Source organism: Balneolaceae bacterium, from assembly GCA_034521445.1.
Taxonomy (GTDB): domain Bacteria; phylum Bacteroidota; class Rhodothermia; order Balneolales; family Balneolaceae; genus JAXHMM01.
In genome coordinates, this window is record JAXHMM010000005.1 from 396,466 (window position 1) to 454,136 (window position 57,671).

Sequence of the window (57,671 nt, forward strand, 5' to 3'; positions counted from 1 at the left end):
GCCACCGTCGCCGCCACGAAGCCGGGTGGATTGATGCCGAAGTAGCCGGCCACCAGCACCGCGAAACCCGCGGCGATGCGCGCCCAGATCAGTTCGGCCTTCTCGGTGATGTTGGGACGTATCTGCTTCTTGATAAGGTCGTGGGAGATGCTGGTTGAGATGACCAGCAGCAGGCCCGCCGCCGTGGAGAGGGCCGCGGCCAGTCCCCCGGCGGCCACCAGGGCGATCACCCAGTTGGGGAGGCCGGCAATTTCGGGGTTGGCAAGCACCATAATATCCTGGTCGATCTGCAGCTCGTTGCGGCCCGGATCGGGCAGATACTGAATCCGCCCGTCCTCGTTCTTGTCCTCGAACGCTATGAGGCCGGTCGTCTCCCAGTTGTCAAACCACTGCGGCACCTCGCTGTACTGCTCCTCGGAGACCGTCTCGATGAGGTTTACCCGCGCGAAGGCGGCGATGGCTGGGGCGGTAGTGTAGAGGATGGCGATGAAAAGCAGGGCGTAGCCCACCGACTTGCGGGCGTCGCGTACCTTCGGCACGGTAAAAAAGCGCACGATCACGTGGGGGAGGCCGGCCGTGCCCACCATCAGGGCAAAGGTGATGGCAAAGACGTCGATGGTGGACTTGGTGCCGGAGGTGTACTCGGCAAAGCCCAGCTCGTTGTGGAGCTGGTTGAGCTTCTCCAGCAGGTAGGTGCCCGAGCCGTCGGCCAGCGTGCTGCCGAAACCGGCCTGTGGCAGCCATACGCCGGTAAGCTGAATGGAGATGAAAATAGCGGGCACCATGTAGGCAAAGATGAGAATGCAGTACTGGGCCACCTGGGTGTAGGTGATGCCCTTCATGCCGCCCAGCACGGCGTAGAAGAAGACGATGCCCATGCCGATGAAGACCCCGAGATTGATAGGCACCTCCAGGAAACGTGCGAAGACCACCCCCACCCCGCGCATCTGTCCGGCCACATAGGTAAAGGAGACGATCACCGCGCAGATCACCGCCACGGTACGCGCCCAGTTGGAGTAGTAGCGGTCACCGATGAAATCGGGTACGGTGAACTTGCCGAACTTGCGCAGGTAGGGCGCAAGCAGCATGGCCAGCAGCACATAGCCGCCGGTCCACCCCATAAGGTACACCGCCCCGTCGTAGCCCATAAAGGCGATGAGTCCGGCCATGGAAATGAAGGAGGCGGCCGACATCCAGTCGGCCGCGGTGGCCATGCCGTTGGCTAGGGGAGGCACGCGGCTGCCCGCGATGTAAAAGTCGCTCGTGGAGCCGGCCCGCGACCAGATGGCGATGCCGATGTAGAGCGCAAAGGTCAGTCCCACCAGCAGGTAGGTCCACGTCTGTATGCCCATAAGTACCGTAGCTATAGGTTATGCGGTGCCGGGGTGCCGGGTGCCGGGTGCCGGGCGACCTCCGGATTCCGGTCGGGGTCCTACTCCTCGTGCACCCCGAAGCGGCGGTCCAGCCGGTTCATCAGCCAGACGTAGACAAAAATAAGGACCACGAACACGTAGATGGAGCCCTGCTGGGCGAACCAGAAACCCAGCTTGAAGCCTGCCACCTGGATCTCGTTGAGCTGCTCGACCAGCAGGATGCCGAATACGTAGGAGACCAGGAACCAGACGGCCAGCAACGAGCCCACATAACGCAGATTGGCGCGCCAGTAAGCCTTTCTGTTTTTACGTTCCATCCCTGGGTGTCTGTATGCCTTCGGTTTAGGTTCCCCCCGAACTAAAATAAATTTCGGTAATAATCAACTGAGAGCACGCCGCCGGACGGCTATAGTTTCCACTTGCGCTTGAAGCAGTGGTGCAGCCGGCTCAGGATGCGTGATTTCCTGGTGCGTACATTGGCCCCGCTCAGGTTGAAAAGCCTGCTGACCTCCTTGGTGCTGGCGTCGGGCTTTTCAATGAAATACTCGATCAGCTCACGGGACTCCTCCTCTAGCTCCTCAAGGCACTCCTTCAGGATGCGCTGGCGGTCCTCATCCATCAGGTTCTCCACTTGCTGGGCCGGCGTGGTGAGGTGTTCCGACTTCTCCTCCTCCGGAGAAGTAAAGCGGTGCTGTTCCTTGTAGAAACGCATGTATTCGTTGCGGCAGGCCTGGATGAGATAGCTGAAGATGTACTTCTCCCTGCGGATATTGCCCTGCAGAATCTGCTCATAGACGTTGAAAAAGGCCTGCTGTATGCACTCTTCGGCATCCCTGGGATCGGCATCCATGGTGACCTCCAGGTAGTCCTTCAGCCGGGGAAGAAGCTCTTCGAGCAGCTCGTTGGCCTGTCCATCCTTGTGCTGTTTCAGGGCCGCGACCAGTTCCGAATAATCAAGTCTGGAGGTACTCAATGGTTATCAGCCAATTTATGTGGATGGGCCCCTTCCTCCCTACCATTTGAGAAATCGGAACCATTTAACGTCCTCGGAAAATATATAATTATTGACCGACCATACCAAGGTATTCGATGATAAGAATCATGAAAGAGTATAAAATATTGCCTTATGGAGATGCATAAGTATTAGGGCTAGATTATTTTAAATAATTAACTTACCATGCATACTGTACCGTCTCCCGGGAACCGATATGCTCCTGGGTATTCATCTTAACCATACAGGCAACTATATATTTATATATAGGGATTTGTTACAAATTAAATTTTTGGGTCCATGTTCTAAAAAACCTGATTTTTTTTGTAACAATTGCCCTTGAAAATACTCTTGTAGTCGAGAAGGGGTTTAAAAAATGGCCAGAATGGGTACCGGCCTGCGGCGAACATCGCCGATCCTTCCCTTCGCACAAGTTTACCTTAAGAACAACCAAACAACTAACCAAAACCTACACAGGTACCTACCATGAAAGCTCTGACAACCAAGATCCTTTCCATCGTCTTCATCTTCGCCCTCATCTCCGGGTGCGCGTCCGTAACCGACGCCGGACTCCAGGATGCCAACGGTGACCTTTCCAGCGACGCCAATATCGAGGCTCCGAACCCCGATGCTTTCGGTGACGCCGAGGTGAAGCCTATCATCATAAAGCCAGAAGGCGAATAGTCTATAATATTCATCGATGGATAATCCATTTTTTAAATCAAAGAGGAATAGCCTTATGAAATCCCTGACCACCAAACTTCTTTCCGTCCTGTTCATCTTCGCCCTTATCTCCGGATGCGCGTCCGTAACCGACGCCGGACTCCAGGATGCCAACGACGACCTTTCCAGCGACGCCAATATCGAGGCTCCGAACCCCGATGCTTTCGGTGACGCTGAGGTGAAGCCCATTATCATAAAGCCGGAAGGCGAGTAACGGCTGACTGGGTTATTCGTCTATCTTAGATCCCGGACTCTAGCTCCGGGACATCAATTCCGCTGACCACTGGCGACGGGAATACGCCCGGCGTCAATACGTTGTACGGCTGCTGTCCTGCCCCCTATTCCTATGGGTATTGGCAGCGCTTTGTGTTATCATGATCCTCTCTTATGGATTCAAGCCGTTTGCCATACCGGTTCCTTCTACGGCTGATGGGAGCCGTTCTCATCCTGGGCACAGCGTATCCCTGCCACCCTGTCCACGCCATGCAGAACCAGGACGCGGAAATTCTTCAGCAGTCCCGCGAACAGGCACGCAATTACATTGCCAACATCCGTCAGGAGCGCAATCTTGAACAAAACCTCTGGGCGCTTGCCGCTCTTGCCGACGCCAGCGGAGAAATCAATTCCTACATCGGTAGTTACCTCTCCTCCGATTCGATTAAAAATCCCCTTCTCGCATCCTTTCGGGACACCTCCCTGAGTTACGGCGAACGGCTGCGCGATACGGCTATCCAGCAGAAGTCACCTGCCCTGCTGCTCGCCTATTTCCTGGCAGAAAGCGACTCCCTCCAAAAAGAAACGGTCTATTCGGAGTTTCCCTTCCAAAGTATTTCGGGCAATACAAATTACCGCCGTCTGGCCAGGTCCCTGCTGAGACGATACCCCGATCACCCGAGAAATCCTGTCTCCGAATAATCTCACCCTTTCACACTTTCTGCTCATCTACTATTCCGCCGGGCGGAGCATTCTTCCAGCCGAGTACCTGGAAGCCGTGGCCTCTGTCTCCCCGGGAGAGGATAAGGAGGGATCCAGTCTGCCGCATACCCTAAATGTGATGACGGTCTTCCAGGCTGATTACCGCCTCAGCAACTACTCCACAGCACAGGAATATTACGCCTTGTTATCGGATGTCTCCCACTTTCCCAATTCCAGGTTCAAGATGTACCTGTTCAATTTCCTTGACTTTTCGCTCTATCAGTCGGGGAACACCGACCTCAGCCTGGAAGCCATGCGAAACTACACGATCCCTTTGTCTTCCTTTCTGGGACGGCCTGATCTGCAGCTGGGCATGAATCATCAACCGCGGCGGCTATCTCTACGAAATCGGCAAGATGCAGGAGGCACAGGAGGTCTACCAGCAAGTCGTTCAGAGCGCCGATGAGCTGGGCTATGCCGTCCCCCAGTCCATCCTATACAATAATCTGGCGGTCACCTATAAAAAAATGGGGGATTTTGACCAGTACCTGGAGCTGCAGTTCCAGGCCCTGAACAGCATCGAGGAGGGCGAGGATTACGAAAATCACTTCAGAATCCTGGAGAACCTCTTCATCCACTACCGCAACACGCGAAACTTCGATTCGGCCCTCAACTACCTGGCGGAGGCGCGCCAGCTGGCTGCCGACCACGGGGCCATGGACGATCTGGCCTGGGTGAACCTCTACACCGGCATGGCCTACCGCGACTACCAGGAAAACTACGCGATGGCCGAAGCCTACATGGATTCGGCCTCACGGCAGGTAAACGCCGGCGAAAACTACGACCGGAAGCAAACCATCTATGCCGAGCGCGGCCATCTCTATATGGATCAGGGGCACTACGACCGGGCCCTGGCCATGCAGGACAGTATTCTGTATGAAGCGCGCCTGGCAGGTAACCAGTCCGACCTGCTGGAGGCCTATATCACCAAGGCGCGTATCTACCTGGAGCTGGATGATCCGGACGAGGCCGGACGTTTTGTGGCGAGGTTTGATACCATGGACCTCTCCACGCTGCGATTTGAGCAGATCGTGGAGGCCCGAACCACAAAGTCCCGCCACCTCTACGAAACCGGGCGAACGGATGAAGCCTATGCCCTCCTCCAGCCTACCATGGATCAGCTGGTGGACTGGGTGCGGGGGAGCACCGAGCTACAGACCGGTTACTGGAACCTGGCCCCGGAATTCAGCGATGCATTTCAGCTTGTGGCCGACCTGCTGATCGAGACCGGCAGGCAGGGCGAGGCGGTGGAGGTGCTGGACCAGCTCAAGTCCATCAACGACGCCAGCCTCTACCAGAATCCCTTGGTGCGTTCCAGCATCCTCTCCGAAAGCGAGCTTACCGAATACAAGCAGCTCACGACACAACTGGACGGGCTCCGCCGTTCCCTGCTGGCTGCCGCCGACAGCAACCGCGCCGGTATCCAGCAGCGCATCGACGAGCTGGCCGCTCAGAAGCAGCGCCTGGACCGGCGCCTCTCCACGGTGACCAACCACGATCCGGTTTCTGTGAGGTTTGTACAGTCGCGGCTTAGCGCCCGCGAGCAGGTGCTGCACATCACCGAACTGGAGGACCGCTACTACATCGCCCGGATCACCCGAAGGGACGTCGCCTTCCGCACCGTACCGCTGGACTCGGTCAACCGCGCCCTCTTCCAAGAGTCGGTGGAGCAGATCGCCAACAAGAACACCGACCTGCTGAACCTCCACCGCATTTCGGAGCTGATGGGTTTTGACGAGCTGGATCCCTCCATGGAGAGGGTCACCGTCATACCCGACAGCTACCTCTACCAGATTCCCCTGGACATTATGCCGGTAACACGGCCCGAATACTCCTACAGTTACGGGAGCGCCAGCTACCTGGTCGAGGAGGTGGAGGTGCGCTATCTCACCTCCCTGAACGACTACCGAAAATCGGACCGGCAGGCGACGGCCTCTTCCCGCCGAACCGGCTACGCCGGATACGGCATCTCCACCTTCGAAAACTACCGCGACCGCGGGCTGGTCTCCCTCCCCTATGCACGCCGCGAGGTGGAAAACATCGGCGGGGCGCTGACCAACCTGGCCAGCCGCAGCGTCTACCTCGATTCCGCATCCACCGAAGAGCGCTTCAAGGCCACCGCTCCCCACGCGCGCATCCTGCACCTGGCCACCCACAGCCAGGTGTCCGACCGGGACCCCCTCTTCTCGCGTATCTTCATGAGTCGTACGGACACGGTGAGCGGTGAGGAACAGTTTCCGGGTCAGATTTTCGCCTACGAGCTTTTCGAGCTTAACCTCAACAACGAGCTCATCATGCTGAACTCCTGTGAATCGGGATCGGGCGGCTACCTGCAGGGCAGCGGGGTGATGGGCATCAGCAGGGCCCTGCGCTACGCGGGTGCGCAGACCCTGGTGCTGAATCTCTGGTCGGTGAACGACATGATGGCCTCGGATTTTGCCCTGCAGTTCTACAAGGGACTCAACCGTGGGATGAGCAAGCCTGAGGCGCTGCGCCAGGCCAAGCTCCACTTCCTCAGGAACAAGAACGCCAATCCCCATTTCTGGGGTCCCTACATGATGATCGGCGACAGCGAGCCGGCCATACGGCCCTACGAGCAGTGGAACTACGTGGTGGCGGGCTCGTTCATGCTCTACTTCCTTCTCTTCGTGGGCGGCTCCCTCTACTACCGGCGCCGCAACGCTTTCTCTCGCTCCTCTTCATAGAAAAGGCACATCTTTTGAGGATGTGCCTTCTCCGGAAGCTATCGTATGAGTCGTCTCGGGTATATTCCTAACGGGCCAGTGCTTCCAGGTAGCTCTGAGCCACCCGGCGGTAGGCGCCGTTGAGCGCGTAGGCCTTCTGGATGTTTTCGCGTGCGTCCTCCAGGCGTTCCATTTGGAAGTAGGTGTTGCCCAGGTACCAGTAGGCCTTTTCAAGGGTGAGCACATCCACATCGTCGCGGTGCCCGATGACCGTCTCGTAATGGGGGATGGCATCGGGATACTGCCCCTCGTTGTAGTAGAGGGATCCCAGCGTAAGGCTTACCTCCGATTCCCAGGCGGGCGTGATGTTTTCGGTCTGGAGCTCGCTATTCAGCAGGGTGACGGCCTGCTGGAACTGGCCCGTATTGGCCAGGGTGATGGCACGCGTGATGACCGTGGCGCCGTTCTCGGCGGCCCCTTCGGCAGAGCGGTAGTAGTCAAGCTCGATGCTCTGGACGGGCTGCACGTCGGAGGTGCCGGTAAAATCGGTGACATTCATGACCAGCATGACGCCCAGGAAAAGAGTGATCACTGCGGCAGCCGCGTAACTCCATATCCTGCGGATACGGGCCTGCCTGCGTTTTTTGACCTCTTTTTCAACAACCGCCTTGACGTTGGCTACGCTGCGAAGATAGTCCAGGTGGTAGGGATCCTGCACCAGTTCGGCCCAGAGTTCGTCTATTTCGGCGGGAGAAAGCTTGCCGTTGACGTATCGGTCAATTTTCTCTTCCAGTTCCTCTTCGTTAAAACTCTCGATCATAACGGTGGTTCCTCTGCTTTAACCTGCCCTGCAGGAGTTCTGCCTCTGCTCCCGCAAGATGGTAAGTTTCTCGATGCCGTGCCATCGCCTTCTGGTATGCACGCATGTACCTTGTACATGCCAGCGTGGCGATGTGCCGTCTGGGAGGCATATTGCGACCTCCTTTGTTTCGTCGTTTCATATACAAGAGTATCCTGCAGCCCGATTGTTACAGAATAATGCATTTATTTTGTTAAAATCTTCTAATAAACGGTCCGAATCCACCTCTCCCCGGTGATATGGGGATTTTGGAGGCTTCCGGCCACCTGCCGGTGCAGGTCCACGGTATCGGCTTTTACCATGATACGATATCAGGGAAAATACGTAATTCTCCCGGCTGGCGCAGCCGAAGGAATCCCTCCTCTGTGCGAGCAGCCGGCTCATTCCCTCCGGGGACGGCGCGTTCAGACGACCGGCAGGGAACCGGCACCCTTGCATAGCCGCCCCAGACTCGTATACTAGGACATCGGTACCCACAACCCTGAACCCAATCCTCATGTCATGAACCTACGCTCCCTGCTGCTCCTGCTTCTCATCCCCCTCTGCGCCGCCTGCGCCCAGCAGCAGGACGACGAAGAACTGGACAGGCGCATCGGACAGATGCTGATGACGGGTTTCAGGGGACTGGAACTGGCCGACTCCCTGCAGGTGTCCGATGATCTGCGGGAGGGGCGCCTGGGCGGGGTGATCCTCTTCGACTACGACGTGCCGGCAGACACCTCCCTGCGCAACATCCGCTCGCCGGAGCAGCTGCGCGCCCTTACCGCCCAGCTGCAGGAACGCTCCCCCACGCCCCTTTTCATCGCCATCGACCAGGAAGGGGGACGCGTGTCGCGTCTGAAAGAGCGGTACGGCTTTCCCTCCACCGTCTCCGCCGCACGGCTCGGCACCCAGCCGCTCGACTCCACCCGTTTCTACGCCCGGCGCACGGCGGCCGTGCTGGACAGCATGGGCGTCAATTTCAACTTCGCCCCGGTGGTGGACCTCGATGCCAACCCGGACAACCCGGTGATCGGGGGACTCGATCGCGCCTTCTCGGCCGATCCCGATACGGTCTACCGCCGCGCCAAAGCCTGGATACGCGCCTCCCGCCGCCGTGGCGTGATCACCGCCCTCAAACACTTTCCGGGCCACGGCAGCTCCGCAGGCGACTCCCACCTGGGGGTGGTGGACGTGACCGACACCTGGAGTGAGCGCGAGCTGGCGCCCTACCGGCGGCTCATCGGCCAGGGGCTGGCCGACGCAGTGATGACGGCGCACATTTTCAACCGCGACCTCGACCCCGAGTGGCCGGCCACTCTCTCCCGCGAAATCATCGGCGGGGTGCTCAGGGACAGCCTGGGATTCCGGGGGGTGGTGGTGTCGGACGACATGCAGATGGGGGCCATCCGGCAGGAGTACGGCCTGGAGACCGCCATCCGCCGCGCGCTGCTTGCAGGGGTGGACCTGCTGGTTTTCGCCAACAATTCGGTCTACCAGCCCAATATCACGCAGCGGGCTCACGGCATCATCCGCCGCCTGGTGGAGGAGGGCACCGTTCCGCGTGAGCGCATCGACCGCTCCTGGGAGCGCATCATGGCCCTCAAAAGGGAGTACGGGCTGCTTCCGGGTCCCTGAACGGGAACCCTCGAAGCGGCGCCCCCCTCAGTTGCCGCCGCGGTAGGGCACGCCCTCCTCAATCCAGTCGGGCGCCGGCATCCCGCGCAAGTAGTGGTCGAAGTACTCCTTCATCTTGACGGCGTAGTCCAGCCGGTTGCCGTAGCGCTGCAGGTGGTGCGGCTCGTTGTGATACTGCAGGAAAACCGCGTCCTTGCCCAGCCGGCGCATGGCCAGGTAGAGCTCGATGCCCTGGTACCAGGGCACGGCGGTGTCCTCGTCGCCGAACATCAGCATGAGGGGCGTCTCGATGCGGTCGGCGAAGAAGACGGGCGAGTTCTCGATGTAGCGCTCGGGGTACTCCCAGAGGCTGCCGCCGATGCGGCTCTGCGTCTGCTCGTACTGGAACTGCCGGGCCAGTCCGCTGCCCCAGCGAATGCCGCTGTAGGCGCTGGTCATGTTGGAGACCGGCGCGCCGGCGATGGCCGCGTCAAAGATGTCGGTCTCCGTGATAATGTGCGCGGTCTGGTAGCCGCTCCAGGAGTGGCCGTGCAGCCCCAGCTTGTCGGGGTGGGCGATGCCCATGTCGATGAGCTTAAGAATGCCCGGCACCAGGCTCTTGACCGAGGAGGGACCGGGAAAGCCTACCGTGAAATGCACGTCGGGCAGAAAGACCACGTAGCCGTCGCTCACATACTGCGGCAGCACGGGGCGGTCGTCGTTGGTGATGTTGTTGAACTCGTAGGCCCGCTGGGAGAAGAAGCGGTAGAAATAGGTCATGACCGGGTAACGCTGGTCCGGGTCGTAGTCGTCCGGCTTGATCACCGCGCCGCGGACCGTATCGCCCTTCACGTCGGTCCACTGGATGATCTCGGCGCGTCCCCAGTTGTAGTCGGCATGCAGGTTGTCGTGCAAGTCGGTGAGCTGCCGGGTTTCGGAGAAATCCATGCCCTCGCTCACCCAGATGTTGGGGTAGAGGTCGTAGCTCTCCTTGGTGAAGAGGATGCGGTCGGCGTCGTCAGCCTGCTGGCCCACCTCGTAGTTCAGCGGCTCGCCCAGGAGCTCGGTGGTGCCGCGGCGGTCCAGGCGCATGGAAAAGAGTCCCTCGTACTTCTCCCGGTCGTAGAAGGCCTCCAGCAGCAGGCGCTCGTCCGGCGCAAAGTAGTCGCGGTCGTAGTCCAGCCGCTCGATGCGGTAGGTCAGGTGACGCTGCCGCCCGTCCCGGGTGAGGTTGGCCGCCTCGCCCGATTCGGTGTCAAAGCTCCAGATATCGTACTTGTCGTAGACCAGCACCTGCTCTTCGCCCTCGATCCAGCCGGCCACGCCGTAGCCCGGCGTCGGGGAGGGATAGTCGTGATCCTCGTCCCAGAAAGGGACCTCCATCCCGTCCGTCAGGTTCTGCGTGCTCTCCTCGCCCACATCGTAGAGGTGCCAGTCCTTGTCGCGGAAGTAGAGGGCGTAGTTGCCGCCGGGGGAGAGCTCCACCCCACCGTCCAGGCGCTCGGTAATGAGGGTTTTCTCGCCCGTCCGCAGGTCCATGATATAGTAGTCGCTGTAGAAGCCGTCCCAGGTCATCTGCTTGCGGTAGGGCATGCTTGAGCTGGCGAGGGTAACCTCGGGGTCGTGGTTGGCCTCCACATCGGGAACCTCCTCGGTCGCCAGCTGCACATATTCGTCGGTGTCAAGGTGGTAGACGGCGCGGTAGAGCTGGCCCTTGCGCTGGTTCCAGGTCTCCCGCTCATGGGTCTTGATCAGCGGATCGTCCCAGTGCCACACGTCCACGCTCTTCTCATCGAGAATCTCCTGCATGTCGTAGGGATCCGCCTCCCCCTCGTCCTCTTCACCGCTGTCGCCCGAGCCCGGCAGGTCGGCCTCCATCAGCTCGCGGTTCTGCACGCCGAAGAAGAGGCGGTTGTTGTCGCGGGTCCACTCCAGGTCGTTGTCCGAGCGCAGCCACCACTGTTCGGGCACCTCGGAGCCGGCCACCAGCGTGCGCGTCTGCATGCCGTCGGAAGACCAGAGCTGCAGGTCGGCCGTACCGCTGAAGTAGGTGGAATCGAGGGGCGCCGAGGTAAAGGCCAGCCGTCCCGTGTCGTGGTCCCATGCCAGGTTGTCGAAGAGCGCGTCCTCCATGGCGGCCGCGGTGTGGGTTGCTCCGCCGCCGGAGAGCTCCCGCAGGTAGAGTCCGTTGCCGGAGCCGGAAGTGTCGACTACGCTGTAGGAGAGCCAGGTTGAGGTGCTGTCGAAGGCCATGTCGGAGACGAAGGAGAGCTCCTCGTTGGCGCCCGACTGCAGGTTCATAAGCCGCAGCGGGGCTCCCAGGTGACCGTTGTCGTCGTAGGCCTCGGAAACGGAATCGGCCAGCATCCTGCGGATGGCCAGCCAGCGTCCGTCCTCGGAAAACTGGAAGGAGCTCACGCTGTCGATCTCCTGCACGTCGCCGCTGCCGGTGTTCAGCAGGAACATGCCCTGCACGGGGGCGTCGTCCCCTTCGGCGCCGAAAGGCACCTCGCGGTAGGCCCCCACCCACTGCCCGTCGGGCGTAATGGCGGGGTCCTCGCCCAGTTCAAGGGTATAGCCGGTGTCCCCCTCCACGCTGCGCACGCGCACCTCCCCGTCCCCGCGGTCGGGCCAGACCTCATAGGCCAGCCACTGGCCGTTGCCGGAGATCACCTCGCCGGAAAGGTCCTCCCAGCGCATGATGTCTTCGAAGGTGAGCTGCCGGTCCTGGGCCTGCAGGGCGCCGGAGCAGAAGAGGGTGAGCAGGAGGAGAGTGCCGAAAAAGCTAGTGGGTTTCATGGTGGGGAATTGAATTCCAGGTTGCTACTAAAAAAACGTATTTCCCCCACAGATACAATCTTTTGGAGCTAAGAAGGTTGTTGCGTTACTTCACAGTGCGCGGCGTCAATCAGTTTAATCGACTATGGAATTCACCTACCAGGACCTGATCGCAGACTTCGAGGAGGCCGGCAGGTCGGCCGAGAATTTTCTGTCCTCCCTCTCGGACGAACACTTCCGAACGAGTCCCGCTCCCGGACGCTGGTCGCCCGCCGAATGCTTCGACCACCTTCTGCACTTCAATCGCAACTACCTCAGGAGCATGCGGGAGGCCGACGATGGCCTGGAGCCCGCCGCGGCCCCGGCCAAGAAAGCCTTCCGTCCCAGGCTGCCCGCGCGCTGGGTAGTCTCCTTCTTCGAGCCGCCCTACAAAATGAAGGTCAAAACCCTGGATCCCTTCAAACCCGGCGAGGCCGTGGACCTGGACCGCGAGGAGATCCTGGCAGATTACCTTGAGCTGCAGCAAACCTTCATCGGGCGGATCCGGGAGGAGGTTCGCGGACAACGCGACCTGGAGCAGGTGGGCGTGCGCCACCCCCTCTTTCCGTGGCTGCGCATGAGTCTTGTAGAATGCTATGCTGTTATCCTGGCTCACCAAAGGCGACATCTTTGGCAGGCTCAAAAAGCTTTAAAGTCTTTAAAGTCTATCAAGTCATAAAGTCGGAAAGTCTGACTTCAAGTCATAAAGTCTATAAAGTCAGAAAGTCTTGAAGTCGGGGAGTTGCAGGCGGCATCCACCACCGTTTGAACGCGTCGTTTGCCTGTCACCTGGCTGAACTCTTTCTCAGGTACCGCACGAAGGCCAGGCAGAGAAAGCGGACGTCCGATGCCTTGGCAAAGGCCTGGCCGAATTCCTCCTTGTCGATATACTTCTGGTCCACCGCCACATAGAGCAGGCTCTTCACTTCTTCGCATGAGCTCTGGGCGATATCCAGGAAGCGTATAAATTCCCGGTCCGAAAAGCGCGCGAATCCCTCCGCAATATTACTCATGGACGACACGGCAGCCTTCCGTATCTGGTCTTTCAGTCCAAAATCGTGAACAAACGACGCATTCCTGGTAAGATCATATACCAAATGCACAAGGTCTCTTGCAGCGGTCCAGCATTCCAGATCTTCAAACGATTCGATGCGACTCATGGCTCCTTTTTTGGTATCTGCGATGGGTTGATGGGTGAAATATTTATGGGTATGTACGTTGAGGGTGCGTACGTTGAGAGTGTGTACAATGATGGTACCTATATCAATCCGGCACATCCAATCGAAGCACGGTACCTCTCATCAGACCCGGGCGGACGCCTGCACTTACGCAACCTCTTCACTCATTTATCGAATACTCCCCCGACTTCCAGACTTATCAGACTTCTAGACTTCTAGACTTCCAGACTTATCAGACTTTCTGACTTATCAGACTTTTAGGACTTATAAGACTTCATATAGTGTTAGGGCCATGAACGACAATAACCCGAAGGCCAACGGCACACCCGAGCTATGATCGACCTGGACCAATTTGACGCCGACGCCTTCCAGGCGCGCTACGACATCATGGAGGCGGCCATCCCCGCCTACCTGGAGAAAGGCATGGATTTCACCCTCAAGGAGGTCGCCCGCGAGGCGGGCATCACGGTGGGGGAGATTTTCGAATACTTTCCCGATAAGAAATCCATCCTGGAATTCTACTACACCTCTCTGGCGGTGCGCTACCGGCTGATGCTGGAGGAGATCGACGACTTCGAAGAGTACTCCCTGGGCGAGAAGCTCTCCAACCTGGCCTACACCACCTTCGACATGATGGCCGAGCAGGAGGCCTTCGTGCAGGCCACCTTCACGGAACTGGTGCTCTGCGCCCGCGGCCGCACCGACTTCGGGAAGGAGATCCGCGGACTGCTGCGCCGCATGTTCGAAAACGACGACTACATCCCCTACCTGAACACCATGGTGCTGGGCGGTCGCTTCTACGGACTACTCTACCGCAAATACCTGGCGCTCATACGTTTCTGGCTGGGCGACGAGAGCGAGGGGCGCCAGCAGACCATGGAGCTGACCGACAAGACCACCGCCCTGGCCGAGGAGCTGATGTACAGCGGGGCCGCTGACCGCGGGGTGGACCTGCTGCGCTACCTGGCCGGCAACTCCTTTTTTATCGACCGCATCCCCCTGGTCCGCGAACTGAGATCCAAATTCGAATTCCGAAGCTGATGAGCGAAGATTTTCCATCCTCCAAAATGGAGCGGGGCAAGGTGTTTGCAAAGACCGGCCTCAAGCTGGGCACCAACTACGCCAAGCGCTACCTCAAAAAGAAGGCCGGTCGCGGGGAGACGGCCGAGGAGAGCCGCCGCTTTCACTCCGAAAACGCGCGGCAGCTCTTCAACGAGTTCACCCGCCTGCGAGGCACCGCCCTGAAGATTGCCCAGTCGTTGAGCATGGACCAGGGCATGCTGCCCGAGGAGTTCACCGAGGTGATGAGCGAGGCGCAGTACAGCGTGCCCCCCATCAACAAGGCGCTGGTACGCACCATCATCAAGCGCGAGCTGGGCGACTACCCCGAGGAGCTTTTCGCCTCCTTCGACATGGAGGCCATCGCCGCGGCCTCCATCGGACAGGTGCACACCGCCCGCCTGAAGAGCGGCGAGAAGGTAGCCATCAAGATCCAGTATCCCAACGTGCGCAACACCATCCAGTCGGACATCAAACTGGCCAAGACGCTGGTGCGCCGGCTGGTCAAGCGGGGCGCCAACATCGACGACTACTTCGACGAGGTGGAGTCCACCCTGGTCGAGGAGACCGACTACCACCGCGAGGCGGAATACCTGCAGTATTTCCACGACAAGTTTACGGGGGATGCCGGCGAGATTCGCATCCCCGCCCTCTTCCCCGAGTACTCCACCGACAAGGTGCTCTGCATGGAGTTCCTGGAGGGGAGCCACCTGAAGGAGTACCTGGCCGGCGATCCGTCCCAGGCCAAGAGAGACCGTATGGGACAGCTCCTATGGGATTTTTTCCACCGGCAGGTGGCCCAGCGCGATTTCATCCATGCCGACACCCATCCCGGCAACTTCCTGTTCCGGGACGACGGCCGGCTGGGGGTCATCGACTTCGGCTGCGTGAAAAAATTCCCGGTGAACTTCACCCGCAATTACCTGCTGCTGCTTCCCACCCACCTCGACAAAAGCGAGCAGGAAATCCGCGAGCTTTATACCCGGCTGGGCATCGTGCAGGAGAACCCCGACAACCCCGAGAAAGAGGAGCGCTTCTTTCGGTTCTGCAAGAACTGGGGCGCCACCTTCGCACGGCCCTACCTGCAGGACCGCTTTGATTTTGGCCAGCCCGATTTCCAGGAGGCTATCAACACCTACGCCCAGGAGATGCCGGTCATGAACGAGCCGCGGGGTGACAAGAACTTCATCTTCAGCACCCGCGTGCACATGGGACTCTACAACATCCTCATCAAGCTGGGGGCGCGGGTGGACACCACCGAGAGCCGGCGCATGGCCTTCGACGTATTGGATGAGATGGATGAAGTCAGACTTTAAGACAGATGATCGTCGTATCGTCTGCAAGCTGGTAGTCGCTGAATTTCTGCACAATGCGCTTGATTTCCTGGGCGATCTCGCTGCTGCTTTTGGCGTCAGTATCGAGTTCATTGACCAGGGTCAGGACCTCCTTGTAGCCGAATCGGCGCCCCTCCGGGTCCACCGCCTCGGGCAGCCCGTCCGAATAGAACAACACGAAGTCCCCCTCTTTCAGCTGCGTCTCCAGGGCCGTGTAGTTCACCAGGCGACGCACGCCCAGCGGGTAGCGAGGCTCGGGCGTATGAATAAATTCGGCGCTGCCGTTGCGCTTGAGGATAGGCAGGCAGTGCCCGGCGTTGGCGATGCTCAGAGTGCGTTTCTCCAGGTGGTACTGGGCGATCACACAGGTGATGAAGGTCCTTGGATCGGTGCGCGAAAAGATGGTGGGACTCACCTCCTGCAGGATGGCCTCCGGGCGGTCACGGTGCAATCTTGAGAGCAGCAGTCCGCTGGTAAAGACGGCATGCATGGCCGCCTTCATCGCCTTGCCCGATACGTCGGCGATGGTCATGGTCAGCACCTGCTGGTCGGGCGCGCCGTTGGTGCCCACCACGTAATCGAAGTAGTCGCCCCCCACCTCGAAGGAGGGTATAAAAAAGCCGTAGACGTCCACCCCTTCCAGAACGGGAGGCTGCAAGGGCATCAGCTTGAACTGGCTCTCGCGCGCAATCTCGATCTCCTTCTCCATGCGCATGTGGTTGGACAGCCGCTCCTGGTACTCGGGGATGTAGCCCGCCATTTCCGCCACCGAGGGTGCGTAGCGTAGGGAAACGAAACCGTATATGGCCGGCAAGGCAATAAGTGTCAGCTGGATCCAGCCCACATAGGCCACGTCCATGTCACCCGACCCCAGGTAGGGCGGCACCATCAGCACCACCACGAAGAGCCACCAGCCGGTGGCGAAGGTGAACAGGCCCGAGCGGCGAAAGGCATAGACGATAGGCGGGGCCAGGCAAAGACAGACGAGCAGGTTAATCCATATGGGACCGTAAATACCGACCAGGGTGGCCGAACCGCAGAACAGCAGGGCGGCCACTGCCGTCACCGTCAGCCAGTTGAGCCAGGTGCGCCGGATACGCCCGGCCAAAAAGCCCACGGCCACGCCCACATGTCCCAGCGCCACCAGCCAGACGTTGATCCAGGCACCCATGTTCAATGTCAGCAGTTTGGGTTGCATGGTAGGCTCCATGTAGCCGAACTGGCTGTCGGCCTGGTAGTAGAAGCTGTCAAGAAGCCACAGTGCCACGGCGAAGAGGCCCAGCAGCAGCCCGCCCAGGGCGTAGCCACGCAGCAGCCCGTCGCCGGTCTCCCGGAAAAAGAAGCGCTTGCGCCAGAAGGCGTCCACCAGCTTCACCTGCGGCTGCTCCTGCTCGCGGGCCATGGCCTCCCACCCCACATAGGCAAGGGCCCCGTAAAGGCCCACCACCGCCGCAAAAAGGATCTGGTTGAGCAGGTAGATGGAGACCCCCGTGTCGCTCAAGAAGGGCTCCCAGGTATTCATCACGAAGATTGCGCGCCAGCCCAGCACACCCAGGGCGACCGCCCCGAAGAGCATAATGGCCCGTTTCCACTCCACCTGTCCCCGGTTGATGTGCCGTATGCCGGTAAAAAAGACCAGGCAGATGAGCACGCCGATGGATCCGAATCCCACGATCAGGTTGAGATTACTGATGATGCCCGAACTGTCCATGCGCTCGGGCTGGTAGGGTCCCGTGGCCTGAAAGTCTTCGACGGCGGCCCCCACTACAGTGGGGCTGAAGGGGTCGGAGCCCTCCCGCAGGGTCTGGATGAATTCCAGGCGCAGCTTGTCGGGGCCCTCGGCTGAGGGATTCACCTTGTTCCAGGAGTAGACCAGGTTGGGACTCAGCCGGCTGCTGCCGCTCTCCAGGGGACGGCTTCGCCCGGCCGTTTCCGTAGCCGGGGAGAGACTGTCGGTGACTACCTCGCCCAGGGCGTAGTTGTCCAGGTTGTAGCCGAAGATGTCACCCACCACGCGCCGGGCGACCTCGTCGCGGTCCTCCCCTTCCACAAAAGTTGGATTGGGCTCGGAGGGATTGGTCTGCAGGCGGTATACCTTGCCCTGCCGGTCATAGCGTAGCTGAAGCTGTCCCGCCTGGTCGAAAAGATCCTCGTTCGAGGTAATGTAACCTTCCTCGGCACCCTGCATGCGAGAGCCCACGGTTACCTTCCAGCCCGTCAGGTTGGTGCCGCGCTCGTTGAGGGTACCCGGGCCGGGCAGCTCCTCCCCGACCGAATCCCTGAGGGTGCGATAGTAGTTCAGGTGCTGCGTGCGAAGGGTGAGCAGGGAGAGCGAGTCGGTATCAAAGCCCAGGCGTTCGGCCAGGGCGTCGGTGCGCGCCTCCACGGCCGAGCGGCTCTCTTCAATGGGCGCGCCTGCGTTGAAATCCACGACGGGACGCAGCGCGACGAAGGCAGCCAGCCCCAGAACGCCCAGAAAAATCCAGTATGTTAGCCTTTGCCCCATCAATGATTGATCTTTAATATAGGCCTCGCCGTCATGCCTGTCAGGAGACCCTCAGGGGATCCCGCCTGCACGAGAAGGTTATAAAATCGAACACGAAGTTAAAAGATACCATGTTTCAGCCAATTAGCCTACGGAAAACGCTGTTTGTTGTTGCTCTGGCACTGTTCGCACAGGCCGTGGCCGCCCAGCCCGTAATCAGCCAGGGCGAGACAGCTCTGCCCGAAAACCTGCTGCAGTCTCCGCGGCGGGCGGTGCACACGTTCCTGCACTGGCAGCAGGAGGGGCACCGGCGGCCGGATCTGGTCATCCAGACCTTCAAACTATCCGACAAACCGCGGGACAAAAAAGTTGAACGGGCCCGCCAGCTGCGCAGGGTGCTCGACGCGCGTGGTCTGCTGGTGGACTACGACCAGGTGCCGGGCGACCCGGCCTGGACCGACTCCCTTTCCGGTCAGCACCAGTACATTCTCTTTGACGCCCTGCCGGAGGTCTACCTGGTGCGTCACGAGGGTGAGTGGCTCTTCTCCCAGGCCACCATCGAACAGATCCCGGAAATTTACGGGGACACCTTCTCTTTTATGGTGGAGGCCGTGGTGGACAACCTGCCCGACGCGCTGCGCGGGGAGTGGATGGGACTGCAGGTCTGGCAGTACCTGGCCATATTCCTCTGGCTGCTGACCGGATTCGTGCTTCGCAAGGTGTTCGAGTATTTCTTCGAAAATTACGGGAGGGGGCTGGTGAGCAGCAGTACCACGCAGTGGGACGACAGGCTGCTGCACGAAACCGAAAAGCCGGTGAGTTTTCTATTTATGATGGGCTTCTACTGGGCCACCTTCACCAACCTGATGCTCTCGGTGACGGTCAACTATTACCTGGCACTGGCACTGGAGGTGGCCTTTTCGGCCAGCTTCGTATGGCTCTTTTACAACCTCTCCAACGTCTTCTCGGAGTACCTGATGAAGATGACCTCGCGCACGGAGAGCAAACTGGACGACCAGCTGGTACCCCTGCTGCGCAAGACGCTTAAGGTCTTCGTGCTGGTCATCGGCATCATTTTCATCCTGCAGAACCACGGCATCAACGTGGCCTCCCTGCTGGCTGGACTGGGACTAGGGGGTCTGGCCATCGCCCTGGCGGCGCGCGAAACCCTGGCCAATTTCTTCGGCTCAATCACCATTTTCACGGACAAGCCTTTCCAGGTGGGCGACTGGATCGTCACCGACAAGGTGGAGGGGACGGTGGAGGAGGTGGGCTTCCGCTCCACGCGCATACGCACCTTCTACAACTCCCTGGTGAGCGTACCCAACTCCAAGCTGGCCGACAGCGCCATCGACAACATGGGACTGAGGGAGTATCGCCGCCTGCGGACCGTGCTCAACCTCACCTACGACACCACGGCCGACCAGATGGAGGCCTTCACGGAGGGCATCCGCGAGCTGGTGCGGGGCAACGAGCACATTCGCCAGGACTTCTTCGAGGTGCATTTCAGCGAGTACGGCCCGCACTCCCTGGACGTGATGGTCTACATCTTCTTTGACGTGCCCGACTGGAGCACGGAGCTGCGGGAGCGTCACCGTTTCCTGCTGAACATCAAGGCGCTGGCCGAAGACGTAGGCGTCGAGTTTGCCTTCCCGACCCGCACCCTGCACATGGAGAGCCTCCCGCCGGAGAGCGGACTCCCCTCCCCCGAAACCTCCTCCCCCGGGAAAATGGACAAATAGCGTCTATTCGGCCGCCGTCTCGTTCTCCTCGCCCTCGCCGGCAAAGGCGTCGAAGACCATCTTCAGGTCGTCGGCCACTTCGGCCTTGGTGCGGCCTTCCACGCGGTGCCGCGGGATCATGGCCTTGATCTCCCCGTCCTTGAAGTAGGCGAAGGCGGGTGAGGAAGGCGGGTATTCGCTGAAGTATTCGCGGGCGCGCGCCGTGGCATCCTTGTCCTGCCCGGCAAAAACCGTGACCATTTGGTCCGGCTTGGCCTCGCTCTGCTCGAGGGCCAGCTTGAGCCCGGGACGGGCGTTGCCGGCCGCGCAGCCGCAGACGGAGTTGATGACGATGAGCATGGTGCCCGAGTCGTATTCCTTCATGGCGCGGTCCACTTCCTCGGGCGTGGTAAGCTCCTCCACGCCGAGTTCGGTCAGTTCCTCGCGCATCCAGGATACGTCGGGGCCGCCTCCTAGTCCAAATTGCATGGTAAAATCGTTTTTATTCGGGTTGGTTGGGCAGGCCGGATCCCCGTCGGGGGGATCTCCTGCCAGGGGCCTTATAACGTATGGCCTTCCGCCTTTTAGCGGGCGTCGTTGTAATATTGATTCACCTGGTCCCAGTTCACGAGGTTCCAGAAGGCGTTCACGTAGTCGCCCCGCTTGTTCTGGTAGTTCAGATAGTAGGCGTGCTCCCAGACATCAAGTCCCAGGATGGGCGTCAGACCGTCCATGTAGGGACTGTTCTGGTTGGCTGTGGAGGTGACCTCCAGCTCGCCGTCGTCGTCCACGCAGAGCCAGGCCCATCCAGAGCCGAACTGGCCGGTCGCTGCGTCGTTGAAGGCTTTCTTGAGATTGTCATAGCTGCCGAAGGCGTCGTCGATGGCCCCGCCGATGTCGCTGCCGGGCGCGCCGCCCCCGTTCGGGGAGAGTACGGTCCAGAAGAGACTGTGGTTGGCGTAGCCGCCGCCGTTGTTGATCACCGCCTGGCGCTTGGAGGAGGGCAGCTCATCCACGCGCTTCAGCACATCTTCGATGGGCAGGTCGGCGAACTCATGCCCTTCCAGTGCGGCGTTCACCTTGTCGGTATAGCCCTGGTGGTGCTTGGTGTGGTGAATCCTCATCGTGCGCTCGTCAATATGGGGTTCGAGCGCATCGTAGGCGTAAGGAAGATCCGGAAGTGTGTAAGCCATAATAATTTTTCGAGTTTGGTATTTGCGATTATTTATGGTCGCCCGCGGGGATTGGACGGTGCTGCCGCGGGCGTTTCGCGTCTAACAACAACCAATCAATAGTCCGGGTGCTATCGTTCCATTCTCCTGCCTCCCGCAGGCGCTTCAGAAAAAGGACAATAAAGCACGCAATTTTCTCTATTTTACAGGAGGAAGGCACCCCAAAAGCACAAAAGGCAAGGCCAGTTCAACCAAGAAGACACGGACCATGTCGCACGACTACGACGTCATCATTATCGGCAGCGGACCCGCAGGCTTCTCCTGCGCCATGCAGAGTTCCAAGTTCGACAAGAAGGCCCTGGTGGTGGAGGCCCATGAGAAGTACCTGGGCGGCACGTGGATCAACACGGGCACCGTACCCAGCAAAGCCCTCCGCGAGGCCGCCAAAACCATCTCCGATTTCAACGCTCAGTTCGGGGGCGAGCAGCCGCGCAAGCCCTACGACCAGTTCCGCATGCAGGATCTGCTGAAGTACAAGGACGACATCCTGGAGAAGGAGAACCGCAAGATCAAGAACGACCTGATCAAGAACAAGGTGGACGTGGCGCGCGGCACGGGCACACTGGTCGACGAACACACGGTGGAGGTGCATACACACATTGGATCGGTACAGACCTATTCGGCCGATTACATCCTAGTCTGCACCGGCAGCCGTCCCGTCTCCCCCAACCGCTTTGAGATCGACCACAACCGGGTGCTCGACTATACCTCCCTTCTCAAGCTCACCCACATCCCCCGCCGCCTGACCATTGTCGGAGGAGGCGTTAACGCCCTGGAGTATGCGACCACCTTTTCGGCCCTTGGCAGCCGGGTCAGCGTGCTGACCTCCCGCGGGGAGGTGCTCAGCTTTCTGGACGCGGAGATCAAGGAGCTATTCCTGGAATCCCTGCGCAAGCGCAACATCCACCTGCAGATCGGCGTGAGGGTGGAGGACATCGGCTACAACTCCCTGCAAAACTACACCGAAGTGAGCTACCGCGCCAAAGACGACCCGGACAGCCGCCTTGAGGTCATCGAAACCGAGCACGTACTATTCATGGGAGGTCGCCGTCCCAACACCTCCGAACTCAACCTAGAGGAGGTGGGCATCAAGACCGACGACAAGGATTTCATCCGGACCAGCGAGGTCTTCCAGACCGACGTGCCGAGCATCTACGCGGCGGGCGACGTGATCGGCTTTCCCCAGTTGGCCTCCGCCTCCTTCACCCAGGGAAGGCTGGCCGCCTGCAACATGTTCGGCATTCCCATGCAGGAGGTGCCCGACCGCACGCCCTACGCCATCTACACCATCCCGGAGATCTCCCATATCGGAATCACCGAGGAGGAGGCCGAACGGCAGGAGTTGGACGTGACGGTGGGACGCGCCTACTTCAAAAACGTGGTCAAGACCGACATGACCGGCCACGATGAGGGAATGCTGAAACTGGTCTTCCAGAAGGACAGCCTGAAACTGCTGGGCGTGCACATCTTCGGTGACGAGGCGGCCAACCTGCTGCATCTGGGGCAGTCGGTGATGGCCTACGACGGGGACATCCGCTACTTCACCCAGCATGTCATGAACTATCCCACCCTGGGCGAAGCCTACCGCATCGCGGCCTTCAACGGCTTCAACCGGGCTTATAAGGCGGGCGTGAAGTACAAGTCGCTGCTGGAAGATGCACAGCCACCCACAGATGCGCCGAAAAAGCAGGACGTCCGGGAAGAAGAGTAGCCCGGCCGTCCGGTGCAGGACGGCGGACGCCGGTCAGGCGTAGTGAATGGCCATGGTGAGGCCGGTGGAATCGACGGGAGGATCTTCCGGCAGGGTTTTGAGCTCCCCCTCCATCGAGCGCCGGGCAAAGAGAGCCAGGGACATGGCATCCACGATATCGTCCTCGTCCACCTGGTTGCGCCGGTACTCCTCCTTGATGTCACGGAAAAAATCATCCACGTACCTGTTCTGCTCCTTCAGCAGGCCCAGCCGATGGCGCAGCCCCTTCTTGGTCTCCTTTTTCTGCAGGATGGAGTTGCCGCCGTTAAGTTTCTGAAAGAGCAGTTCGGGATGGCTTTCGAATACCTTCTCGCGGAAGGACTCTTCACGCTGCAGCAGGTTGTCCACCACCCGAATATAGGGAGCAATGTTCCAGGCCTGGATCGTCACCTTCTTGTCGGTGGTCTCGTAGCTGACCAAGGAGGCCTCCGCGTAGGTGGGGGCGTTGAGCGCCGGGCGGATGGGCGGGGTGAATACGCTGGAGGCGTACTTTTCGCCCAGTACGCTGCGCAGCTCCGTGTCGCAGTCGCGCGTATACTGGTCTTCGGTCATGCCGATGGGGATGTCCACGAACACCCGGTCGAAGTCGCGAAAATAGTCTTCCAGTTCGTCGTGCGATTCCAGCAGCCAGTAGCCGGCCCCCTCCTCGTCAAGGGAGATGGCGATCCAACCGGCCCGGCATCCGTCCAGTCCCAGTGTCTTCACGTTGTTTGGTTGTCGTTGGTATTTCCATTCAGGTCGTCGGCCAGCCTAATGTGTAGCTCCTCGAGCTGCTGCGGGTCCACCGAGCCCGGGCTGTCGTCCATCAGGCTCTGCGCCTTCTGGTTTTTGGGGAAGGCGATCACGTCCCGCAGGCTGCTGCTGCCGGTGAGGATCATGGCGATGCGGTCGACCCCGAGGGCGATGCCCCCGTGGGGCGGGGCGCCGTAGCGGAAGGCCTCCAGCAGAAAGCCGAAACGCTCCTGGGACTCCTCCTCGTCCATGCCCAGCAGGTCGAACATCCACATCTGCCGTTTTCGTTCGTGGATGCGGATGGAGCCTCCCCCGATTTCGTAACCGTTGAGCACCAGGTCGTAGGCGCGCGAACGGATCTCGGCGGGTTCCACGCCCTTCTGCACGTCCTCCTCCCGGGGGGCGGTAAATGGGTGGTGCAGGGCGTGGTAGCGACCGGTCTCCTCATCCCACTCCACCAGCGGAAAGTCGGTCACCCAAAGAAAATTGTAGGCACCGGTGTCGATCAGCTCGAACTCCCGGCCGGCCAGCTGGCGCAGCTTGCCCATCTGCCGGTAGACCTCCGGGTCGGGTCCGGCCAGAATGAGCACCAGGTCGCCCTCGCCGCAGCCGGCCCGCCCGGCCATGGCCTCTATGGTCTCCTCCTCCAGGAACTTGCCCACGTTGCAGGAGAGCCCCTCCTCCGGGTCGTGCTGCAGGTAGATGAGTCCCTTGGCCCCGGTCTCCTGCTGCGCCTGTTCGGTAAGTCGGTCCATGGCGCCGCGTCCCAGCGAGCCCTGCTCGGGCACGGTGATGCCCAGCACAGCGCCGCCGTCGGCTACCGTCTTCGAAAAGATGCGGAATTCGGCGTCGGCCACCAGGTCAGACAGGTCGGCGATCTCCAGGCCGAAACGCGTGTCCGGCTTGTCGGTGCCGTAGGTCTCCATGGCCTCGCGGTAGGTCATCCGCGGGAAAGGCAGTTCGACATCGCGTCCCATGGTCTGGCGCATGAGGCGGGCCATCATGCCTTCGGTTATGGAGAGCACCTCCTCCTCGTCCACGAAGGAGAGCTCCACGTCCACCTGGGTAAATTCCGGCTGGCGGTCCGCGCGCAGGTCCTCGTCCCGAAAACATTTTGCGATCTGGAAATATCGGTCAAAGCCGGAGACCATCAGGATCTGCTTGTAGGTCTGCGGGCTCTGCGGCAGGGCGTAAAATTTGCCCGGGTTCACCCGGCTGGGCACCAGGTAGTCGCGCGCGCCCTCGGGCGTGCTGCGCATCAGGTAGGGCGTCTCCACCTCCGCAAAGCCGTGATCGTGGAAATACTGCCGGACGGCATGGACGGCCCGCGAGCGGAACAGCAGGTTGCGCTGCACGGGCGCCCGCCGCATGTCCAGGTAGCGGTAGCGCAGGCGCGTCTCCTCGGTAGCATTGACCTCCTCCCTGACCTCCATGGGCGGGGTCTCCGCCTGGGAGTAAATGACCAGCTCCCCGGCCAGCACCTCGATTTCGCCGGTGGCCATTTCAGGATTCACGTTCTTGTCGTCGCGCTCCCGCACCTTACCCCGCACGCCGATCACGTATTCGTTACGCAACCTGCCCGCCTTGTCGAGGAGGTCCTGGTCGTGTTCGGCGAAGACGATCTGCGTCAGGCCGTAGCGGTCGCGGAGGTCGATAAAAATGAGTCCCCCGAAATCCCGCCGGCCATCCACCCAGCCGTTTAGAACCACTTGTTCGCCTGCCTTGGATCGGTCGAGTTCGCCGCAGGTATGCGTACGCTTTAGTACCATGGAAAATCTAGATTCTGGAGTTGGAATTACCGCAGATGCGTGCTCACCGCAATACGGAGCGGAAAATAACCAATATGGAAACCAATCGCTTACGGCAGGCTGCAGCTTTTTTTATTTGCATGGTGACCCGCGTGGTAGTAGTATGTACGTAGGTTGTTACGGTAAGAGAGAGGAAGTACCTGCCCGTGGATGGTTTCAAACCGTCTTGCCATGGATAAAATACGAATTCTGATCGCTGACGATCACGAAATTATTCGTTTCGGCATCAGTACGCACCTGTCTTCGGCCGAAGATATGGACGTGGTTGGCGAAGCCTCATCCGGCGAGGAATGCCTGACGCTTTTCAAGGAAACGCAACCCGACGTCTGTCTGATCGACATCACCATGCCCGGCATGAACGGACTGGAAAGCGCCCGCGCCATGCGTGAAATCGACCGGAAATGCAGGATGGCTATTCTGTCCATGCACCTGGACAGTGACCTGCTGGCCGAGGCCCTGCAGTCCGACATTCACGGCTACCTGCTGAAATCCATTGATCGCGAGCAGCTTTTGCACTGCGTCCGGGTGGTCCACAACGGCCAGCATGTATTCAGCAAAGAAGTCTTCCAGCTGATGTCGAGGGCCTTCGCCAGCCAGAAATTCAGGTTTGGTAAGCTGAAAAGTGATATTACCGACCGCGAGCGCGAGGTGCTGAAACTCATTGTCCGAGGAATGACAAGCCTGAAGATGGCCCGGGAACTCAATATCAGTCCCCGCACCATCGAGACCCACCGCTCCAACCTGCTCAAAAAGCTGGGAGTCAAGAACACCGCCGAACTGGTTCGCATGGCCCTGGAGAACCAGGAGGAGTAGAATGAGGACAGCACGCCGCCCTGCGCCAATTGCTTGGGCCAAAGAGCCTATCTTGCCTGTACGTATTTTTACGTACCAAAATACCCATTTCCTCGCATTGACAGGACCCCCTGCATCAATTATAATACTGATTGCAAATGGGGTAATAGCCGTCTGTAGATGATATTTAGCAGCTCATCCTTGACTGGAGGGCTGCTAATTTTTTGCCTGTCTTTTCTGCCGTTCCGCCCCAGATCTCCTTTGAACCTATCATCATCCGGTGGCATGACCTGCGCAGGCAATAATGTAAACTTGACTTGACAAATAGCGACTGTTTTCGTAATGTCAAGTAGAGTTGACATACAACCAATATCATACGACTATGAAACCGGTAAACATCTCACGATTCCTGCTTCCACGGGCCTGGCGATACGTGGGTTTATGCTTCCTCGGACTGATGGTTGCAGCCTATGCTGTATTTATTTTAACCGAACAGTCTCCGGAGAGATGGACTAACCTTGACAAAGCCCTGGGGCAGGATAACCTGCATGTATTCTTTTCGCTTATGAAATACCATCTTCCCGTAATCGGACTCATACTTATGTTCATATCCAGGGAAAAGGTGGAGGATGAACTGAGCACCCACTTGCGACTGCAGTCGCTGATTATTGGCCTGTTACTGACGCTCGCCCTTTCCGTAGCCGGCTTCCTGGTAGCGGTTCTGTGGAACCCTACATATACCATGATCACTAATTTCAACCTGCCCTTCATGATGACCGTTACCGTCATCACGTATTGGGTGCTGAAACGCAGGGGAGGTCGCTATGAGGAATAAGACACGCGCGATGCGAAAGGAACGGGGACTCACACAGGCAGAGTTGGCGGAGGCCTTGGGTGTGTCATCGAAAACGGCGACTACAATCCATCCACTTCACTTGCCATCAAGCTTTCCATCTATTTCGGGACGACGGTCAATGAGATGTTTGAACTGGAGGATGGAGACTAGGAGGCGACTTCATCTCCGGGATATACCAGAATCATCCCATCCGATTGTCTTCCCCACAGGTAGAAGACATCATTTTGCGGCCGATAGATGAATTGGCGGGGAGGAGTCTCCATGGGCGGGAAATTGATTCGGCGTGTGACGTCTCCCGCCACATCATTGAGTTCTAGCAAAAAACTGTGGAAATCGCCGTCCGTACTCTCGCCCTGGGATAAAAGTTGAAGCCGATCGCCATGGTGTCCAGCATCCGCAAAATAGCGAAGGGGCTGGAATCACATCATGCCTCCGCCGGAGTTCTCCTCAATAAAGCGATCGAAAATGACATCCTTCTCGGCAAAGGGAACCGAGGCGTCCCAAATCAATTCGCCTTCGTCACTGAATTTCTGTACACGTCCGTAGGCCTGGTAGACCAGGTATGCATTACCACGTAATAATACTAATCTGGTTTCTGAAAGGCTCACTAGCAATTTTGGGATAGCCACGGGTGTCGGTCAACAGATCACTCCACAACAGAAAGCGGATCGCTCTTGAAATATAGCATATCGTAGGCCATATCCTGTCCGTGTGGGCTGAAATATCAGATTCAGCAAAGTCGAAATCTTAGAAAGGACATCCTCTCGGCAAAGGGAACCAGGCGTCGCCAAAAATTCGCCTTCGTCACTGAACGCACGTCCGAGGCCTTATGAATCCGACGCTGCTCATATCCAACGGTGAAAGCTACCACAGCCTTAGGTTACCAGGTGTCATACGTCCTTGACAGCGGACAGTGGATCGATGCTTAGCCCCGGGATCGGAAACCATATCGCCGTCCCGACCCTGTCGGGATTAGTGAATCCGAACTCTTGCTGCACCGAACTGTAGCGTATCCAACGCCATAGTTACCGGATTGTCAATGTCACGTCTCACCAGCGGCCGTGTTCCAGTCAATGTCTAGCCGTCTCAGCGGCGGAAACGAACGCCGTCCCGACCCTGTCGGGATATGAATCCGACGCTCTCACCAACTGAGCTACCACGCCATAGTTACCATGTCAATGTCTTGAAGCGGCGTGTTCGATGCAGCCCCGGGCGGAAACGAACGCCGTCCCGACCCTGTCGGGATATGAATCCGACGCTCTCACCAACTGAGCTACCACGCCATAGTTACCATGTCAATGTCTTGAAGCGGCGTGTTCGATGCAGCCCCGGGCGGAAACGAACGCCGTCCCGACCCTGTCGGGATATGAATCCGACGCTCTCACCAACTGAGCTACCACGCCGTAAAGAGTTGCCAAATATAAGGGTTTTTTGTCCAAAACGTGAACCGCCCCTCTTCATTTTTCCACGCCCTGTCGATTCTTCTTTTGAGGCTCCTGAAAATCGCCCTATTTTAGCGGTTCATAACCGCCAAAACAGCGAATAAACAAACATTTCTGCTAACCGATGGCAAAGAAAATTACAGAACGCGAAGAGGATTTTTCCCAGTGGTACCAGGACGTGATCCGGGAGGGCAAGCTGGCCGAGCACTCGCCGGTCCGCGGATGCATGGTGATCCGCCCCAACGGCTACGCCATCTGGGAGAACATGAAGCGCGCGCTCGACGGGATGTTCAAGGAGACGGGTCACCAGAACGCCTACTTCCCTCTCTTCATCCCGAAGTCTTTCCTGTCGAAAGAGGCCCAGCACGTGGAGGGCTTTGCCAAGGAGTGCGCGGTGGTGACCCACAGCCGGCTGAAAAGCGTGGACGGGGGCGTGGAAGTGGACCCCGAGTCGCGCCTGGAGGAAGAGCTTGTGGTACGTCCCACCTCCGAGACCATCATCTGGGATTCCTACAAGAACTGGATTCAGTCCTACCGCGATCTGCCCATCCTGATCAATCAGTGGGCCAATGTAGTGCGCTGGGAGATGCGGACACGCCTCTTCCTGCGCACCATGGAGTTCCTCTGGCAGGAGGGCCATACCGCACACGCCACCAAAGAGGAGGCCGTCGAGGAGACCGAACGCATGCTGGAGGTCTACCGCACCTTCGCCGAGGAGTACATGGCCATGCCGGTCAAAACAGGTCTCAAGACCGCCTCGGAGCGTTTCGCCGGGGCTGTGGAGACCTACTGCATCGAGACCCTGCTGCAGGACAACAAGGGTCTGCAGGCGGGTACCTCCCACTTCCTGGGACAGAATTTCGCCAAGGCCTTTGACGTAAAATTCCAGAGCTCCGAGGGCGAGCACGAATACGTCTGGGCCACCAGCTGGGGCGTCTCCACGCGTCTCATCGGGGGACTGATCATGACCCATTCGGACGACCAGGGACTGGTCCTGCCTCCCAAACTGGCCGATACGCAGGTGGTGATCGTCCCCATCTGGAAAAGCGACGAAGAGAAGGCGGAGGTCATGGAATACGGCGACGGCATCGTCTCCGAGCTGCGCGACCGCGGCATCTCCGTGAAAGTGGACGACCGGGAGAACATGAGCCCGGGCTGGAAATTCAACGAGCACGAGGCCGCCGGCATCCCCCTCCGCATCGCCATCGGTCCCCGCGACCTGGAAAACAACAACGTGGAGCTGGCCCGCCGCGACACCCTCGAGAAGAACATTGTGGACCGCCAGGGCATCGGCAAGCGCGCCGACGAGCTGCTCACGCAGATCCAGCAGGACCTCTACGACGCCGCCAGCAGGCGCATCGACGAAAATACCCATACGGTGGACGACTACGAGACCTTCAAGGAGATCATCGAGGAGGAGGGCGGTTTTGTCTACGCCCACTGGGACGGCACCGAGGAGACCGAGGCGCGCATCAAGGAGGAGACCTCCGCCACCGTCCGTCTCATTCCCCTCGAGGGAGGCGAAGCCGGCCAGTGTATGGTGACCGGCGAGCCCTCCGAGCAGCGCGTCCTCTTTGCCAAAGCCTATTAACCCACCCCGCGAGATGAGCACCCGGATCGTACCGCATCCCGAATGGATCCTGACGGCCGAGCAGGGCCGCAACCTGGACCGCCAGACCATCGAGCGGTTCGGCATCGACGGCTTTACCCTCATGGAGATGGCCGGCACCCACACCGCCCGGCGCCTGTTGGACTGCACGGTGCCAGGCGACAGCGGACTCCTGTTTTGCGGCAAGGGCAACAACGCCGGGGACGCCCTGGTGGCCGCCCGCTGGCTGCTGCAGCTCGGCCGCCCACTCACCGTGCTCTTCGTCAGCGGCACCGGCGATCTGAGTCCCAGCGCCGCCAAAAACCTGGAGCTTTTGCGCAAGGTTTCGGAGGAGGACAACGATGCCGCCGAGCTGCTTATAATCGACGGGTGGGAGGAGGCCTGGGAGAACTACTGGAGCCGCGCCGCCGCACCGCCCGCCGATTTCGACTTCATCGTAGACGGCATGCTGGGTACAGGACTCGACAGCGAGCTTCGCGCCCCCTACCCGGAAGCGGTCACCCTGGCCAACGAGGCGGGACTTCCGGTCTTCGCGGTGGATATTCCCACGGGACTTCATGCCGACCGCGGCGTGCCCCTGGGCGGGGCCGTCCGCGCCGATGAGACCCTTACCTACGGCACGCGAAAGCCCGGACTCTACCTCGGCGAAGGCCCCGAACACGCCGGACGCATTACCTTCTGCGAGCTCCCCTTCCCCAACTACATGAAAAAGGAGCAGGGGGTGAACACCTTCCTGATTGACCGCGGGTGGGTGGGAGAACCGGGACGCGAACCTGCGCGGCACAAGTACGAAAAGGGAGTGGTCTACGTGCTCGGGGGTTCCGAGGGACTCACGGGGGCCGCCCTGATGAGCGCGCAAAGCGCCTGGGGCGCCGGGGCCGGTGCGGTCATCTGGATCGCCCCCCGCGGCCTGCTGTCACGCGTGGAGGGGCGCCATCCACAAATCATCACGCGGCCTGTGGGCGAGGCGGGCGACCTCCGCTATACCGCGGCGCATGCCCGTGAAGCCCTGGCTATTATGAACGAGAAGCACGGAACGGCGCTGCTGGGACCCGGACTGGGACGCGCAGACGAAACACAGGAATTTGTGGAGAAGGTGGCCGGCACCTACTCTGGAGAGCTGGTCATCGACGCCGACGGCCTGCGGGCGCTGGCCGCAGCCGGCTTAACCCCGCCCGGCCAGGCCTCGTGGATACTTACCCCTCACCCAGGCGAGCTGGGCGACCTGCTCGGCAAAGCCCCCGATGGAGACTACGAACGCCTGCAGAGGGTGCGCGCCTGGGCGGCGGACCACGGCGTAACCCTCCTCTCCAAGGGTTATCCCTCCATCGTGGGAACATCGGACGGGAACGCCTATATCACAGGATACGACACACGGGTTTTCTCACGCGCCGGCTTCGGCGACGTACTGTCGGGCAAGATTGCCGCCCTTTGCGCGTTGGGACACCAGCCCTTGCAGAGCTGCTGTCTGGCCATGCTTGACGGCATCGAACGCGTCGCCGAGCTGAACGCAAGCGGCGGCAGGCATATTCCCGAACCTCTGGACCTGATATGAGAGAAACCGTCAAGCAGATCGTTGCCGAGTACCCCTTCCTGCTGCCCGCCGGCACCCTTCTGCTGACGGCGGCGGTGCTTTTCCTGACCCTTTCGCCGGCCGACCTGATCGGGGGACAGAGCCTGGGAAGCTACGACAAGACGGGCCATGTGATCATGTTTGGCTCGTGGACCTACCTCTTTGGTCTCTACCGCTACGTGAGCCAGCCCGACAAGCCCAGCCTTTTTACCATTTTCCTGGTAGGCGTACTCTTCGGCATCTCGGTGGAGGTGCTGCAGTTCCTGCTGCCCTTCGAGCGTAGCGCCGACCTCTTCGACATCGCTTTCGATGCCATCGGGGCCTTTATCGCCATCCTGGTGCTCCGCAAAAGCGTCTCCAACGAACTGCCTTTCAGCTCCACCTGAGATCCGACGCATCCTTTCACAGTTGACAATGGCCCGGGAATAGTGTTATTTATACTTAATGAATAATACTATTATGTTAAATAACATGTTATGAGAAAAACCCCCCAAGCAGACTTGCGGAAGTACCATACCCTGTTCATGGAGTTCGGCCTGATCCTCGTCCTGCTGGCCTTTATTATCGCCGCAAAGGTAGACCTGCGCGCATCGGCAAGCGACCTGGACCTTACCGAGGAGCAGGACTTGGTGGAAATGGAGGAAATTGAGCGCACCGAACAGGAAAAGAAGGCTCCGCCTCCGGAGCGGCCCCAGCTGCCCGTGGAGGTGCCCGACGACGAAATAATAGAGGATCAGCGTTACGATTTCAGCGCCGACCTGGACCTCTCTGAAGAACTTCCTCCCCCGCCCTCGGCCAACAGGAAGGACGAGGAGGATGAGCCCGATTATTTCGAAGCCGTGGAGCAGATGCCCCAGCCCATCGGGGGTATGAAAGCCATACATGATCGCATCCGCTACCCCAGGGAGGCCCTGCGCGCCGACATCGAGGGCACGGTGCACCTGAAGTTTTACGTCAACGAGAACGGCGAGGTGGAAGACCCCGAGGTCGTCCGCGGACTTCCGGGAGGATGTAACGAGGAGGCTCTCAGGGTCATAAAAAATACCCGGTTCACGCCTGGTATGCAGCGTGGACGCCCTGTGAAGGTACTCATGGGACAGGCGATACACTTTCGCATTAAAAATTAGTGGAATACACGCTAAGACGCTCACTGGTGCGTTATTCATGGTCACATCCGGATTGCAGGTGTCGGAAAACACCCCTTGCATACCGGGTGGAAAGTCATATCTTTTAGGACTTTTGTTCAGCCTGGCTGCCCCGCAGCCCTTATCGAAACCCGAAATGACTACGTACTATGAGTACTGAGAGAAAAAAGCCGGAAGCCGATCTCCGGAAGTACCATACCATTTTTCTGGAAGCCGGCCTTATCATCACCCTGCTTCTTTTCATCATCGCAGCCAAGGTCAACCTGACTTCGACCGGATCCGACATGGACCTGACCAGCGAACAGGAAATCGTGGAGATGGAAGATATCGTACAGACCAAACAGGAGGAGACCCCGCCTCCCCCGCCGCGACCCCCGGTACCCGTAGAGGTGCCCAACGACGAGGTTATTGAAGACGAAATTATCAACCTGGACGCCGACCTGGACCTCTCGGAGTCTCTTGACATGCCGCCGCCTCCGGGCAATGATGTTGAGGAAGAAGAAACTCAACCTGATTTCTTCGTGGCCGTCGAGCACGAGCCCGAACTGATCGGCACTCTTCAGGATCTGCAAAAAAAGATCGAATACCCTGAAAAAGCCAGGCGAGCAAGCATCGAAGGACAGGTAATTGTTCAGTTCATCGTCAACGTGAACGGCGATGTGGAATCCCCGGTTGTGATCCGAAGCGTGCACCCGCTGTTGGACGAGGCGGCCATTCAGGGCATAATGACGCATGCCAAGTTCCGGCCCGGCCAGCAACGGGGTGAGCCGGTACGCGTGCAGTTCAGCCTGCCCATCATTTTCCGCCTGAACAACTAGGCCTTCTCATCCATCCACCTTATACGGGAAGGGCGTCTCGACACTGGTCGTGACGCCCTTTTTTGTGCCTTATAAACAGGTCAAACCGTGATGGAACATCACGATCCTTAAAACGGTTTTAATAATAGAAACTAAACACATATTTTAAGCTCGTGAAAAGACAAAACTCAACTGCTGACGTTTTACGCGATTAACACAAGGAGGAAACCATGAGAAACGAACGAAAAAAACCCGAAAGCGATCTCAGGAAGTACTACACGGTTTTCCTAGAGGCGGGGCTGGTCGTCGTACTTCTTATTTTTATCGTCGCCATGAGAGTGGACTGGCGCGACACCGGTCCCCAGATGGACCTGACCGAAGAGCAGGAAGTGGTCGACATGGAGGATATTGTCCAGACCGAGCAGGAGGAGAAACCACCCCCTCCCCCGCGTCCCCCGGTACCTGTTGAGGTGCCCAACGACGAGGTGATCGAAGACCAGAACATCAACCTGGATGCCGACCTGGACCTCTCGGAGTCTCTTGACATGCCGCCGCCTCCGGGCAACGACGAGGCCGAGGAGGATACCGGCAATGACTTCTTCACGACCGTTGAGAACGAGCCCGAGCTCATAGGAACGCTCCAGGATCTGCAGAGCAAGATCAGCTATCCTGAAAAAGCCCGACGGGCAGCCATTGAGGGACAGGTCATCGTGCAGTTCATCGTTAACAAGAACGGCGAGGTGGAAAGTCCCAATGTGGTACGCAGCGTGCATCCCCTGCTGGACCAGGCCGCGATCGACGGCATCATGGAGCATGCCAAGTTCAAGCCCGGCCAGCAGCGCGGCGAACCGGTGCGTGTGCAGTTCAGCCTGCCAATTATATTCAGGCTGCAGAACTGATGCGTCAGATACGTTGAACGAAGTTTAACAACGATTGGAATCCCCTTCGCCCATCCGCGGAGGGGATTTTTTTATGGGTCCGTCCCCTGCCCTCCCTCCAGCAAAGCCCGAAAGGCGTCCAGCACCTCCACCAGGTTATCGTATCCCACCCGACTGCGCGCCTCAGCCAGGGGTACCCATGCCACGCGCTCGATCTGCTCTTCGCGCTGGGGGGTAAAAGCACCAAAGGGCTCCCCGTCCATGGCGTACCAGAAGGTTATCTTCTCAACGGCGCGGTCTTGCTCCCGGTAGCTGTGGAAGGTTTTGACCAGGAAGGCGGTGATGCGGGGGAGGCGGTCAAGTCCCACCTCCTCGGCCACTTCACGACGGGCGCAGTCCTCGTGCCCCTCCCCCTCCTCCATCTTGCCCTTGGGCAGGTCCCACACCCCGCGGCGGTGTATCAGCAACACCTCCACCCCGTCGGGGACGGGAGGTGCCATCTCGCCGTTTTCATACCTTCTAAACTCCTCCTTCCGCCGGAAGAGCACCCCGCCGGCGGCCTGAAGTTGCAGGGGCGTCACTCCTGCTGGTCTCCCGCGCCGGCATCCCCCGGGGAGCCCGCACCGTTCTCCTGGTTATCGGCAAGAGCCTCGTCTCCGGCCTCCTTCTCATCGGCATAGTTGAGCCGCAGGTTGTTGAGCGTCTGGCCGAGGTAGTTTTTCAGCTCTTTCGGCAGATTTCCCTCCGTATACTTCTGAAGCATGACGAGGGTGTCGATGGCGAACTTGGCCGACTTCATCTCCCGCTCCACCTTGTCGGTGCTGGGATTCTTGATCTTGCCCATGCCCATCATGGCGATCTGCTGGTGCTGCTGGATGAGCATCATGAGGAGCAGCTGGTCCTGCTGTTCCTCCGAAAACTTGTCGGTATCGAAATTCATCTGATCCATGATCTTCCGTGTCTGGTTGGCGGGTGTTCCATGCTGCGGCTAAAAATACCCAACAGCAGCTGCAGTTTCATAATTTACTTTAAAGTTTCGGGTTCTACCGCTACCTTGGGACTCCCTGAAAAACGCAGCCAAACGGATCCCCATTCATGGCACGCATTCATCCTTTCCGGGCCCGCCGGCCCGACCCGCAGCAGGCGCCTGACGTTGCCAGCCTCCCCTACGACGTGGTCAGCGCGGAGGAGGCGCGCGGGCTGGCCGAAGGCAAACCCCACAGTTTCCTGCACGTAATCCGTCCTGAAATCGACCTGCCCGAGGGCACCCCCTTCGACGACGACCGGGTCTACCGCCAGGGCGCTGAAAACCTGCAGGACCTGTTCGAGAATGGCGTGCTGCGCCGCGACACCGACCGCGCCGTCTACCTCTACCGGCTGGTGCGGGGGGGACGTCCGCAGACCGGCGTCTTTACCTGTGTGTCGGTGGACGAATACGACCGCGACCTGATCCGGAAGCACGAGCTGACCCGTCCCGACAAGGAGGACGACCGCACCCGGCATATCCTCACCCAGTCGGCCCACGCCGAACCCGTCATGCTCACCTTCAAGCCGAAGGACAAGGTGGGCAAGCTGATGGAGGAGGCGCAGCGCGAGCGGGACCCCCTCTACGATTTCGAGGCGGAAGACGGCGTGCGCCACACCCTCTGGAAAATCACCGATACCGCCCCCTGGGAGGAAGCCTTCGGGGAGGTCCCCCTGCTCTACATTGCCGACGGACACCACCGCTGCAAAAGCGCCAGCCGCGCTGCGGCCGAGCTGGAGAAGGGCGGCGCCGGGGAGGAGGGCGAACACCGTTTTTTTCCCGCGGTTCTCTTTCCCATGGACCAGATGGAAATTTTGCCCTACAACCGGCTGGTCTACAAGGTGCCGGCGGATTTCCGCGAGACCCTGGAAAAGCGCTACCGGGTGGAGCCGTCGGAGCATCCCGCCCCGGGCGGCAAGGGTTCGGTCTGCCTCTACCACCGCGGGACGTGGCTGCGCCTGGAGCTACCGCTGGATGAGGACCCCGGTCCCGTACAGCGCCTGGACGTCTACCGTCTGCAGAAACACGTGCTGGAGCCCATGCTGGACATATCTGACCCGCGGCGTGACACCAACATCACCTTTGTGGGCGGCATCCGCGGCACCGATGAATTGCAGCGCCGCGTAGACGACGGCGAGGCCGACCTGGCCGTGAGCATGTATCCCACTGCCATCGAGGAGCTGGTGGCCGTGGCCGACGCGGGCGAACTGATGCCTCCCAAATCGACCTGGTTCGAACCCAAACTGCGCTCGGGCCTTCTGGTGCACACCTTTTAACCCAAGCCCTCCCAACCCCCACAGCCATGACCCGCGTTCACAACTTCAGCGCAGGACCCGCCGCCCTCCCGCAGCCGGTCCTTGAGAAAGCGCAATCGCAGCTGCTCGACATTGCCGGCACCGGCCGTTCCATCATGGAAATGAGCCACCGTTCGGCCCTCTACAGCGAAGTGGACCACCAGGCCAAGGTGCGCCTGCGCGACCTGCTGGGACTGGGAAGCGAATTCGAGATCATGTTTCTTCAGGGCGGGGCCAGCTCCCAGTTCATGATGCTGCCCATGAACTTCCTGGAGGAAGAACACACCGCGGGCTACCTGGATACCGGACGATGGTCGGCCAAAGCCATTACCGAGGCGCGCCGCTTCGGGCAGGTGGACGTGCTCTTCAGCAGCGAAGACGACGCCTACCGGCGTGTGCCGGAAGCGGGTACCTTCGAGGTGGACCCCCAGTGGACCTACCTCCACTACACCTCCAACAACACCGTGGCGGGCACGCAGTTCCCCTACGAACCCCATGCCGGGGAAGTGCCCCTGGCCTGCGACGCCTCCTCCGACCTGCTCTCCCGCGCAATCACCCCCGATACGTACGGGCTGATCTATGCAGGCGCACAGAAGAATGTTGGACCCGCGGGCGTGACCATCGTGATTATCCGCCGGGACTTCCTGGAGCGCTCGCGCGTCTCCGGGGAGATTCCCACCATCCTGCGCTACCGCACCCACGCCGAAAAGATTTTCAACACGCCACCTGTGTTCAATGTCTACATGGTGGGGCTGGTGCTGGAGTGGCTGCAGGAACAGGGAGGCGTAGCACATTTCGAAGAGCTGAGCCACAGAAAAGCGGGGCTCATCTACGAGGAGATCGACCGCGACGGCTTCTACGAAGGAGCGGTGGAGGCTGGCTCGCGCTCGCTGATGAACGTCACCTTCAGGCTGGCCGACCGCGCCCTGGAGGAGCGCTTCCTGGAAGAAGCATCCGAGGAGAAGCTGATGGGGCTCAAGGGACATCGCAGCGTGGGCGGCGTGCGCGCCAGCCTCTACAACGCCGTTCCCCTCGCCTCGGCCGAGGCCCTGGCGCAGTTCATGCGCAGCTTCCGCGAGCAATACGGCTAGCCTCAGGCCAGTCCCATAAGCCGCAGGAATCGCTCCATGGCGTTGGGCACGAAGAGCATCAGGTAGAGCATGCCCCAGACCGCCCCGGAAAAGTGCGCTTCGTGGTTCACCTTGCCCCGCGCCTGCTTGCTTTCGTACATGCTGTAGATCAGGTAGAGCACGGCGAAGACGAAGGCGGGTATGGGGATGGGTATGAGCAGGAGGTAGAGATTCTCGGTGGGATAGAGAAAGATGAAGGCGAAGAGCACCGACCCCACCGCCCCGGAAGCCCCCAGGGTGGCGTAGTTGGGGTTATTGCGGTACTTCACCAGGGAGGGAATCCCCGAAATGACCAGCCCGGAGAGGTAGAGCCCCATAAAATAGGCCGGTCCCAGCGTCTGCTCCATTACCGTCCCGAAGAAGTAGAGGGTGAACATGTTGACGAACAGGTGTCCCAGGTTCACGTGGAGAAAACCGGAAGTGATGAGCTCATACCAGGTGTTCTCCCTCACCGTCCGGTAGGGCTTCAGGTAGCCAGCCTTCAGCAGGGGAGGCCAGACGTAGAGGGCCAGCAGCGAAGCCCCGACGTTGACCGCGATCAGGTAGAAGGTCAGCGAAGAGGTCAGGTCTAAGGAGTTCATGGAACGCAGGTTAATTCAGGCGGAAGATAGAGAAGCCTGTGCATCGAATCCACCGCGCCGACCGGCCGGGACGCCTGCCGCCGCACGCCCCTTTTCCCTTGATTGCGTTGGCGTACAATGCTTATATTTCCGTTTTGCCCGGCTCCGGAAAGGCGACCGGGTTAAGTCCCGATTTCAGCCAATGTAGCTCAGGGGTAGAGCAATGCTCTCGTAAAGCATAGGTCGTCGGTTCGAATCCGACCATTGGCTCCAACGCATTCCTGCAAGAACCCTCTCATGGCACCATACCGGACATTCCTGCCTGTTCTTCTGGTGTTGAGCATCCTGCTGAGCGGCTGCGGACTTACCAGCCGCCTGGAGCGGGAGACCGAGCGGCGACCCGATTCCCCCGGCGACGGCGCGGCCGACGCACGCGAGGTTTCCGGCCTGCGGCCGGGCGCGATGATCGAGGAGGGCGTCGCCAGCTGGTACGGACCCAACTTCCATGGCAAGCTGACGGCCAACGGGGAGGAGTACGACATGCACGGCCTCACCGCCGCCCACCGCACCCTGCCCTTCAACACCCTGGTCCGTGTGCGCAACACCGACAACGGGGAGACGGTCACCGTGCGCATCAACGACCGCGGCCCCTACGCCAAGAACCGCGTCATTGACCTCTCGCGCGGCGCGGCGGAAGAGATCGGAATGATCGGTCCCGGCACCGCCCCGGTGGAGCTGTTCCTGGTGGAAGGCGACCTCTCCCGCTCGCGCATCACCGACCTTACCCGTCCCACCTACACTGTACAGCTGGGCTCCTTCAGCACCGAGCAGCAGGCCTTCGCCCTCTCGCGCAAGGTACAGGGTTCGCGCGTGGAGGAGGCAAGCGTGGGCGGACAGACCCTGTGGCGCGTCTACTACGGCACCTACGTGGACCGCGGGAAAGCCGAATCGAAGCGTCGCGAACTGTCCGGCCGCGGCGTACAGGGTTACGTGAAACAGCTGGAAAACAGCGCGCCGGAGCCCTGATCATCCCGTACCAAAGCTCGCCATGTCCAAAGACATCATTGTAATCGGAAGCGGTTTCGGGGGACTCGCCGCCGCTTCGCGCCTGCTCTCCCGGGGTCACCGCGTGCGCCTCTTCGAAGCCCGCGACGACCTGGGGGGACGCGCCTATACCTACCACATCGACGGTTTTACCTTTGACGGGGGACCCACCGTCATTACCGCGCCCTTTCTCTTCGACGAGATCTTCGAGGCGGCCGGCCGGCGCCGCGAGGACTATTTCGAACTGATTCCCTGCGATCCCTTCTACCGCATCTTCGGTCCCGGCGGCAGGATCTTCAACTACAACGGGGATCACGACTTCGTACTCTCTGAAATAGAAAAGGTCAATCCCTCCGACGCGGAAGGCTACACCCGCTTCCTGCGCTCCACCCGCGATATTTTCCAGAAGGGTTTCGTGGAACTGGCCGACCAGCCCTTTCTAAGTCTGTGGGACATGATCAAGGTGGCGCCCGACCTGCTGCGCCTGAAATCGCACCAGACCGTCTTCGACTACGTCTCCCGCTACATCGAAGACGACTTCCTGCGGCAATGTTTCTCCTTCCATCCCCTGCTGGTTGGAGGAAATCCCTTCGACACCACTTCCATCTACGCCATGATCCACTACCTGGAGCGCGAGTGGGGGGTCTGGTACGCGAAAGGAGGAACGGGGGCCATCGTGGAGGCCCTGGGACGGCTGATCCGCGAGCAGGGCGGGGAGATCCGCTGCCGGGCCGAGGTGGACGAAATCCTGGTGGAGGACGGCCGGGCCCGGGGCGTGCGCCTGACCGACGGCAGCGAGCACCGCGCCGACCTGGTGGTCTCCAACGCCGATGTGGCCTACACCTACAAGCACCTGGTGCCGGAGCGCTGGCGAAGCACGTGGACCGACCGCAGGATCGAACGCATGCGCTACAGCATGTCCCTCTTCGTGATCTACTTCGGGACCGACCGCAGGTACATCGACAGTGGACTGGCCCACCACAACATCATCCTGGGCGAGCGCTACGAGGAGCTGCTGTCCGACATCTTCCACGACAAGAAGCTGGCCGAGGACTTTTCCCTCTACCTGCACATGCCCACCCTGACCGACCCCTCCCTGGCCCCCGAGGGACACGAGGCCTTCTACGTGCTCTCTCCCGTGCCACACCTGGACAGCGGCACCGACTGGACCGAAAAGGCCAGCCCTTACCGCGACGCCATCATAAACTTCCTGGAAGAGAACTACCTGCCGGGGCTGCAGGAGCACATCGTGGCCGAACACCACATCGATCCCCTTCACTTCCGCGACACGCTCAACAGCTACAAGGGATCGGCCTTCAGCGTGGAGCCCATCCTGACGCAGTCGGCCTGGTTCCGTCCCCACAACCGCTCGGAAGACATAGAAGGGCTTTACTTCGTGGGAGCGGGCACCCATCCGGGAGCGGGATTGCCGGGGGTGCTCTCCTCAGCCAAAATCACCGAAAGTCTTATAAGTCAGAAAGTCTGAAAAGTCGAGAAGTCGGCGGACTTCCAGACTTTAAGACTTTCCGACTTTATAGACTTTAAAGACTTTCTTGGAGTTGATTCCAGTCGTCGAGGAAGCGCTGGAGCCCCCGGTCGGTGAGTGGATGGTGAAGCAGCTGCTCGATCACGTTGAGGGGCATGGTGGCCACGTGGGCACCCAGGCGCGCAGACTCCAGCACGTGCATGGGATGGCGGATGCTGGCGGCCAGCACTTCGGTTTCAAAGCCGTAATTGTCGTAGATGGTCACCACGTCTTCGATGAGCTGCATACCGTCGTCGGAGATGTCGTCCAGCCGTCCAATAAAGGGAGAAATATAGGCGGCGCCCGCCTTGGCGGCGATCAGCGCCTGCGTAGCCGAAAAACAGAGGGTGCAGTTGACCCGGATACCCTCGTCGCTGAGGGTGCGGATGGCCTTGATGCCCTCCTTGATCAAGGGCACCTTCACCACCACGTTGTCGGCGATGTCGGCCAGGTGACGGGCCTCCTTGACGATCTCCTCGTAACCGGTGGAGACCACCTCGGCGGAGACGTCGCCGTCCACCATGTCGCAGATCTTTGCAATGTGTCCCTCGAAATCTTTGACGCCGATCTTGGCGCAAAGGCTGGGGTTGGTGGTCACCCCGTCCAGGACGCCCAGGTCGTTGGCTTCCCGAATTTCATCCAGATCAGCGGTGTCGATAAAAAATTTCATGAGCGCGGGTCCCTGTTTGTTGGCATGACGGTTTGAGCCATGAAAATATAAAAAAGTCGGGGGCTTAGCGATTTAAAAAGACGCGGGCGGAAGCGCGACGGGGCGCGCGGCCAGGGAGGCGGCCCGCCACCCTAATTCACGTTGTTGATCTTGTCCAGGAAATCCTCCTTATAGTTGCGTCCTATAGGCAGATTCCCATCCTCCATGATAATGCGGTTGCCGGAGATGCGGCGGATGCGGGAGATATTTACAATATAGGACTTGTGCACCTGCGCGAAGTCGGCCTCCGGCAGTATTTCCAGCCAGTACTTGAGCGACTGCCGGAACATGTATTCCCCGTCGACCAGGTGCACCTTCACGTAGTCGCGATCCGACTCGATGTAGCGTATGCGGTCGTAGACAATCTTGTAGATGGTGTTGTCGGCCTTCTCGAAGGTGTAGCGGTGCGTGCGATGCCCCCCGGCATCCGGTGCCGCACCGCCGGACTCGCTTTCCTCCTCTGTCCCGGCAGGCTCCGTCCCGGCCGGCCTGACGGACCCGCTGCCCTGCAGCGAAGAGACCGCCTTCAGGAAACGCTCGAAAGAGATCGGCTTGAGCAGGTAGTCGGCCACGTTCAGCTCGAAGCCCTCCAGGGCATAGTCGGGATAGGCGGTGGTCACAATCACCTCGGGGGGATCGGCGAGCGACTTCAGGAAATTGAGCCCGGAGATCTTGGGCAGGTTGATGTCCAGGAAGATCAGGTCGATACCGTCTTCCTGCAGGGTCTCCATGGCCGCCAGGGGATTGGAGTGGACGGCGGCCAGTTCCAGGTAGGGCACCTCGTCAATATATTTTTTGAGCACGCCCTGTGCGGGCTTTTCGTCTTCCAGTATCAGGCACCTAATGTTTGCCATGGTGTAGTTTAATTCTCAGATGGACCAGGAACAAGTCGTCCGACCGGCTGATGTGCAGGGAGTGCCGGTTGGGATAGAGCAGCTGCAGGCGTTTGCGCACGTTCTGCAGGCCGATGCCTTCCTGGTCCGGGCGACCGTCTGGCTCCTCGCGGGGCTGCGACCAGCTGTTTTCAGCGCGGAACTCCAGCCAGTCGTCCTCGATGTCAATGTTAATCTGGATCCAGATGTCATCGTCCTGGGTCTGCATGCTGTGCTTAAAACTGTTTTCAATGAAGGAAATCAGCAGCAGGGGTGCAATGCGCAGGTTGTCCGTATCGCCCTCCACCTCGAATTTCACCTCGCCACGGTCTTCCAGGCGGATCTTCTCCAGGTCGATGTAATTGCGGATGTAGTCCAGCTCCTTCTGCAGTGAGACAAACCTCTCATTTGCCTCGTAAAGCATGTAGCGCATGATCTCCGAGAGCTTCAGCAGCATCTGCGGCGCCTTGTCCGACTTCTCCAGGGTGTAGTAGTAGATGCTGTTGAGATGGTTGAACATCACGTGCGGATTGATCTGCGACTTCAGAAACTTGAGCTCGCTTTCCACACGCTCTTTCTCCAGCGCGCTCATCTGCTGGAGGCGTTCCTGGTGGTCCCAGATCAGCTTGAAGCTGCCGAAAATAATCACGATGGTGCCCATGCGCACAAAAGCGTGCGTCACTCCACGCATGCCGAAGTCGATGCGGCGCTCGTCGTCATCGAGCAGCCATTCCAGCACCGTCTCCTCGCCCAGGCTGAAGAGCAGCAGCACGCCCAGGATGACCAGCAGATATCGCCACTGCCGGCCGTGTGAAAGATAGCGCGGTATAAGGGCGAAATTATTGAGCGTGGCCAGTATAAAATAGAAGCCCGTCAGGATCACCTCGTCCAGCTCAAGGTCCATGCCGCTGCTTTCCAGGTCGAGCAGCTCGGGCAGGAAGAGATAGATGATCCACAGGTAGATGAAGACGCTGACCTCGTTGAAGAGAAACGCTTTGACCCTGTTCTGATTCGGCATCCGCTGGCCGTGTCTTTTACATTTTTATACATAGTACGCCATTTTTTGCCACTTCTTCAACGAAATGAGACGTTCAACGCTGTGCCCGCTACGAACGGCATCCTGGGCGGTACAACCGGTTTGTGGGTCGTCATGCGCCGTTTGTACCGGGAGCCGTACCGTTGATCGAAAATAATGGACTTGCAGCGCGCTCACCTCTTTATTTCGGTGTCAACTAAAAATCGCGAATCCATATTGCACCCTCATGGCCTCACCCTCACTCCCGATGCTGCTCCGCCGGCTGACACTGGCAGCACTACTGGCGCTCCTGCCGTTTGCCCTCACTTTCGCACAAGGGCAGCAGGAAGAGGTCCAGGATCAGCAGCTTCCCAACGTTTACCTTGACTGCAGCGGCTACTGTTTCCAGGACTACGTACGCTCCAACATCACCTTCATCAATTTTGTGCGTGACCAGGCCGACGCTCAGGTCCACCTGTTCATCACCGACGCCAACACCGGGAGCGGGGGCAGTGAGTACACGCTGAATTTCATCGGCCGGGGCGAGTACGAATCGAGAACCGACACCCTGGTCTATACCTCCGCCCAGTCGGACACCCAGGACGAGGAGCGCGCCGGACTGGTGCGCTATATCAAGATGGGACTGGCACCCTACGTGGTGGACAGTCCCCTGCTGCAGTACGCCGACCTGACCGTTGATCCCCCGGGCGATAGTGAGCAACAGCAGCAGCAACAGGAGGACAAGTGGAACTACTGGGTCTTCGAGACCGACGTAAGCGGGCAGTACAGCGGGGAGGACCAGCAGCAATCCTACCAGCTCGGCGGTGGTTTCAGCGCCAACCGCACCACCCACGATTGGAAGATCGACCTGGAGGCAGACTATAACTACGAGCGCGACCATTTCGAATTTGACGACCGCGAGGACGTCACCTCCACCTCCATCCGCAAATCCTTCGAGGGCCTGGTGGTCAGGAGCCTGGGTCCGCACTGGTCCGCCGGCCTCTCCGGTAACATCGGCTCCTCCACCTTCAGCAACATCGAGTGGGAGTACGGCGGAAGCCCCACACTTGAATACAACGTCTTCCCCTACCGCGAATTCCAGCGGCGCGAGCTCCTGTTCCAATACCAGGTGACCCCCACCTACAACAACTACCGCGACACTACGATCTTCAATAAGACCGAAGAGTTCCTGGTGGAGCAGTCCCTGGAGGTCAGCCTCGACGTGAACGAAACCTGGGGGTCGGTCAACGCGTCCGTGGAGGGCAGCCACTACTTCCACGATACGTCACAGAACCGCCTCACCTTCAGGACCAACCTTAACCTGCGCATTACGCGGGGACTCGATCTGAGCCTGGAGCTGGATTACTCGCTCATCAACGACCAGATCACACTGCCCAAGGGCGATCTGGACGACGAAGAAATCTTCCTCAGGCGCCGCGACCTGGCCACCTCCTATAACTTCGGGGCAGAAATCGGCCTGAGCTTCACCTTCGGTTCCATCTACAACAGCATTGTGAATCCCCGTCTCGGCGGAGGCGGACGCTTTTAGGTGAAACCCGCCCTTCGCACAAGCGGCGGCGCGAAGCCCCCTGTAAAAACCTATTAAACACGCCTGCTTCCTTTAAGAGCTTGTAAAGGCGTGAACCATCGCGCCGTGCCCTTCGTAACAGGTTCCTCGGACAAACAGAACGGGACACCGTACCAACCAGCTGCCGGATCTGAACAGGGCATCCGGCGGGCCCGTCCCGGTACCGGCGGCGCAAGATAGCGTGCTTCCGCTCGTTTCGGGTGTTCGAGACCGCCCGCACCACTGAAATATTCATTCCAGGATACCGACGTGAAACGCTTATCAACTGTAGTTCTTATCAGCACCGCCCTTTTACTGCAAGCCTGCGGGGGCTCCTCCGGAGACAGCTTCCCCGGCAACTCTATGGCCAACTCCGGCCAGGATGCCACCAGCGTGGAGGTGACCGAAGTTGCCAGCAGCGACATCTCCCGCCAGTACCGCTCCTACGGCACCATCGAGTCCCAGGAGATGGTGGAGGTCACCCCCCAGGTGTCCAACCGCATTACGCAGATTCACGCCGACCTGGGCGACACCGTAAGCCAGGGCCAGGTGCTGGCCGAAATCTACGAGGTGCCCTTCCGCGACGCCTACCAGCAGGCACAGTCGCAGGTGGAGCAGAACCGTTCGGCCTACCGGCGCGACAGCCTGCAGTTCGTGCGCCAGCGCCAGCTCTTTGAGCAGGACCTGATCAGCTCAACGGAATTCGAGAACGCGCGCGCCACCTTCCAAAGCAGCAAGGCGGCCCTGCAGTCGGCCGTCGCCAGCATGACCCAGAGCCGGGAGAACCTGCAGAACACCGACATCACCTCCCCCGTACGCGGGGTGGTGGTAACCCGCAACGTCTCGGAGGGCGACCTTGCCGGCACCGGTACGGTGGCCTACGAGGTCGCTACCCTCACCGGCTACGAAGCGAGCATCTACCTGCCGGTGGAGGAGTGGCAGAATGTGCAGATCGGCCACCCCGTCAACGTGCGTGTCTCCAATCGCCAGGAGATTGCCGGCCAGGGGCGGGTAACCCGCAAGAGTCCCCGCATCGATCCCACTACCGGACTGGGCGAGGTGATAATCAGCCTCAACCAGGCCGGGCCAGGCATCTATCCCGGTGTGCTGGTACGCTCGGAGATCAACGTGGAGACCCACGAGGGAGCCGTGGTCATACCGCGCTCCGCCCTGGTGGAGAATGTGCAGACTCTCATCGAGCCCGAATCGAACACCATCCAGCTGGAGCGCACCTATTCGGTATTCGTGACCGAGGGCGACTCGCTGGCCCGGCGCAGCGAACTGGAGCTGGGCATCGAGCAGGGTGACCACGTGGAGGTGCTCAGCGGACTTCAGCCCGGCGACAGGATCGTGGTGACCGGCCAGCAAAGCCTGGAAGACGGCGCCCGTATCTCCATAGCCGGACAGCAGCCTTCGCCCGGCTCCCCGGCCTCGGAGGGCGAACGGAGCATTGAAACCGTCACCGCCGACTCCGCCGAGGCAGGCGCGGCATCCGGCTCGGCCGGCGGCAACCGCCCCTGACCTCCCGACGCCCCTCCTGCAGAACAACGAAGTACAAATTTCTTTATGAAAGCACTTGCCAAAAAAGCGGTAGAACGGCCGGTCACCTTCCTGATGACCGCGCTGATTGTGATCGGCTTCGGCCTCTTCGGCCTGTCGAACCTGCGGCTGAACCTCTACCCCAACGTAAATTTCCCCACCGTCACGGTCTACACCACCTACGAGGGGGTGGCGCCGGGCGACATTGAAACCCTCATCACGCGTCCCATCGAGGAAAACGTGGGCAGCATCAGCGGGGTGCGCAAGGTGCGCTCGCAGTCCAGCCAGGGCACCTCTGTGGTGAAGCTGCACTTCGACTGGGGCACCGACCTCTACCGGGCCGAATCGGACGTGCGCAAGCAGCTCGACATGGTGCGGCGCACCATCCCCGACCAGGCCGAGCAGCCCATCGTATACTCCTACGATCCCAACCAGGAGCCCATCATGGTGCTCACCCTCACCTCCGACATCCGCAGCCCGCGCGAGCTGCGCACCATCTCCCGGCAGGACGTGGAGCAGCACCTGGAGCGCATCCCGGGCATCGCCTCCACCACCACCGCGGGCGGCTACGAACGGCAGATCAATATCGAAATCAGCAACGAGCAGATGCGGGCGCACGATCTGAGCATCTCCTCCCTCGCCAACACCCTCGCCCAGGAAAACGTGCAGGTGCCCGCCGGCGAGCTGGTGGAGGGGCGCACCATCTACTCCCTGCGCACCATCGGGGAGTTCCAGAATGTCGAGCAGATCCGCAACACCGTCATCGCCGTGCGCGACGGTCAGACGCTGAGGCTGCAGGACGTAGCCACCGTGGAGGACGGGGTGGCGCAGCCCATCGGCGGCGTGCACGTGGCCGGGCAGGAGGGCGTGATCGTCAACGTCTACCGGCAGAGCGACGCCAACGTGGTGACCGCCGCCGGCAACGTGGAGGAGAGCATCGCCGAGCTGGAGAGCCAGCTCCCCGACGACGTGAGTCTGGAGGTGCTCACCAACGAGGCCAACTTTATCGAACTCTCCATCAGCAACCTGCTGTGGACCGGCCTGCAGGCCGTGTTGCTGGTGGTGCTCATCCTGCTGGCCTTCCTGCGCAACGGCCGTTCGGCCCTCATCATCGCCATCTCCATACCGGTATCCATCATCGCCACCTTCAGCATCATGGACTGGGCCGACCTGAGCCTGAACATCATTTCGCTCAGCGGACTCACCCTGGCGGTGGGACTGGTGGTGGACGACGCCGTGGTGGTTCTTGAAAATATCTTTCGATTCCGCGAGGAGGGCGAGGACAAGCGCACGGCGTCCGTATGGGGCGCCCAGGAGGTGGCCGTACCGGTCGTGATCTCCACCCTCACCACCCTGGTGGTCTTCCTGCCCATCCTCTTCGTGCCGGGCATCGCGGGCTTCCTTTTCCGCGACCTGGCCCTCACGGTCTCCTTCGCCCTGGCCGTCTCCTCCATCGTGGCCCTCTCGCTCATCCCCATGATGAGCTCGCAGATCCTGGAGCGCCGCTCGGAGATCTCCGGAACTGACTACAACTACTTGAAGTCGCTGCTGCGCTGGAGCCGCGGTTCGACCTGGAAACGCCTGGCCGCCGCTCCCCTGCTGCTGCTCGGAGCCATCGTCTACCCCCTCTGGTGGGTGCTCTACAAGACCGGCCGGGGCATCGGCAACCTCTTCAACAAGACCATCGCCCCGGCGCTGGGCGGATGGCTCGACCGCATGGAGGCCTGGTACCGCAAGACCATCGACGGACTGGTGGACCGCAGCGGCACCGTGATTGCCGCGGCTGTGCTGCTCTTCGCCGTCACCGCGCCCCTCTATCTATTCCTCGGCGGGGAGTTTTTCCCGCAAGTGGACGAGAACGGATTTACGCTTGAAGTGCAGCGCGAGCCGGGCGTGAGCCTGCTCGAGCTGGAGCGCACCATCTCGCAGGTGGAGGACATTGTCGACCGCAATGTGCCCGAGGCCCGCCTGGTGGTCTCCGACTACGGCGACCGGGAGGGTATCGAGGGGGCCGAAAACCCCGGCGGGTACCAGGGCTCCGTGCGTATCGAGCTGGTGCCGCAGGCAGAACGCCAGCGATCTCAGCAGCAGATCACCTCCGCCCTGCTGACGGAGCTGGAGTCGGTGCCGGGAGCCGATATTCAGCAGGTGCGCAACGACCCGCTGACGCCCGACTCCCAGAACGGGCTCATCGTGCAGGTCTACGGCTTTGAACAGCAGCAGCGGACCGAACTCGCCAACGCCGTGCAGGGCGAACTGCGCGGAATCGACGGCATCGTCAACGTTTTCAGCTCCTCCGATGAGGGGCGCCCCGAGCTGCGGGTTACCATGGACCGCGAGCGTATTTCCCGCCTGGGCATGAACACCTCGCAGGTAGCCAGCGCCCTGGGCAACGCCGTGCAGGGCAACCTGGCCACCACCTACGTGGACCGCGGCATCGAGTTTGAAGTGCTGGTGCAGCTGGACCGCATGGACAAGACCTCCACGACCGACCTGCGCAACCTTCAAATCCAGACGCCCGACGGTAACTGGGTGCCCCTGAGCAGCCTGGCCCGCATCGAGCGCTACAGCGGTCCCACCAACATCATCCGCATCAACCAGGAGCGGGTCACCGAGGTGCGCGCCGAGCTGGCCGGCATGGATCTCAAAAACGCCTCCGATCAGGTACGCGCGCAGCTCGGCCAGATCAACTGGCCCGAGGGCTACCGCTACGAGGTGGCCGGCACGGCGGAAGACCAGGCCGCCTCCTTCGGGTACCTGGCCCTGGCCTTCATGATTGCCAGCATCCTCACCTACATGGTCATGGCCTCGCAGTTCGAAAGCCTGGTGGAACCCTTTATTATCATTCTCACCATTCCGCTGGCCCTCACCGGCGTGCTGCTGATGCTCTGGATCACCGGCACTGCCGTGAGCGTGACCGCGATGGTGGGACTCATCCTGCTGGCGGGCATCGTGGTGAACAACGGCATCGTGATGATTGACTACATCAAGATCCTGCAGGCCCGTGACTTCGGCCGCCACGAGGCCATCGTCCGCGGGGCCACGCGCAGGCTTCGTCCCATTCTCATGACCGCCTTCACCACCGTGCTCTGCATGGTGCCCCTGGCCCTGGAGCTGGGCTCCGGCTCGGAGACGTGGAGTCCCATGGCCCGAACAGTCATCGGGGGACTTACCGCCTCCACCCTGCTCATGCTCTTTGTGGTGCCCTGCCTCTACAACGTGGTCAACCGCATGGTGGAAAACTTCGGCTTCGACGCCGTGCACAAGATCGACCCCCTGCAGCTGGGCGGCGAACCCGAAACACAGCCCGCAGGTGAATAGCCGAACCGCAACACGACCCGCACGAACCCAGCCATGAAAAAATTCAGCCTCGCCGGACAGATCCTCAGGCGCCCGATCTCGGTGATCATGATCACCCTTATCTTTACCGGGTTCGGCATCTTTTCGCTCACCAACCTGAAGGTGACGCTGCAGCCCTCCCTGAACATTCCCATCCTGGCCGTCAGCACCGGCTACGGCAACGTGGCGCCCGAGGACATGACCCGCCTGGTGGTGGAACCCATCGAGGGGGCCCTGGCCGGCGTGCAGGGCATCGAGGAGCTGCGGGCCAACGTCAGCAAAGGCAACGCCTTCATCATCATGGAGCTCAAAAGCGGGGTCGACATGCGCCGCACCGAACTGAAGGTGCGAGAGGAGATGAACCGGGTGCGCAGCGAACTGCCCACCGAAGCCTCCGAGCCGGTGATTTTCCAGTTCGATCCCGAGATGTTCCCCATCATGAGGCTCAGCATGGACGCCCCCAACCGGGGACTGGACGAACTGCGCAACCTGGGGGTGGAGTTCATCGAGCCCCGCCTGGAGCGCATCCCCGGGGTGGCCTCCGCCGACACACGCGGCGGACTGCAGCGGCAGATCTACGTGAACGTAGACCCCATGTCCCTCGCCCAGTACAATATGATGCCCTCCGAACTGGAATCGGCCCTGCGCTCCAACAACGTGCAGCAGCCCATCGGCAACATCGTCTCCGGCCGGCAGAGCTACAGCGTGCGCGCCCAGTCGATGTACCGCAACATAGAGGAGATCCGCCAGACCATCGTCACCACCACCGCGGGCGGCGTGCCCGTGCGGGTGCGCGATGTCGCCGAGGTGGAGGACGGTTACGCCGATATCAACACCCTGGTGGAGATCAACGGCAACAACAGCGTCTCCGTCGAGGTGCAGAAGAAATCAGACGCCAACACCCTCGACGTGACCAAGGCGGTGGAGGCCGAACTGGCCACCATCAACGCCAACCTCCCGCCGGGAGTCAACCTCGAAATTCTCAGCAACAGCGGCGACAACATCGAGGCCTCCATCTCCAACCTCACCCAGACCGCCATGGCCGCCCTGGTGGTGGTCATCCTGGTGCTGCTTGTTTTTATGGGAGGCTGGCGAATCTCCCTGGTGGTGGGCGCCACCATCCCGGTCTCCCTGGCCGCCAGCTTTGCCGCCATGTACTGGGCCGACCTCACCCTCAATATCCTGACCATCACCGCCCTGGCCCTGGCCGTGGGACTGCTGGTGGACAACGCCATCGTGGTTTCCGAAAGCATCGCGCGCAAGCTGGAGGAGAACCTTCCCCGCTTCCAGGCCGCCCTGGAGGGCACCAACGAAGTTATCGGAGCCCTGCTGGGCGCCACCCTCACCACCCTGGGCGTCTTCGTGCCCATCATCGGCATCTCCGGGGTGGCGGGACAGTTTTTCAGCCAGTTTGCCCTCACCATCAGCATCGCCATCAGCATCTCCTTCCTCGCCTCCATCCTGCTGGTGCCGGTGCTCTCCCTCCTCGTGCTCAACAACGCACAGTTTCAGAAGGAAGGGCTGACCAAGCGGCTCACGCGCAAGGCCGAAGGCTGGTATTACCGCAGCCTGGAGTGGCTGATGTACCGCAAGTGGGTGGCCCTGGTCTTCGTCATCGGCATCATCGGCGGGTCGTACCTGATCTACAACAACCTGCAGACCGCCTTCTTCCCGCAGAGCGACAGCGGACAGGTGAACGTGGGCGTGGAACTTCCCGCCGGTACCAAGCTGGTGCGCACGGCTGACGTCATGCGCCGCTTCAGTGGACAAATTCGTGACATGGAAGAGGTGGAGACGGTCATCACCACCATCGGCCGGCAGGGCTTCAACACCCGCACCAACGGGGGCAACATCTCCGTGGAGCTGGTGCCCATCTCCGAGCGCGACGTCAGCACGCCCGAATTCTCCCTGCGCCTGCGCCGCCAGCTCACCGCGCCCGGCGTGGAAGTGAATATCGGCGGAGGGGGAGGTGGCGGCGGGGGCTTCGCCGGCGGGGGCAATACGGTGACCCTCAGCCTTATCGGCCCCGAGGTGGAGACCCTGCAGGCTATCTCCAACCGCATTGAGAAGGTGATGATGGCCGACACCAGCGTGATATCGGTGGACAACGGCAGCACCGAGCCCACCCCGGAACTGCAGTACCATGTGGACCGCCAGCGCATCAACCGCATCGGCTCCTCCCTGCAGCAGGTGGCCACCGCCCTGAAGACCCAGGTGCAGGGCACCCGAGTCGGCTATTTCCGCGAGGAGGGACGCGAGATTCCCATCATGGTGCGCGCCCGTGAGAACGCACTGCAGAGCCGCGAGGAGCTCTTCGACCTGGAGGTGGCGCAGTCCGGCAGCCTCCGCGTGCCCGTGGGCGCCCTGGGCTCCTTCCAGAGCGTGCAGGGCGTGGAGGAGATCAGCCGCCGCGACCGGCAGACCGTGCTGGACGTGAATATTGAGGTGGCGGGCAACGTGTCCCAATACCGCCAGAAGATCGTAGACGTCATACAGCGCGAAATTGCAATGCCGGAGGGCTACCGCTACGAATTCACCGGCGCTACCAGCGAGGAGCAGGAGGGAATCAACGAGATCCTGTTCTCCCTCCTCTTCGCCCTGCTGCTGACCTACATGATCATGGCCTCGCTCTTTGAGAACTTCCGCGACCCCCTGATCATCTGGTTCAGCATTCCCCTGGCCTTCTTTGGCGCTCTCGCGGGACTGTGGATCCTGAACACGCCCATCGGGGCCACCGCCTTCATCGGCATGTTCATGCTGGTGGGAATCATCGTCAACAACGGCATCGTGCTCGTGGACTACATCCATATCTATACCAAGAACAACGAGTACACAGACTCCGTCTTCAACAACGTTATGGAAGCCTGCAAGCGGCGGATGCGTCCCATCCTCCTCACCGCCCTCACCACCATCTGCTCTATGATACCCCTGGCGCTGGGACTCGGCCAGGGTGGGGAGATCTGGGCGCCCCTGGCACGCGCAGTGATCGGGGGACTCTTCTTCGGCTCCGTGCTCACCCTCTACGTGGTGCCCGCCTTCGTCATGGGCATCAGCAGAAAGCGGAGGGAGGCTGTACGAGATCACCTGGAGCAGAAAAAGAGCTAGGGAATGTTAATTTATTCGCTGGAATTGCATATAATAGAGCGTGATTCGTACGTTTTACCCATAGTTAAACCAAGGGTTTAATCAAGACAGGCATCGATTCATCACCTACCGTCGAACTCCAAAGTGACCTGACCATGAGCAGATCAAAAGATTTTACGCTCGGACTGCTTTCCGGCGCCCTCATCGGCTCCGTCGTCGCCCTTCTCTACGCGCCCGACAAGGGCAGCAACACCCGCGACGTTATCTCCTACCGGCTCAGCAACTACATGGACGAGCTCTCCCACCTTATCGACAAGCTCTCCCATGAGAAGGAGGCCATCTCCGATGCCAAGCGTAAAGGCGACGAGGTGGTGGAGGACGCGCGCCAGCGCGCCGAAGACCTCATCCAGGAGGCGGAGGACCTGCTGGGCAACATCGAAGAGGCCAAGGAGTCGAACAAGAGCGGGGAAAAGGCTAAAAACTAACGCCCGGAAGACTCCTGTTCCACGGCTTCGGTAACTTCGAACTCCACCTCACGTCGGACCTGCTGCCCGCTTACCCGGTCGGTCGTCTGCAACCGCAGCACGTAGCGGCCCGGCTCCAGACCCGCGGCCTTGATGGACAGATTTTCGGTAAACCGTGATTCCAACTGCTCGAAATTCAGCGTAAGACTCAGCTGGTCTCGCCGCTCCTGGGTCCACCCCATGAAATTTACGGGCCGTATTTCGTAGTCCAGGCTGAAGTCCCGTATCCCCTCTTCTCCGGCCTGCAGATGATACACTTCCACATGCAGGGCCAGCTCCTCGCCTTCCGGCACCTGTCGGTCATTGGCGACCACAAAGGGAAGAAAACTGTCCGATGAAGCCGAGTCGGAAAGAGCATAACCGAATATCAGGTCGCCCATCTGCAGCTGTGAAGGGTCGGGGTCCAGCGGCTCCGGCTGGGGCACGGTCAACCGGCCCAGTCCCCGCATGTGATTAGGAAAAGCGGTTTCGTACTGGGGCGCACTGGCCGGATGACGGTTGTGAAGCTCGGCGTAGAATTGCTGGCTCACCTGCTGGCCGGCATAGGGAATCGCAAAGGCCGAACTGCTGGTGGTCTGCATATCGGACCCGTCGATGGACATGGTCGGCTGGTAACGGGTGCCCGACAGCGTGCGGCCGTCCGATCCCAGAAGCCGGACCCCGTGATAGAGCTCGTAGCTGGAGACCATCACGCGGATCTGCTCCTGCTCGTTCAGTCCGGCAAACATAGAGTCCTGGTTGACCGAGAGGTCTTCCAGGAATCGCTGCTGCGGCCGGCTCTCCATAAATGTGGCAAACACCGGCCGGTTCTGCTCGTCCAGCAGACGATACTGGTGTACCTCCAAGGGAATTACGCCCAGATCCTTGATGTTGGTCGACGCCTCGCCGGGCGCCTCGTTCGAGCGGGACCGGGCCTCATGAACATGCTCCTGCCGCGCAATCTGAGCGTACTGCTTCCCGGGTGGATTGCCCCCATTGGCTTTCATCAGCCGGGACTGCAGCTGGTTGTAATGCTGGGAGAGAATGGCATCTATTCCCGCCGCCTCCTGGTACACCAGGTACTGCAGGAGCATGGCTGGATTAATGGGATAATCCACGTCACCGCTCATTCCCTGGTAGGCGTAGCGAGACGTGAGGGAATAGGCGGAATTGGGAATAAGCTCGTCCAGTGCGGTTATATGCCGGAAGGAACCGCCTTGCACCTCACCGAACAGCTTTACCATGTTCTGGCGCATATCAAGGTAGCGGCCCTCGTAGATCCATACCTCGTAGCGGGGCGGGGGATTAAAAAGCTGGTCCACCGCATTCTGCATGGCGCGGGCAAAGGTATGGTCCGTGTCCATCCTCCAGGCCGTCAGAAGCTGGTTGGTCAAGTTGTAGGCATCCTGGCCTGAAATACCGAAGGTATCAGAAAATTTCCGCTCCGGCTCCCCGTATTGCACATAGGTTATGCCCCGGTCGTCGGTGCCATAGGCGCTCCCGTCCCCCCGGGTGAAGTTCACCCGGGCATAGGCAATCCGACGCCAGTGTTCCACCAGCCGCTCGTTGTAGGGGGTAGCCGGCGTTGGATCCCTGGCATCCCACCACCTGTTCATCTGCTCAAGCAGCGCCGGGTCGCCCGCCTCCAGCAGGCGGTTCCACTCGGCCCGCCGCTCCTCGTCCAATAACGGTTCCAGGTAGGCCAGCTCCGCCTCGAGGGGCTCTTTCTGCAGGGTCACGTCCTCTCCCGACAACCCCCACCGGTACATGGCCGAAGCCGCCGCGTAGTAGTCCTCCAGCTCCTGTTCGGTCGCCAAGCGGATGTAGTTGCGGCCCACCCGCAGGCTCGGGTGGTCCAGCCGGGTTTTAGCCGACAACCAGATGGTGAGCGCTTCTTCGTAGTCACCCCGCTCTTCTGCCTGCAGTCCCTGCTCGAAGGGGTCATCGTCCAGAGATTGTTGAGCATGCGCTGTGAGGTTACACGCAAGCAGCAGGGCAACGAGCAGAAAGCTTTTCATACAAGTATAACGACTATACGTAATTTGTAGTATATCATACATTATTATAGGATAAGATACGATATCCTTTCCATGGTCTCGATTTATTTCTCCCGACCTTTCCACATTACCTGGGAAGAGCTCTCGAAAATAGATGTGCTGCGGATGCAGGCCCTTATACAGCTTCGGAGGGCCGCCTACGTTTGGAGCCTATCCGGTGTGGTGATTCAATTACTGCCGAGTAATACCATTCTAATCTGGTCCAGGATTTTACTGATTCATGGATACCCCTTCTTTCTCGGCAAGCTCTTTCAGTTTTTTATGTAGGGAGTCGGGGAGTCTTAGGCTTAGCGTACTCATGGGAGTTTGCCTTTGATTTGATAGAGCTTAGACAGGCAGATTACCCTCCTTGCACAAATAATCCAGCAATTGATTAATCTGGAAAGTGGAAGAGGAACCGACAAATTTATTTCGAACTTCCCGGAGTTGATCAAGGAAAGCAATTTGTAAAATGTGCCTCGATTAGCACGAAGTGCTGCATACAGAATATTTGTATCCAGGACAATCTGAGGCCGCTCCATACTGGTATTACATATAATACCATAACTATATCCAATAACTGGATGAAGAAAGGCGTGCTAACATCTGTTACCCCTCTTCGGCCTCCACCACCTCAAACTCTATTTCCCGGTAGGCCTCCTGCCCGCCGGTATGGTCGGTGGCCCGCATGCGAAGCACGTACCGTCCCGGCTCAAGTCCCGCCGCCTTGATCGACAGATCCTCGGTGAAGCGGGCCTCGGCCTGCTCGAAGTTCAGGGTCAGGCTGAGCTGATCCTGCCGCTCCCGGGTCCACCCCAGGAAGTTGACCGGGCGGATTTCGTAGTCCAGGCTGAAGTCGCGGATGCCTTCCGCATTTTCTTGCAGGTGATACACCTCCACGTGCAGGGCCAGCTCCTGGCCTTCGGGGATCTGCTTGTCATTCGCTACCACGAAGGGCAGGAAACTCCCGGCAGAGGCGCTGTCCTTCAGGGCGTAGCCCAGGATCAGGTCGCCCATCTGCAGCTTCGAGGGGTCCGGGTCCAGCGGCTCCGGCTGGGGGACGGTCAGCCGCCCCAGCCCGCGCAGATGCTCCGGGAAGGGCGTCTCCACTTGGGGCGCGCTTTTAGGGTTGCGATTGTGCAGCTCGGCGTAGAACACCTGTTCGGCGCTGTCGCCGGCAAAGGGAATGGTAAAGGCCGAGCCGCTGGCCACCTGCATGTCCGACCCGTCGATCCGCAGGGGCGGCCGGTAGCGGGTGCCCGAGAGCGTGCGCCCGTCGGGTCCCTGCAGGCGCACGCCGTGGAACAGCTGGTAGCTGCCTAGCATGGCACGCACCTGGGCCGAGTCGCTCAGTCCGGCAAACATCGAATCCTGGTTGGCCGCAAGATCCTCCAGGAACCGCTGCTGCGGGCGGCTCTCAAGGAAGGTGGCAAAGACCGGCCCGCCGGCCTCGCCCAGCAGCCGGTACTGGTGGACCTCCAGGGGGATATCGCCCAGGTCCTTGGTAATCGTGGAGGCCTCCTCGGGGGCCTCTTTTGCGCGCTCGCGTGCATCATGCACATGGCGCTGCTGGGCGATTTGGGGGTAGTGCTTGCCAGGCGGATTTCCTCGAGGCCCTCCACTATAACGAAATAACTCTCGTTGCAACCGACTGAAGTTTCGGGACAGGATGGGATCCATCCCGACTGCGTCCCGGTACACCAGATACTGCAATAGCATGGCCGGGTTGATGGGGTAGTCGACGGCCCCGCCCATTCCCTGGTAGGCAAATCGGGAAGAGAGGGTAAACGCAGAGTTCGGGATGAGCTCATCCAGCGTCGACACCTGCCGAAAGGGACCGCCCTGCACCTCCCCAAAGAGTTGAAGCACGTTATCCCGAGTGCCCAGGTATTGCCCCTCGTACACCCATACCTCGTAGCGGGGTGGGGGGATGAAAAGCTGCCGTACCGCATTCTTCATGGCTCGGGCAAATGGCTCACCTGGCGATGTCCCCAAGCCAGTCAACAGTTCATTGGTCAAT

At 60.0% G+C, this 57,671-nt stretch carries 48 protein-coding genes and 1 tRNA gene (2 of these 49 only partly in view); 28 read left to right on the forward strand and 21 right to left on the reverse strand.

All coding sequences use genetic code 11. The features are described from left to right. The 3 genes from U5K31_05805 to U5K31_05815 all read right to left on the reverse strand — a co-directional run. Positions 1-1,352 carry the 5' portion of a sodium:solute symporter family protein gene (locus U5K31_05805; GenBank protein MDZ7772242.1) on the reverse strand. It extends 349 nt beyond the left edge of the window, so 1,352 of the gene's 1,701 nt are visible here — the first part of the coding sequence; its start codon is at positions 1,350-1,352; its stop codon lies beyond the left edge, outside the window. Positions 1,353-1,432: 80 nt separating this feature from the next. Next, on the reverse strand, positions 1,433-1,690 hold the full coding sequence (locus tag U5K31_05810; protein MDZ7772243.1) for a DUF4212 domain-containing protein: 258 nt from the start codon (positions 1,688-1,690) through the stop codon (positions 1,433-1,435). A gap of 89 nt (positions 1,691-1,779) precedes the next feature. Continuing rightward, positions 1,780-2,346 (reverse strand): sigma-70 family RNA polymerase sigma factor, encoded by a 567-nt coding sequence (locus tag U5K31_05815; protein ID MDZ7772244.1) that lies wholly within the window; start codon positions 2,344-2,346, stop codon positions 1,780-1,782. Positions 2,347-2,850: 504 nt separating this feature from the next. Between U5K31_05815 and U5K31_05820 the strand changes: the two genes are divergently transcribed. From U5K31_05820 to U5K31_05835, 4 genes are all read left to right on the forward strand, one after another. Beyond that, positions 2,851-3,048 (forward strand): hypothetical protein, encoded by a 198-nt coding sequence (locus U5K31_05820; protein MDZ7772245.1) that lies wholly within the window; start codon positions 2,851-2,853, stop codon positions 3,046-3,048. Between the two features lie 55 nt (positions 3,049-3,103). Next, entirely contained in the window at positions 3,104-3,301 is a 198-nt protein-coding gene (locus tag U5K31_05825) for a hypothetical protein (protein ID MDZ7772246.1), read from the forward strand. Positions 3,302-3,570: 269 nt separating this feature from the next. Then, positions 3,571-4,002 (forward strand): hypothetical protein, encoded by a 432-nt coding sequence (locus U5K31_05830; GenBank protein MDZ7772247.1) that lies wholly within the window; start codon positions 3,571-3,573, stop codon positions 4,000-4,002. A 416-nt stretch (positions 4,003-4,418) separates the two neighbouring features. Beyond that, a complete protein-coding gene (locus U5K31_05835; GenBank protein MDZ7772248.1) occupies positions 4,419-6,767 on the forward strand; it encodes a CHAT domain-containing protein in 2,349 nt (782 codons plus the stop codon). 67 nt (positions 6,768-6,834) lie between these two features. Here the strand turns inward: U5K31_05835 and U5K31_05840 are convergent, their stop codons facing one another. Further along, entirely contained in the window at positions 6,835-7,566 is a 732-nt protein-coding gene (locus U5K31_05840; GenBank protein MDZ7772249.1) for a tetratricopeptide repeat protein, read from the reverse strand. A gap of 540 nt (positions 7,567-8,106) precedes the next feature. On the opposite strand from U5K31_05840, the gene U5K31_05845 reads away from it, so the two are divergent. Then, positions 8,107-9,222, forward strand: coding sequence for a glycoside hydrolase family 3 N-terminal domain-containing protein (locus U5K31_05845; GenBank protein ID MDZ7772250.1), 1,116 nt, complete (start codon positions 8,107-8,109; stop codon positions 9,220-9,222). A gap of 27 nt (positions 9,223-9,249) precedes the next feature. Here U5K31_05845 and U5K31_05850 read toward each other — a convergent pair whose 3' ends face one another. Further along, positions 9,250-12,000 carry a prolyl oligopeptidase family serine peptidase gene (locus U5K31_05850; GenBank protein MDZ7772251.1) on the reverse strand — a complete coding sequence of 917 codons (2,751 nt, stop codon included), beginning with the start codon at positions 11,998-12,000 and terminating at the stop codon, positions 9,250-9,252. Between the two features lie 124 nt (positions 12,001-12,124). Here U5K31_05850 and U5K31_05855 point away from each other — a divergent pair, with 124 nt between their 5' ends. Then, positions 12,125-12,697, forward strand: coding sequence for a DinB family protein (locus U5K31_05855; protein ID MDZ7772252.1), 573 nt, complete (start codon positions 12,125-12,127; stop codon positions 12,695-12,697). A gap of 106 nt (positions 12,698-12,803) precedes the next feature. Here the strand turns inward: U5K31_05855 and U5K31_05860 are convergent, their stop codons facing one another. Beyond that, entirely contained in the window at positions 12,804-13,295 is a 492-nt protein-coding gene (locus U5K31_05860) for a four helix bundle protein (protein MDZ7772253.1), read from the reverse strand. A gap of 234 nt (positions 13,296-13,529) precedes the next feature. Here U5K31_05860 and U5K31_05865 point away from each other — a divergent pair, with 234 nt between their 5' ends. Both U5K31_05865 and U5K31_05870 read left to right on the forward strand, forming a co-directional pair. Then, positions 13,530-14,237: a TetR family transcriptional regulator gene (locus U5K31_05865; GenBank protein MDZ7772254.1), complete on the forward strand. Its 708-nt coding sequence runs from the start codon at positions 13,530-13,532 to the stop codon at positions 14,235-14,237. Beyond that, on the forward strand, positions 14,237-15,571 hold the full coding sequence (locus U5K31_05870; protein ID MDZ7772255.1) for an AarF/ABC1/UbiB kinase family protein: 1,335 nt from the start codon (positions 14,237-14,239) through the stop codon (positions 15,569-15,571). The genes U5K31_05865 and U5K31_05870 overlap by 1 nt, the downstream gene beginning before the upstream one ends. Here the strand turns inward: U5K31_05870 and U5K31_05875 are convergent. Continuing rightward, entirely contained in the window at positions 15,561-18,095 is a 2,535-nt protein-coding gene (locus tag U5K31_05875; protein MDZ7772256.1) for a PP2C family protein-serine/threonine phosphatase, read from the reverse strand. The genes U5K31_05870 and U5K31_05875 overlap by 11 nt on opposite strands. Positions 18,096-18,271: 176 nt before the next feature. Here U5K31_05875 and U5K31_05880 point away from each other — a divergent pair, with 176 nt between their 5' ends. After that, positions 18,272-19,816, forward strand: coding sequence for a mechanosensitive ion channel family protein (locus U5K31_05880; protein ID MDZ7772257.1), 1,545 nt, complete (start codon positions 18,272-18,274; stop codon positions 19,814-19,816). 3 nt (positions 19,817-19,819) lie between these two features. Here U5K31_05880 and U5K31_05885 read toward each other — a convergent pair whose 3' ends face one another. Further along, on the reverse strand, positions 19,820-20,284 hold the full coding sequence (locus U5K31_05885; protein MDZ7772258.1) for a BrxA/BrxB family bacilliredoxin: 465 nt from the start codon (positions 20,282-20,284) through the stop codon (positions 19,820-19,822). Positions 20,285-20,379: 95 nt separating this feature from the next. Continuing rightward, on the reverse strand, positions 20,380-20,988 hold the full coding sequence (locus U5K31_05890) for a superoxide dismutase (protein MDZ7772259.1): 609 nt from the start codon (positions 20,986-20,988) through the stop codon (positions 20,380-20,382). 247 nt (positions 20,989-21,235) lie between these two features. On the opposite strand from U5K31_05890, the gene sthA reads away from it, so the two are divergent. After that, positions 21,236-22,738 (forward strand): Si-specific NAD(P)(+) transhydrogenase, encoded by a 1,503-nt coding sequence (gene sthA, locus U5K31_05895; GenBank protein ID MDZ7772260.1) that lies wholly within the window; start codon positions 21,236-21,238, stop codon positions 22,736-22,738. A gap of 33 nt (positions 22,739-22,771) precedes the next feature. On the opposite strand, the gene U5K31_05900 is transcribed toward sthA, so the two are convergent. Both U5K31_05900 and aspS read right to left on the reverse strand, forming a co-directional pair. Next, on the reverse strand, positions 22,772-23,482 hold the full coding sequence (locus U5K31_05900; protein MDZ7772261.1) for a DUF429 domain-containing protein: 711 nt from the start codon (positions 23,480-23,482) through the stop codon (positions 22,772-22,774). Beyond that, positions 23,479-25,278 carry an aspartate--tRNA ligase gene (gene aspS, locus U5K31_05905; protein MDZ7772262.1) on the reverse strand — a complete coding sequence of 600 codons (1,800 nt, stop codon included), beginning with the start codon at positions 25,276-25,278 and terminating at the stop codon, positions 23,479-23,481. The genes U5K31_05900 and aspS overlap by 4 nt, the downstream gene beginning before the upstream one ends. A 210-nt stretch (positions 25,279-25,488) precedes the next feature. On the opposite strand from aspS, the gene U5K31_05910 reads away from it, so the two are divergent. Together U5K31_05910 and U5K31_05915 are read left to right on the forward strand one after the other, a co-directional pair. Next, positions 25,489-26,130, forward strand: coding sequence for a response regulator transcription factor (locus U5K31_05910; GenBank protein MDZ7772263.1), 642 nt, complete (start codon positions 25,489-25,491; stop codon positions 26,128-26,130). Positions 26,131-26,710: 580 nt separating this feature from the next. Then, positions 26,711-26,944 (forward strand): hypothetical protein, encoded by a 234-nt coding sequence (locus U5K31_05915; GenBank protein MDZ7772264.1) that lies wholly within the window; start codon positions 26,711-26,713, stop codon positions 26,942-26,944. 440 nt (positions 26,945-27,384) lie between these two features. On the opposite strand, the gene U5K31_05920 is transcribed toward U5K31_05915, so the two are convergent. After that, positions 27,385-27,594: a hypothetical protein gene (locus U5K31_05920; GenBank protein ID MDZ7772265.1), complete on the reverse strand. Its 210-nt coding sequence runs from the start codon at positions 27,592-27,594 to the stop codon at positions 27,385-27,387. A gap of 937 nt (positions 27,595-28,531) precedes the next feature. Between U5K31_05920 and proS the strand changes: the two genes are divergently transcribed. The 6 genes from proS (at position 28,532) to U5K31_05950 (ending at position 34,430) form a co-directional block, all read left to right on the forward strand. Next, positions 28,532-29,998 carry a proline--tRNA ligase gene (proS, locus tag U5K31_05925; protein ID MDZ7772266.1) on the forward strand — a complete coding sequence of 489 codons (1,467 nt, stop codon included), beginning with the start codon at positions 28,532-28,534 and terminating at the stop codon, positions 29,996-29,998. A gap of 13 nt (positions 29,999-30,011) precedes the next feature. Continuing rightward, positions 30,012-31,571, forward strand: a complete 1,560-nt coding sequence (locus U5K31_05930) for an NAD(P)H-hydrate dehydratase (GenBank protein MDZ7772267.1) — start codon at positions 30,012-30,014, stop codon at positions 31,569-31,571. Then, positions 31,568-31,975 (forward strand): VanZ family protein, encoded by a 408-nt coding sequence (locus U5K31_05935; GenBank protein ID MDZ7772268.1) that lies wholly within the window; start codon positions 31,568-31,570, stop codon positions 31,973-31,975. The genes U5K31_05930 and U5K31_05935 overlap by 4 nt, the downstream gene beginning before the upstream one ends. A gap of 114 nt (positions 31,976-32,089) precedes the next feature. Further along, a complete protein-coding gene (locus tag U5K31_05940; GenBank protein MDZ7772269.1) occupies positions 32,090-32,716 on the forward strand; it encodes a TonB family protein in 627 nt (208 codons plus the stop codon). A gap of 167 nt (positions 32,717-32,883) precedes the next feature. Further along, entirely contained in the window at positions 32,884-33,552 is a 669-nt protein-coding gene (locus U5K31_05945) for an energy transducer TonB (GenBank protein ID MDZ7772270.1), read from the forward strand. A 209-nt stretch (positions 33,553-33,761) separates the two neighbouring features. After that, entirely contained in the window at positions 33,762-34,430 is a 669-nt protein-coding gene (locus U5K31_05950) for an energy transducer TonB (GenBank protein ID MDZ7772271.1), read from the forward strand. 71 nt (positions 34,431-34,501) lie between these two features. On the opposite strand, the gene U5K31_05955 is transcribed toward U5K31_05950, so the two are convergent. Together U5K31_05955 and U5K31_05960 are read right to left on the reverse strand one after the other, a co-directional pair. Continuing rightward, on the reverse strand, positions 34,502-34,990 hold the full coding sequence (locus tag U5K31_05955) for an NUDIX domain-containing protein (protein MDZ7772272.1): 489 nt from the start codon (positions 34,988-34,990) through the stop codon (positions 34,502-34,504). Then, positions 34,987-35,358 (reverse strand): DUF1844 domain-containing protein, encoded by a 372-nt coding sequence (locus U5K31_05960; protein MDZ7772273.1) that lies wholly within the window; start codon positions 35,356-35,358, stop codon positions 34,987-34,989. Before U5K31_05960 ends, U5K31_05955 begins: the two co-directional genes overlap by 4 nt. A 146-nt stretch (positions 35,359-35,504) precedes the next feature. Between U5K31_05960 and U5K31_05965 the strand changes: the two genes are divergently transcribed. Beyond that, the gene (locus U5K31_05965) at positions 35,505-36,710 is read left to right on the forward strand and encodes a DUF1015 family protein (GenBank protein ID MDZ7772274.1); all 1,206 of its coding nucleotides are present in this window, start codon (positions 35,505-35,507) and stop codon (positions 36,708-36,710) included. 26 nt (positions 36,711-36,736) lie between these two features. Beyond that, a complete protein-coding gene (gene serC, locus U5K31_05970) occupies positions 36,737-37,819 on the forward strand; it encodes a 3-phosphoserine/phosphohydroxythreonine transaminase (GenBank protein ID MDZ7772275.1) in 1,083 nt (360 codons plus the stop codon). Positions 37,820-37,821: 2 nt separating this feature from the next. On the opposite strand, the gene U5K31_05975 is transcribed toward serC, so the two are convergent. After that, positions 37,822-38,439 (reverse strand): rhomboid family intramembrane serine protease, encoded by a 618-nt coding sequence (locus U5K31_05975; GenBank protein ID MDZ7772276.1) that lies wholly within the window; start codon positions 38,437-38,439, stop codon positions 37,822-37,824. Between the two features lie 177 nt (positions 38,440-38,616). Here U5K31_05975 and U5K31_05980 point away from each other — a divergent pair. The 3 genes from U5K31_05980 to U5K31_05990 all read left to right on the forward strand — a co-directional run bounded on the left by U5K31_05980 (position 38,617) and on the right by U5K31_05990 (position 40,948). Beyond that, positions 38,617-38,691, forward strand: a tRNA-Thr gene (locus U5K31_05980). Between the two features lie 24 nt (positions 38,692-38,715). Continuing rightward, positions 38,716-39,444, forward strand: coding sequence for a septal ring lytic transglycosylase RlpA family protein (locus U5K31_05985; protein MDZ7772277.1), 729 nt, complete (start codon positions 38,716-38,718; stop codon positions 39,442-39,444). Positions 39,445-39,466: 22 nt separating this feature from the next. Next, positions 39,467-40,948 (forward strand): phytoene desaturase, encoded by a 1,482-nt coding sequence (locus U5K31_05990; GenBank protein MDZ7772278.1) that lies wholly within the window; start codon positions 39,467-39,469, stop codon positions 40,946-40,948. Positions 40,949-41,003: 55 nt separating this feature from the next. Here the strand turns inward: U5K31_05990 and fsa are convergent, their stop codons facing one another. From fsa to U5K31_06005, 3 genes are all read right to left on the reverse strand, one after another. Next, the gene (gene fsa, locus U5K31_05995) at positions 41,004-41,657 is read right to left on the reverse strand and encodes a fructose-6-phosphate aldolase (protein ID MDZ7772279.1); all 654 of its coding nucleotides are present in this window, start codon (positions 41,655-41,657) and stop codon (positions 41,004-41,006) included. Between the two features lie 131 nt (positions 41,658-41,788). Continuing rightward, a complete protein-coding gene (locus U5K31_06000; GenBank protein ID MDZ7772280.1) occupies positions 41,789-42,550 on the reverse strand; it encodes a LytTR family DNA-binding domain-containing protein in 762 nt (253 codons plus the stop codon). Beyond that, positions 42,537-43,586: a histidine kinase gene (locus U5K31_06005; GenBank protein MDZ7772281.1), complete on the reverse strand. Its 1,050-nt coding sequence runs from the start codon at positions 43,584-43,586 to the stop codon at positions 42,537-42,539. Before U5K31_06005 ends, U5K31_06000 begins: the two co-directional genes overlap by 14 nt. A gap of 244 nt (positions 43,587-43,830) precedes the next feature. On the opposite strand from U5K31_06005, the gene U5K31_06010 reads away from it, so the two are divergent. From U5K31_06010 to U5K31_06030, 5 genes are all read left to right on the forward strand, one after another. Beyond that, on the forward strand, positions 43,831-45,132 hold the full coding sequence (locus tag U5K31_06010) for a DUF481 domain-containing protein (GenBank protein MDZ7772282.1): 1,302 nt from the start codon (positions 43,831-43,833) through the stop codon (positions 45,130-45,132). Between the two features lie 288 nt (positions 45,133-45,420). Beyond that, entirely contained in the window at positions 45,421-46,671 is a 1,251-nt protein-coding gene (locus tag U5K31_06015) for an efflux RND transporter periplasmic adaptor subunit (GenBank protein MDZ7772283.1), read from the forward strand. A 45-nt stretch (positions 46,672-46,716) separates the two neighbouring features. Beyond that, entirely contained in the window at positions 46,717-50,010 is a 3,294-nt protein-coding gene (locus U5K31_06020; protein ID MDZ7772284.1) for an efflux RND transporter permease subunit, read from the forward strand. A 33-nt stretch (positions 50,011-50,043) separates the two neighbouring features. Then, positions 50,044-53,133, forward strand: a complete 3,090-nt coding sequence (locus U5K31_06025; protein MDZ7772285.1) for an efflux RND transporter permease subunit — start codon at positions 50,044-50,046, stop codon at positions 53,131-53,133. Between the two features lie 134 nt (positions 53,134-53,267). Then, positions 53,268-53,597 carry a YtxH domain-containing protein gene (locus U5K31_06030; protein MDZ7772286.1) on the forward strand — a complete coding sequence of 110 codons (330 nt, stop codon included), beginning with the start codon at positions 53,268-53,270 and terminating at the stop codon, positions 53,595-53,597. Here U5K31_06030 and U5K31_06035 read toward each other — a convergent pair. The 3 genes from U5K31_06035 to U5K31_06045 form a co-directional block, all read right to left on the reverse strand. Then, positions 53,594-55,633 (reverse strand): GWxTD domain-containing protein, encoded by a 2,040-nt coding sequence (locus U5K31_06035; protein MDZ7772287.1) that lies wholly within the window; start codon positions 55,631-55,633, stop codon positions 53,594-53,596. The two genes, U5K31_06030 and U5K31_06035, sit on opposite strands and share 4 nt — an antisense overlap. A gap of 249 nt (positions 55,634-55,882) precedes the next feature. Further along, positions 55,883-55,972, reverse strand: coding sequence for a toxin-antitoxin system HicB family antitoxin (locus U5K31_06040; GenBank protein MDZ7772288.1), 90 nt, complete (start codon positions 55,970-55,972; stop codon positions 55,883-55,885). A gap of 288 nt (positions 55,973-56,260) precedes the next feature. Next, a protein-coding gene (locus U5K31_06045; protein MDZ7772289.1) for a GWxTD domain-containing protein crosses the window boundary here: on the reverse strand, positions 56,261-57,671 show its 3' portion. Its footprint extends 629 nt past the window's final position; only the last 1,411 of its 2,040 coding nucleotides appear in the window; the start codon falls outside the window, past its right edge; it ends in the stop codon at positions 56,261-56,263.

Excerpts from the sequence above, each read along its gene's own strand:
- U5K31_05810 (MDZ7772243.1), bottom strand. The coding sequence starts at position 1,690 with ATGGAACGTAAAAACAGAAAGGCTTACTGGCGCGCCAATCTGCGTTAT.
- U5K31_05820 (MDZ7772245.1), top strand. The coding sequence starts at position 2,851 with ATGAAAGCTCTGACAACCAAGATCCTTTCCATCGTCTTCATCTTCGCC.
- U5K31_05825 (MDZ7772246.1), top strand. The coding sequence starts at position 3,104 with ATGAAATCCCTGACCACCAAACTTCTTTCCGTCCTGTTCATCTTCGCC.
- U5K31_05830 (MDZ7772247.1), top strand. The coding sequence starts at position 3,571 with ATGCAGAACCAGGACGCGGAAATTCTTCAGCAGTCCCGCGAACAGGCA.
- U5K31_05835 (MDZ7772248.1), top strand. The coding sequence starts at position 4,419 with ATGCAGGAGGCACAGGAGGTCTACCAGCAAGTCGTTCAGAGCGCCGAT.
- U5K31_05840 (MDZ7772249.1), bottom strand. The coding sequence starts at position 7,566 with ATGATCGAGAGTTTTAACGAAGAGGAACTGGAAGAGAAAATTGACCGA.
- U5K31_05845 (MDZ7772250.1), top strand. The coding sequence starts at position 8,107 with ATGAACCTACGCTCCCTGCTGCTCCTGCTTCTCATCCCCCTCTGCGCC.
- U5K31_05850 (MDZ7772251.1), bottom strand. The coding sequence starts at position 12,000 with ATGAAACCCACTAGCTTTTTCGGCACTCTCCTCCTGCTCACCCTCTTC.
- U5K31_05855 (MDZ7772252.1), top strand. The coding sequence starts at position 12,125 with ATGGAATTCACCTACCAGGACCTGATCGCAGACTTCGAGGAGGCCGGC.
- U5K31_05860 (MDZ7772253.1), bottom strand. The coding sequence starts at position 13,295 with ATGTGCCGGATTGATATAGGTACCATCATTGTACACACTCTCAACGTA.
- U5K31_05865 (MDZ7772254.1), top strand. The coding sequence starts at position 13,530 with ATGATCGACCTGGACCAATTTGACGCCGACGCCTTCCAGGCGCGCTAC.
- U5K31_05870 (MDZ7772255.1), top strand. The coding sequence starts at position 14,237 with ATGAGCGAAGATTTTCCATCCTCCAAAATGGAGCGGGGCAAGGTGTTT.
- U5K31_05875 (MDZ7772256.1), bottom strand. The coding sequence starts at position 18,095 with ATGGGGCAAAGGCTAACATACTGGATTTTTCTGGGCGTTCTGGGGCTG.
- U5K31_05885 (MDZ7772258.1), bottom strand. The coding sequence starts at position 20,284 with ATGCAATTTGGACTAGGAGGCGGCCCCGACGTATCCTGGATGCGCGAG.
- U5K31_05890 (MDZ7772259.1), bottom strand. The coding sequence starts at position 20,988 with ATGGCTTACACACTTCCGGATCTTCCTTACGCCTACGATGCGCTCGAA.
- sthA (MDZ7772260.1), top strand. The coding sequence starts at position 21,236 with ATGTCGCACGACTACGACGTCATCATTATCGGCAGCGGACCCGCAGGC.
- aspS (MDZ7772262.1), bottom strand. The coding sequence starts at position 25,278 with ATGGTACTAAAGCGTACGCATACCTGCGGCGAACTCGACCGATCCAAG.
- U5K31_05910 (MDZ7772263.1), top strand. The coding sequence starts at position 25,489 with ATGGATAAAATACGAATTCTGATCGCTGACGATCACGAAATTATTCGT.
- U5K31_05915 (MDZ7772264.1), top strand. The coding sequence starts at position 26,711 with ATGTTCATATCCAGGGAAAAGGTGGAGGATGAACTGAGCACCCACTTG.
- proS (MDZ7772266.1), top strand. The coding sequence starts at position 28,532 with ATGGCAAAGAAAATTACAGAACGCGAAGAGGATTTTTCCCAGTGGTAC.
- U5K31_05930 (MDZ7772267.1), top strand. The coding sequence starts at position 30,012 with ATGAGCACCCGGATCGTACCGCATCCCGAATGGATCCTGACGGCCGAG.
- U5K31_05935 (MDZ7772268.1), top strand. The coding sequence starts at position 31,568 with ATGAGAGAAACCGTCAAGCAGATCGTTGCCGAGTACCCCTTCCTGCTG.
- U5K31_05945 (MDZ7772270.1), top strand. The coding sequence starts at position 32,884 with ATGAGTACTGAGAGAAAAAAGCCGGAAGCCGATCTCCGGAAGTACCAT.
- U5K31_05950 (MDZ7772271.1), top strand. The coding sequence starts at position 33,762 with ATGAGAAACGAACGAAAAAAACCCGAAAGCGATCTCAGGAAGTACTAC.
- U5K31_05960 (MDZ7772273.1), bottom strand. The coding sequence starts at position 35,358 with ATGGATCAGATGAATTTCGATACCGACAAGTTTTCGGAGGAACAGCAG.
- U5K31_05965 (MDZ7772274.1), top strand. The coding sequence starts at position 35,505 with ATGGCACGCATTCATCCTTTCCGGGCCCGCCGGCCCGACCCGCAGCAG.
- serC (MDZ7772275.1), top strand. The coding sequence starts at position 36,737 with ATGACCCGCGTTCACAACTTCAGCGCAGGACCCGCCGCCCTCCCGCAG.
- U5K31_05975 (MDZ7772276.1), bottom strand. The coding sequence starts at position 38,439 with ATGAACTCCTTAGACCTGACCTCTTCGCTGACCTTCTACCTGATCGCG.
- U5K31_05985 (MDZ7772277.1), top strand. The coding sequence starts at position 38,716 with ATGGCACCATACCGGACATTCCTGCCTGTTCTTCTGGTGTTGAGCATC.
- U5K31_05990 (MDZ7772278.1), top strand. The coding sequence starts at position 39,467 with ATGTCCAAAGACATCATTGTAATCGGAAGCGGTTTCGGGGGACTCGCC.
- fsa (MDZ7772279.1), bottom strand. The coding sequence starts at position 41,657 with ATGAAATTTTTTATCGACACCGCTGATCTGGATGAAATTCGGGAAGCC.
- U5K31_06000 (MDZ7772280.1), bottom strand. The coding sequence starts at position 42,550 with ATGGCAAACATTAGGTGCCTGATACTGGAAGACGAAAAGCCCGCACAG.
- U5K31_06005 (MDZ7772281.1), bottom strand. The coding sequence starts at position 43,586 with ATGCCGAATCAGAACAGGGTCAAAGCGTTTCTCTTCAACGAGGTCAGC.
- U5K31_06010 (MDZ7772282.1), top strand. The coding sequence starts at position 43,831 with ATGGCCTCACCCTCACTCCCGATGCTGCTCCGCCGGCTGACACTGGCA.
- U5K31_06020 (MDZ7772284.1), top strand. The coding sequence starts at position 46,717 with ATGAAAGCACTTGCCAAAAAAGCGGTAGAACGGCCGGTCACCTTCCTG.
- U5K31_06025 (MDZ7772285.1), top strand. The coding sequence starts at position 50,044 with ATGAAAAAATTCAGCCTCGCCGGACAGATCCTCAGGCGCCCGATCTCG.
- U5K31_06030 (MDZ7772286.1), top strand. The coding sequence starts at position 53,268 with ATGAGCAGATCAAAAGATTTTACGCTCGGACTGCTTTCCGGCGCCCTC.
- U5K31_06035 (MDZ7772287.1), bottom strand. The coding sequence starts at position 55,633 with ATGAAAAGCTTTCTGCTCGTTGCCCTGCTGCTTGCGTGTAACCTCACA.
- U5K31_06040 (MDZ7772288.1), bottom strand. The coding sequence starts at position 55,972 with ATGAGTACGCTAAGCCTAAGACTCCCCGACTCCCTACATAAAAAACTG.